The organism is Enterobacter cloacae complex sp. IR5418 (assembly GCF_049238105.1).
GTDB classification, from domain to species: Bacteria; Pseudomonadota; Gammaproteobacteria; order Enterobacterales; family Enterobacteriaceae; genus Enterobacter; species Enterobacter hormaechei.
Genome location: NZ_JBMKHS010000024.1, coordinates 1 through 57671, shown reverse-complemented (window position 1 = coordinate 57671; position 57671 = coordinate 1). Strand labels below are relative to the sequence as shown.

The window sequence follows — 57671 nt, the reverse complement described above, 5'->3', positions numbered from 1 at the left end:
CAATCAAAAAAGCGGTGGAATCCCTTTCGCTGGAGCTGGTGCTGACCGCACACCCAACTGAAATCACCCGTCGTACGCTGATCCACAAAATGGTGGAAGTGAACAACTGTCTGAAACAGCTGGATAACAAAGACATCGCCGACTATGAACGTAACCAGCTGATGCGCCGTCTGCGCCAGCTAATTGCCCAGTCCTGGCACACGGATGAAATTCGTAAGCACCGCCCAAGCCCGGTCGACGAAGCCAAATGGGGCTTTGCGGTGGTGGAAAACAGCCTGTGGGAAGGTGTACCTAACTATCTGCGCGAGCTGAACGAACAGCTGGAAGAGAACCTCGGCTACCGTCTGCCGGTCGACTTTGTGCCGGTACGCTTTACCTCCTGGATGGGCGGCGACCGCGACGGCAACCCGAACGTGACCGCGGAGATCACCCGCCACGTCCTGCTGCTGAGCCGCTGGAAAGCGACCGATCTGTTCCTGAAAGATATTCAGGTGCTGATCTCCGAACTGTCGATGGTAGAAGCGACGCCGGAACTGCGCGCGCTGGCGGGTGAAGAAGGCGCCAGCGAGCCTTACCGTTTCCTGATGAAAAAACTGCGCGGTCAGCTGATGGCGACTCAGGCCTGGCTGGAAGCGCGTCTGAAAGGCCAGCGCCTGCCGAAGCCGGAAGGTCTGCTGAGCCAGAACGAACAGCTCTGGGAGCCGCTGTACGCCTGCTATAAATCGCTCCAGGCCTGTGGGATGGGCATCATCGCCAACGGCGAACTGCTCGACACCCTGCGCCGCGTGAAGTGTTTCGGCGTGCCGCTGGTGCGTATCGACGTCCGTCAGGAAAGCACCCGCCATACGGAAGCGCTGGGCGAGCTGACCCGCTATCTCGGCATCGGCGACTATGAAAGCTGGTCAGAAGCCGACAAACAGGCGTTCCTGATCCGCGAGCTGAACTCCAAGCGCCCGCTGCTGCCGCGCAACTGGGAGCCAAGCAACGACACCCGCGAAGTGCTCAACACCTGTAAAGCGATCGTGGATGCGCCGAAAGGATCGGTGGCCGCCTATGTGATCTCCATGGCGAAAACCCCGTCCGACGTGCTGGGCGTTCACCTGCTGCTGAAAGAAGCGGGCATTGACTACGCTCTGCCGGTGGCTCCGCTGTTTGAGACCCTCGATGACCTGAACAACGCCAACGACGTCATGACCCAGCTGCTGAACATCGACTGGTATCGCGGCTTTATTCAGGGCAAACAGATGGTGATGATTGGCTATTCCGACTCCGCAAAAGATGCGGGCGTGATGGCGGCTTCCTGGGCGCAGTACCAGGCGCAGGACGCGCTAATCAAAACCTGCGAGAAAGCCGGTATTGAACTGACCCTGTTCCACGGACGCGGCGGATCCATTGGCCGTGGCGGTGCACCTGCACACGCAGCGCTGCTCTCTCAACCACCGGGAAGCCTGAAAGGCGGCCTGCGCGTGACCGAGCAGGGCGAGATGATCCGCTTCAAGTACGGCCTGCCGGAAGTGACCATCAGCAGCCTGTCGCTCTATACCAGTGCGATCCTGGAAGCCAACCTGCTGCCGCCGCCGGAGCCAAAAGAGTCCTGGTGCCGGATTATGGACGAGCTGTCAGACATCTCCTGCGATCTGTACCGCGGCTACGTGCGTGAAAATAAAGATTTCGTCCCTTACTTCCGTTCAGCCACGCCTGAACAGGAGCTGGGTAAACTGCCGCTGGGTTCGCGTCCGGCCAAGCGTCGCCCGACCGGCGGTGTCGAATCCCTGCGCGCCATACCGTGGATCTTCGCCTGGACGCAGAACCGCCTGATGCTGCCCGCCTGGCTGGGTGCCGGTGCCGCGCTGCAAAAAGTGGTGGAAGACGGTAAGCAGAGCGAACTGGAAACCATGTGCCGCGACTGGCCGTTCTTCTCAACCCGTCTGGGGATGCTGGAGATGGTCTTCTCGAAAGCCGACCTGTGGCTGGCGGAATACTACGATCAGCGTCTGGTGAAACCAGAGCTGTGGGCGCTGGGTAAAGAGCTGCGCGAGCTGCTGGAAGGCGACATTAAAGTGGTGCTGGATATTGCCAACGACTCCCACCTGATGGAAGACCTGCCGTGGATCGCCGAGTCTATCCAGCTGCGTAATATTTACACCGACCCGCTGAACGTTTTACAGGCTGAACTGCTGCACCGTTCCCGCCTGGCGGAAGAGGAAGGTAAAGAGCCGGATCCGCGCGTTGAACAGGCGCTGATGGTAACAATTGCAGGCGTTGCGGCGGGTATGCGCAACACCGGTTAATGCTCGGTGCCCGGCAGCGTTACGCTTGCCGGGCACATCTCGATCTCTCCCCTTCCCTGATATCCCTCTCATTTTTTGCCACCTGTCAGGCAATCACGTTTCCCTTAGACGTAGCGCAACAAAAGTCCGGCACGCCGGGAGTAGAGTCACTCTTAGTGCAGTTCGAACAGGACAGGATTTACCTCAAACACTAAGGGAGTAATGTTATGGACCGTATCATTCAATCGCCGGGGAAATACATCCAGGGCGCAGATGTTCTCACCCGTCTCGGCGACTACCTGAAGCCGCTGGCGAATCGCTGGCTGGTGGTGGGCGATAAATTTGTGCTGGGTTTTGCTGAAGAAACCCTGCGGCAGAGTTTTAAAAATGCCGGACTCCATGCCGAAATCGCACCTTTTGGCGGCGAATGTTCGCAAAATGAAATCGATCGTCTGAAAAAGCTGGCAGACAGCGCCGACTGCCTGGCGGTGCTGGGGATCGGCGGCGGTAAAACGCTGGATACCGCCAAAGCGCTGGCCCACTTTATGGACGTGCCGGTGGCCATTGCCCCGACCATTGCCTCCACCGATGCGCCGTGCAGCGCCCTCTCCGTGATTTATACCGACAGTGGCGAGTTTGATCGCTACCTGATGCTGCCGCACAACCCGAACATGGTAATAGTCGACACCAAAGTGGTGGCAGGCGCACCTGCGCGCCTGCTGGCCGCCGGGATAGGCGATGCCCTCGCAACCTGGTTTGAAGCGCGCGCCTGCTCACGCAGCGGTGCTACCACCATGGCAGGCGGCAAGTGCACGCAGGCGGCGTTAGCGCTGGCTGAACTGTGCTACAACACGCTGGTTGAAGAAGGTGAGAAGGCGATGCTCGCGGCGGAACAGCACGTGGTCACGCCTGCTCTGGAACGCATTATCGAAGCCAACACTTATCTGAGCGGTGTGGGCTTTGAAAGCGGCGGGCTGGCGGCGGCTCACGCCATTCACAACGGCGTGACGGCGGTACCGGATGCGCACCATTTCTATCATGGTGAAAAGGTCGCGTTCGGCACGCTGACGCAGCTGGTACTGGAGAACGCACCGGTTGAAGAAATTGAGACCGTCGCCGCGCTTTGCCACAGCGTTGGGCTGCCGATCACCCTGGCGCAGCTGAACATCAAAGAGGATATCCCGGCCAAAATGCGGCTGATCGCGGAGGCGTCCTGTGCCGAAGGGGAAACCATTCACAACATGCCTGGCGGCGTAACGCCGGATCAGGTGTATGCGGCGCTGCTGGTGGCGGACCAGTACGGACAGCGATTCTTGCAGGAGTGGGAGTAACGAAAAGGCCGGGTGGCGGCTACGCCTACCCGGCACAAGGGTTACTTCACGTCAAACCGATCCAAATCCATCACTCGCGCCCAGGCGGCAACGAAGTCGCGGACGAACTTCTCGTGTGCATCGCTGCTGGCGTAAACTTCGGCCAGCGCACGCAGGACGGCGTTGGAGCCGAAGACCAGGTCGGCGCGGGTGGCGGTGTATTTCACGTCGCCGCTGGCGCGATCGCTACCGGTAAACAGCTCGTTTGAGTCGTCAGCCGCTTTCCACTGGGTGTTCATATCCAGCAGATTCACGAAGAAGTCGTTGCTCAGCACGCCCTCGCGGTTGGTGAACACGCCATTTTTGCTGCCATCGAAGTTTGCGCCCAGTACGCGCAGACCGCCGATCAGCACCGTCAGTTCCGGCGCGGTCAGGGTCAGCTGTTGAGCTTTATCAATCAACAGTGACTCGGTGGTGGACACATCTACCTGCGCACGGTAGTTGCGGAAGCCGTCGGCAATCGGTTCGAGCAGGTTAAACATCTCGATATCCGTCTGGTCCTGACGCGCATCCACGCGGCCTGGGGTAAACGGAACGTTGACGTAAACGCCTGCCGCTTTCGCCGCCTGTTCGACGCCCACAACGCCTGCCAGCACGATGATATCGGCCAGTGAAGCTTTATTCGTGGTGCGCTGGATTGCTTCCAGAGCCGGTAACGCCCGCACCGCCGCAGCGTTCACATCCCAGTCGCGCTGAGGCGCCAGCGCCAGACGCGCGCCGTTGGCACCGCCACGCTTGTCACCGCCGCGGAAGGTCGATGCCGACGCCCAGGCCACGGAAACCAGCTCGCTCACGGAGAGACCAGAGGCCGCGATTTCCGCTTTCAGGCTTTCAATATCTTCCTGCGTCGGATGGAACACCGGCTGAGGCAGCGGATCCTGCCAAATCAGATCTTCTTTCGGCACTTCCGGACCAATATAACGGGATTTCGGCCCCATATCGCGGTGGGTCAGCTTAAACCACGCGCGCGCAAAGGCTTCGTTGAAGGCCTGCGGATCGTTCAGGAAGCGACGGGAAATTTTCTCGAATTCCGGGTCAAAACGCAGCGTCAGGTCGGTGACCAGCATGGTTGGCTTGCGTTTTTTCGACGGGTCGAACGGGTCAGGCATAATTTCCGGCGCATCCACGGCTTCAAACTGAATTGCGCCCGCCGGGCTACGCGTCTGCACCCATTCGTATTTGAACAGGTTCTCGAAGAAGTAGTTGCTCCACTGGGTCGGGGTTTGTGACCAGATGACTTCCAGCCCGGAGGTGATGGCGTCAGCGCCAATACCGGTGCCGTGCGTGCTGGCCCAGCCCAGGCCCTGCGCTTCAATCGGCGACGCTTCCGGGTCAGTGCCAACGTGCGTGGCTTCGCCTGCGCCGTGCGTTTTACCGAGCGTATGGCCGCCTGCAATCAGCGCGACGGTCTCTTCGTCGTTCATGCCCATATTGCCAAAGGTAGCGCGGATCGCCGCCGCCGCAGACAGCGGTTCACCGCTGGCGTTTGGCCCTTCCGGGTTAACGTAAATCAGGCCCATTTCGGTGGCCGCCAGCGGGCGCTTCGCCAGCGCTTCCGGGTCACGGTGGGTCAGCCAGGCTTTTTCATCGCCCCAGTTCACGTCCAGATCCGGTTCCCAGACGTCTTCACGCCCGGCACCAAAACCAAAGGTTCGGAAGCCGGAGTTTTCCAGCGCCACGTTACCCGCGAGGATAAACAGGTCGGCCCAGGAAATTTTTTGTCCGTATTTTTGCTTAATTGGCCACAGCAGACGGCGAGCCTTATCCAGGCTGACGTTATCCGGCCAGGAGTTCAGCGGCGCAAAGCGTTGCTGACCGCGTCCGGCGCCGCCGCGTCCGTCAACGGAGCGGTAAGTACCGGCGCCGTGCCAGGCCATACGGATAAACAGGCCCGCATAGCTGCCCCAGTCGGCAGGCCACCACGGTTGAGAATCGGTTAAAAGGGCTTTGAGATCGCCTTTAAGGGCGGAATAGTCGAGCTTGCTGAATTCTTTGCGGTAGTCGAAGTCTTCACCCAGAGGGTTCGAACGGTTGGAATGTTGGTTCAGAAGATCGATGCGAAGTTGTTTAGGCCACCACTCTTTGCTGCCGGTACCTGCACCCGCGCTATGATCGACGCCGCCCTGGTGGAACGGACATTTGCCGGCGGATGCCGCGTTATTGGTCTCGTCTGACGTGCTCATCGCTATGCTCCCTTTACAGTGTTACCGTTACGATATACACCACTAGCGATAAGAGATAGTTGAATTAATCCACAGATTCGATAGCCAATACCTTTTAATTTTCTGTTCGATTAAAAAACCCTCATTTTATGAGGGCTTTTACTTTACAGCGCCGGGCGAACACCGAGCGTATGGCAAATCGCGTAACTCATTTCCGCGCGGTTCAGCGTGTAGAAGTGGAAATCTTTCACCCCTTCGCGGCTTAAAATCTTCACCATATCCATCGCGATATTGGCACCCACCAGCTTGCGGGTTTCCGCATCGTCGTCCAGCCCCTCGTACATTTTGGACATCCACAGCGGAATGCGCACGTTGGTCATATCCGCGAATTTCTTCGCCTGTTTAAAGTTCGAGACCGGCAGAATGCCAGGGATGATTTCGACATCAATACCCGCCGAGACGCAGCGGTCGCGAAAGCGCAGGTAGCTTTCAACGTCAAAGAAGAACTGAGTAATTGCGCGGTTGGCACCGGCTTCCACTTTACGCTTCAGGTTGAGCAGATCCGCCTGGGCGCTTTTTGCTTCCGGGTGAACTTCAGGGTAGGCGGCCACGGAGATATCAAAGTCAGCAACGTCTTTCAGCAACCCGACCAGATCGGCGGCAAACATCTCTGGCTTACCGCTGCCTGGCGGGAGGTCGCCGCGCAGGGCCACAATGTGGCGAATGCCGTTATTCCAGTAGTCCTGGGCAATGGCGCGCAGTTCATCGCGGGTGGCGTCGATACAGGTCAGGTGCGGCGCTGCTTCCAGACCGGTTCGGTCTTTAATGCCCTTAATGATGCTGTGTGTGCGGTCACGCTCACCGGAGTTAGCGCCGTAGGTCACGGAGACGAACTTAGGCTTCAGGCTGCTCAGGCGATCGATAGAGCTCCACAGGGTTTGCTCCATTTCACTGGTGCGCGGCGGGAAAAATTCAAAAGAGACATTAATCTGGCCGTTTACTTCAGCCAGGCTCTGATTCAGGGCTTCCCGCTGGTTGGCGTGAAAAAAGCTCATACCTTACCTCTATCTTTCGCGTGTCGTTGTTTGTTGTGTTGTGAACTTCTATACGTTTAGACGTCCAGATGTAAAAATGACGGAAAAGCGGCGTGACGTCAACAGAAATAATCACAATAACGGTGAGGTTTGCTCAGGGAAGATGAGAGAAATTCAGGATGAGGGTGAAGAGGCCCCCTCACCCCAGCCCTCTCCCCAAAGGGGAGAGGGCTGGGGTGAGGGGGAGAGATTACAGCAGCTTAGCCAGACGATTAATGTCGGACTGAATGGCGCCAGCGGTCACATCGCGTCCGGCACCAGGGCCACGGATCACCAGCGGGTTATCGCGATACCAGCGGCTCTCGATGGCGAAGACGTTATCGCACGGCAGCAATGCCGCCAGCGGATGCTCAGGCCGCACCGCCTCTACGCCCACGCGCGCTTTACCGTTCGCCTCAAAGCGTGCCACGTAACGCAGCACCAGCCCCATCTCGTTAGCCGCTTCCAGACGTTGCACCATCTGCTCGTTCAGCTCGTCACCGTTCTCGAAGAAGTGATCGACAGACCCTTCCTCACAGCCCGCTGGCACCAGAGACTCAACGCGTACCTGACCCGGCTCAATGTCGTAGCCCGCTTCACGCGCCAGGATCACCAGCTTACGCATCACATCTTTACCGGCAAGGTCCACGCGCGGATCCGGCTCGGTTAAGCCCTGCTGCCACGCCTGATCCACCAGGTCGGTGAACGGAACGGTGCCATCAAACTGCAAAAACAGCCAGGAGAGCGTGCCGGAGAAGATGCCGCTCAGCGCCAGAATGCTGTCGCCGCTTTCAATCAGGTCGCGCACGGTATGGTTAACCGGCAGACCTGCGCCAACGGTGGCGTTATACAGCCAGTGACGGCCCGTTTTTTCGAATGCGTCATGGATCTGGCGATATTTGTCAGTGCTGCTCGCTCCCGCCAGTTTGTTGGCGCTGATGACGTGGAAACCGTGGCTGGCGAAATCCAGATACTGATCGGCCAGCTGTTCGCTGGCGGTCACGTCCAGCACCACCAGATCGTCATACGGGTGCGCGCGCATCCACAGGAACAGCGACTCTTCGTCCTGCTCAACCGCTTCATCGTTGAAGAAGGCCAGCGCGCGGCTGGCGTCCAGCCCTTCGTAGTTCAGCAGGCTGCGGCGGCTGTCCACCACACCTGCGAGAATGAATTCAAACCCGGTACGCGCCGAAAGCGTCACCTGCTCGCGAGCGAACAGTTCCAGCCAGCGGGAACCGATATTCCCTTTCCCGAACAGTACCAGACCGATGCGTTTTTCCGCGCGGAACAGCGAGGTGTGCAGACCCTGAATCAGGCTTTCGGTTGGCCCCTTGCGCAGCACGGCAACCAGGCTGATGCCCTCTTCCGACTGCCAGGTGAACTCCACCGGCTGGCCCTTCAGCTGCTGCCAGAAGCGGTGGCAGTGCAGCGGATTGCGGGTGACGCCCGCGCCCACCATCGCCACCAGCGCCAGCCCCTGACGCAGGCGAAGCTCGCCCGGCAGGCCCGCTTCATCCAGAATTTTCAGGGCGCTGTCCACCACTTCGGCGGTATAGCAGAACTGCAACAGCTGGCGATCGTTATGTACGCCAACGGCCAGCGGACGCACCTGGGCACGTTTCAGGATGGTGTCGATATCTTTGTGCGCCAGTTTGAAATCCTGGCCCGCAGGCACCTGGAACTCAATCAGGCAAATGTCGTCGTGGCTGGTAACAATGCGCGCGCCCGTGCCGGATGCCAGCACGCGTTCAATGCGGGTAGAACCCTGATCCGGCGTGTAGCTACAGCGTAGTTGCAGGTCGATGTCGCTGCCGGAAACCGGCTGTAGCGTGCGCGCGTGCAGCACCGGGGCCGCCAGACGCGCCAGTTCGCTCGCTTCGTCGAGACGCAGCAGCGGCAGCAGACAGGCATCTTTCACTTTGCGCGGGTCCGCGCTGTAGACACCGGCCACGTCGCTCCAGATGGTGACGCGGGACACGCCCGCCAGCGCACCAATTTGCGTTGCCGAGTAGTCCGAACCGTTACGGCCCAGCAGGACGGTTTCACCCGCGTTGCTGCGGCTGATAAAGCCGGTGACGACAATACGTTTACCGGGATGTTGCACCAGCAGCTGTTGCAGCAGCGGGTAAGACAACCCTTCGTCCACCTGCGGCTGCGCGGCGCGTTCGGCACGCAGAAAATCACGCGCGTCGAGCCAGGCGGCTTCTACGCCAAGATGTTGCAGCACCGCGGCCATCAGACGTGCGGACCACACTTCACCGTGGCCAACCACTTCCGCATACACCGCATCGGTAATGCCGCTGTCCAGCAGGGCCGCCAGACGCTCAAGGTCATGCGTAAAGGCGCTAATCAGCCCGTCCGCCACGTCCGCAGGCAGCAAACCGGCAATCAGTTCGCTCTGGTAACGACGTAAGGACTGTTGCACCTGATGCGCAGAGAGGCGATCGGTCTGGCTCAGTTTCAGCCAGCTAATCAACTGGTTGGTGGTGCTGCCCGCCGCGGAGACAACCATCATGTCCCCCGGCTGTGAATACTCGGTCATGATCCCTGCGACACGCAGGTAACATTTCACATCAGCAAGACTACTACCACCAAACTTGTGCAGCTGACGACCCTTCGCCCCTGCCTGCGCTATCACACTCATGATTACCCCTTGGCTGCGACCCGGAAGCCATTTTCCAGATCGGCAATTAAATCTTCAGAATCTTCAATACCGGTCGAGATACGCAACAGCGTCTCGGAAATCCCGGCGGCGGCACGTGCTTCCGGTGCCATACCTGCGTGCGTCATGGTCGCGGCGTGGGAGATCAAGCTTTCAACTCCCCCTAAGGATTCCGCCAGCGTAAACAATGACAACCCGCTCAGGAAGCGACGCAGCGTTTGCTCGTCACCGTCCAGTTCAAAACTTAACATCGCGCCAAATCCTTTCTGCTGGCGCGCAGCAATCTCGTGTCCCTGGTTTTCCGGCAGCGACGGGTGATAAAGCTTCTTCACCAGCGGCTGGGTTTTCAGGAAGTCCACAATCGCCTGGGCATTGCGCTGAGCCACCTCCATCCGCGGCGACAGCGTGCGGATGCCGCGCAACAGCAGATAGCTGTCGAACGCGCCCGCGGTGACGCCAATGTTATTGGCCCACCATGCCAGTTCCGTGACAACGTCGGGATCTTTTGCAATCACCACGCCCGCGACCACGTCAGAATGGCCGTTCAGATATTTAGTGCATGAATGCAACACCAGATCGGCACCCAGTGCCAGTGGGTTCTGAAGGGCCGGACTGAGGAACGTATTATCCACTACACTTATCGCTCCCGCATCCCTTGCGAGCTGACAAATTTTCGCAATGTCGACTACGCGCAACAATGGATTGCTTGGACTTTCCACCAGAACCAGCTTCGGCTGCTCGGCCAGCGCCTGTTTCAGCGCCTGCTCGTCGTTTTGGTCGACAAACAGCACGCGGTAGCAGCCGCGCTTCGCCAGGCTGTCAAACAGGCGATAGCTGCCGCCGTAACAGTCGTGCGGCGCCACCAGCAGATCGCCAGGTTTCAGGAACACCGTGGTCACCAGGTGGATGGCAGACATGCCCGTGTTGGTTAATACTGCTCCAGCGCCGCCTTCCAGTTCCGCCAGCGCGTGCTGGGTGACGTCACGCGTAGGGTTGCCACGACGCGAGTAGTCATGCGCGCGGGGTTCATTAAATCCGGTGAAATTATAGGTACTGGAAAGATGAATCGGCGGGACAACGCAGCCGTACTGCTCGTCATCATTCAATCCGCTACGCACTGCGATGGTGGCCTGTTTACGCGTCATGGTGAGGCTTCCTGGCGAATGAGGTGAAAAGTCAGCCACCAGAGTAAACATTGAAAGTATGGACGTCAATACATCTGGACATCTAAACTTCTTTGCGTATAGATTGAGCAATGCGCAAATAGCCGTTAAAATTATATGCTTTAGGACACGCTACAGCGGCAATATCCGTGCCTCGGTATCGTCTCTACGGTAAACTACGCAAGATTACGGTTCAAAACCGTCGGTTATCGGTTTTGCACCTTTAGATTAATGACTGAGAGGATTAAAGGTATCTCATGGCTGAATGGAGCGGCGAATATATCAGCCCATACGCTGAGCACGGTAAGAAGAGTGAGCAAGTCAAGAAAATCACGGTGTCCATTCCTCTGAAGGTGTTGAAGATCCTCACCGATGAACGTACGCGTCGTCAGGTGAACAACCTGCGTCACGCAACCAACAGTGAACTGCTGTGCGAAGCGTTCCTGCATGCGTTTACCGGCCAACCGTTGCCGAACGATGACGATCTGCGCAAAGAGCGCAGTGACGAAATCCCGGAAGAGGCGAAGGTAATCATGCGTGAGCTGGGCATCGACCCGGAGACGTGGGAATACTAACAGCGGTGCGATCCCGCTGAGGGTGCTCAGCGGGAGGGTTTATCAGAAGTTGTAGCCTAAGCCGACACGCAGACGCGTCTGTCGGTCGTCAGTGGTATCAGTGTTGTAGCCGGATGAGACGTTACCCACTTCCACAAACGGCACCCACGAATCAATGTTATATGCCACGCGGAAGTTATATTCGTAATCCTCTTTTTTGTTGTTATACAGATCTTCGTTGTCGGCGAACTTATAAATTCCGTTCAGTTCGAACATCCAGTTATCGATATTATATCCCAGCCACATTTCCGGGCGATATACCGTTCGGTCATCTTTACCGTCTGCATTACGACGGGTATATTCCGTACGATAACGAAACGCCGTCCACCAGCTGTCATTGATATTATACTGCACGCGTAAATACGGTTTATAGATAGCCATATCGTCGCCCATTTCAACCGCGACACCCGGCTGCCAGATAAATCCCTGCCAGGTAAACTGGTAGCTGGCAGTATATTCGTTGCTGTTGCTCTCCATATTATTGAGCGCATCATTAGACTGCTTTTCATCGGAGCGCGAGACAGCCTCTACCGCCACGCCAAAGCCCGTACCAAAACGGTGTGACATGTACACACGGTCATAGTTACGTCCATCATCGTAATACTCGTGTCGGTAATCAACATATCCCGCCTGCGCCGCGCACGATAGTAATGGAAGCACGAATAAAAGTTGCTTCAGTCTCATCCTTTTTCCCTCAACGTAAATACACCCTGAAAGCCATCGCTGTTGAAATGGCAAATATGAATATATGTCGAGCGCAGTGTAATTTTACCCCCAGAGGGAAACCTTTTATTTATTGCCACCTCCGGCAATAAAATGGCAAACAGGCCAAGAATACCGAGATAAAGCTCACTATCCGTATAAATAGGAATATATTAAGACACGAAGATTATTTTTCGGAAAAAGTAAAATATATATTTGGAGAAGGAATATAAATATAGAATTAATTCAGGAGAGATATTACAGGCACAAAAAAACCGCCCGGAGGCGGTTTCTTCTGGATGCTTATTTAGCGCCCGGGATGCTGAAACGCTTGTTGAAGCGGTCAACACGGCCACCGGTTGCAACATCACGCTGCTTACCAGTGTAGAACGGGTGGCATTTGCCGCACACGTCCAGGTTCAGATCGTGACCCACGGTGGAGCGGATCTGGATAGAGTTACCGCAAGAGCAGTTTGCAGTAATCATTTCGTATTTCGGGTGAATATCTTTTTTCATGGGAGAACCTCAGTTAAGGCCGCGTCGCTCTTCCAGCCCTAACGCCAGACACCACGCGATGTTGAATGTAAGTTCTTTGGCGTAAAATACACCAAAGGCGGCGAATCATACAGAATTTGACCAACGTATGCAAACTGATCCGCACGCCGCTTTCACTAATGTGTATACTAACGCGCCACTTTTCAAGTCAGGAAGATTCGATGCCCGTCGCTCACGTTGCCCTGCCCGTTCCGCTTCCCCGCACCTTTGACTACCTGCTGCCCGACAGCATGAACGCCAAAGCGGGCTGTCGCGTGACCGTGCCGTTTGGCAAACAGCAGCGCGTAGGGATTGTGGTTTCCGTGAGCGAACAAAGCGAACTGCCACTTAACGAGCTGAAATCGGTCATTGAGGTGCTGGACAGCGAGCCGGTTTACTCCACCAGCACCTGGCGACTGCTGCTCTGGGCGGCGGATTATTATCATCACCCCATTGGCGACGTCCTGTTCCACGCCCTGCCCATTATGCTGCGCCAGGGCAAGAGCGCCAGCCATGCGCCGATGTGGTACTGGTTCGCCACCGAGCAGGGACAGGCTGTGGACATTAACAGCCTGAAACGCTCGCAGAAACAGCAGCAGGCGCTGGCCGCGCTGCGCCAGGGAAAAATCTGGCGCCATCAGGTCGACGAGCTTGAGGTGAGCGAAGCCGCGTTGCAGGCATTAAGGAAGAAAGGGCTAAGCGAGCTGGCCAGCGAAGCACCTGCCCTCCACGACTGGCGCGACGGCTTCTCCGTCTCCGGCGATCGCCTGCGTCTGAACACCGAGCAGGCCACCGCCGTCGGCGCGATTCACAGCGCCGCCGATCGTTTTTCCGCCTGGCTCCTGGCGGGCGTCACCGGTTCCGGTAAAACTGAAGTGTATCTGAGCGTGCTGGAAAACGTGCTCGCGCAGGGCAAACAGGCGCTGGTGATGGTGCCGGAAATCGGCCTGACGCCGCAAACCATCGCTCGTTTTCGTGAACGCTTTAATGCGCCCGTTGAGGTGCTGCACTCCGGTCTGAACGACAGCGAGCGGCTCAGCGCCTGGCTGAAAGCGAAAAACGGCGAAGCGGCGATTGTGATCGGCACCCGTTCCTCGCTGTTTACGCCGTTTAAAAATCTCGGCGTTATCGTAATTGATGAAGAACATGACAGCTCCTATAAACAGCAGGAAGGCTGGCGCTACCACGCCCGTGACTTAGCCGTGTACCGCGCCCACAGCGAGCAAATCCCCATTATTCTCGGCTCCGCCACGCCCGCGCTTGAAACGCTGCACAACGTTCGCCAGCGTAAATACCATATGCTGCGCCTGACGCGCCGCGCGGGGAATGCCCGTCCGGCCATTCAGCATGTGCTGGATCTGAAAGGCCAGCAGGTGCAGGCCGGGTTAGCGCCCGCGCTGATTAACCGCATGCGCCAGCATTTGCAGGCGGGCAACCAGGTGATCCTGTTCCTGAACCGCCGCGGCTTCGCCCCCGCCCTGCTGTGCCACGACTGCGGCTGGATCGCGGAGTGCCCGCGCTGCGATCACTACTACACCTTCCACCAGGCTCAACGCCATTTGCGCTGCCACCACTGCGACAGCCAGCGCCCGGTCCCCCGTCAGTGCCCGTCCTGCGGCTCAACGCATATTGTGCCGGTCGGCCTGGGCACGGAACAGCTTGAACAGGCGCTCGCGCCCTTCTTCCCGGACGTGCCCATCTCCCGTATCGACAGGGATACCACCAGCCGTAAAGGGGCGCTGGAACAGCAGCTGGCGGAAGTGCATCGCGGCGGCGCGCGTATCCTGATTGGCACTCAGATGCTGGCGAAAGGGCACCACTTCCCGGACGTGACGCTGGTCGCCCTGCTGGATGTCGACGGCGCGCTGTTCTCCGCGGATTTCCGCTCCGCCGAACGCTTCGCCCAGCTGTATACCCAGGTTGCCGGTCGCGCCGGTCGGGCGGGTAAACAGGGCGAGGTGGTACTGCAAACGCACCACCCTGAACATCCGCTGCTGCAAACCCTGTTGCACAAAGGCTATGACGCCTTCGCAGAGCAGGCGCTGGCCGAACGTCAGACGATGCAGCTTCCCCCGTGGACCAGCCACGTTATCATCCGTGCGGAAGATCATAACAACCAGCAGGCACCGCTGTTCCTGCAACAGTTGAGAAACCTCCTGCAAGCCAGCCCGCTTGTGGATAATCAGCTATGGATTTTAGGACCAGTACCCGCGCTCGCTCCGAAACGCGGTGGCCGTTTTCGCTGGCAACTGTTACTTCAGCACCCTTCGCGTATCCGCTTACAGCAGATCGTCAGCGGTACGCTGGCGCTGATTAATACCCTGCCGGAAGCACGAAAAGTGAAGTGGGTTCTGGACGTTGATCCGATCGAAGGCTGAAGGCGGATCGAAAAATTTAATGCGCCTCACACTTTTTATGAAAATTCTGTAACCGATTCCATTAACTATCTGTAAAAATGGAGCTGTCCGCAGTTCGGTGTTCAGGCGAGGAGAAGACGTGAAGTCCAGGAAAGAGGTTGCCTCGGCGACCATGAAAGACGTTGCCGAGAAAGCACAAGTCTCAACAGCAACCGTGTCCCGCGCATTGATGAACCCTGACAAAGTCTCCCAGGCGACCCGAAACCGGGTTGAAAAGGCGGCGCTTGAGGTCGGTTATTTCCCGCAAGCCATGGGGCGCAACGTTAAACGCAACGAATCCCGCACCATCCTGGTGATCGTGCCGGACATCTGCGATCCCTTCTTCAGCGAAATCATCCGCGGCATTGAGGTCACGGCCGCCGCCCAGGGCTATCTGGTGCTGATTGGTGATTGTGCCCACCAGAACCAGCAGGAAAAAACGTTCATCGACCTGATCATCACCAAGCAGATTGATGGCATGCTGCTGCTTGGCTCACGCCTGCCGTTTGATGCCAGCATTGAAGAACAGCGCAATTTACCGCCAATGGTCATGGCGAACGAATTTGCGCCGGAGCTGGAGCTGCCGACCGTTCATATCGATAACCTCACCGCCGCGTTCAACGCCGTAAACTATCTTCAGGAACTGGGGCATAAGCGTATCGGTTGTATTGCCGGACCAGAAGAGATGCCGCTGTGTCATTACCGCTTGCAGGGCTACGTTCAGGCGCTGCGCCGTACCGGGGCTATCGTCGATCCACACTACATTGCGCGCGGTGATTTCACCTTTGAAGCGGGCGGGCAGGCGCTGGAAAAATTGCTGTCCTTGCCAGAACCGCCTACCGCGGTCTTCTGCCACAGCGACGTGATGGCGCTGGGCGCATTATCCTACGCCAAACGTCACGGCCTGCGCGTGCCGCAGGACCTGTCGATTATCGGTTTTGATAATATTTCGCTTTCGGAATTTTGCGATCCGCCGCTTTCGACCGTTGCACAACCGCGGTATGACATTGGCCGTGAAGCAATGCTGCTTTTGCTGGATCAGCTGCATGGTCAGACAGTTAGCAGTGGGTCACGGCTACTGGATTGTGAGCTGATTGTGCGCGGCTCTACCCAGGCATTAACTTAAAGTAAATACCTTTCGACACCCTTATCTGGTCAAAGCCCCGTCGCTTAAGTAACATGGCGGGCTGACGAACGAATAAATACAGCGAAACGATAGTGGCACAACGAGATTATGTACGTCGCGGCCAGCCGGCACCTTCGCGACGCAAAAAGAGTAGTTCAAAAAGCAAGCAACGTAGCCTGTCTGCTGTCTCTCCAGCCATGGTCGCCATTGCTGCGGCCGTGCTGGTGGCCTTTATTGGCGGCCTCTACTTCATTACGCATCATAAAAAAGAAGAGTCTGAAGCCCTTCAGGGTAACAAGGTCGTCGGCAACGGCCTGCCGCCGAAGCCTGAAGAGCGTTGGCGCTACATTAAAGAGCTGGAAAGCCGTCAGCCTGGCGTACGTGCGCCTACCGAGCCTTCTGCCGGGGGTGAAGTGAAGAATGCCGATCAGCTAACGGACGAACAGCGTCAATTGCTCGCTCAGATGCAGGCGGACATGCGCCAGCAGCCTACGCAGCTGAACGAAGTGCCGTGGAACGAACAAACCCCGGCGCAGCGTCAGCAAACGTTGCAGCGCCAGCGTCAGGCTCAGCAGCAAACGCAACAGCAGCAGTGGACGCAGACGCAGCCGGTACAACAGCCGCGTACGCAACCGCAGCAGCAGACGCGTACCGTACAAACTCAGCCTGTCCAGCAGCCGCCGAAAGCGCAGCCGCAGAAGCAAACGGCACAGCCCTATCAGGATCTGTTGCAGACGCCTGCGCATACCACTGCGCAACAGCCCAAAACGCAGCAGGCTGCACCGGTCACCAAAGAGACCGAGGCACCGAAGCAGACGGCTGAGAAAAAAGATGAACGCCGCTGGATGGTTCAGTGCGGTTCGTTTAAAGGCGCCGAGCAGGCCGAAACGGTGCGTGCTCAGCTGGCATTTGAAGGATTTGACTCACGCATTACCACCAACAACGGCTGGAATCGCGTGGTGATTGGACCGGTCAAAGGCAAAGAAAACGCAGACGGCACCATTTCCCGTTTGAAAGTGGCTGGCCACACAAACTGCATTCGACTCGCCTCCGGGGGTTGAAACCCCCAAAATCCCCCCCATCTATCATTTAATTCAGCCCTGAGCACAGGCTCAGGGCTTCTGTTTCCCGAATCTGTAACCAGGGGGTCTGCTCGTGACAACAATAGTAAGTGTACGCCGTAACGGCCAGGTGGTAATTGCCGGTGATGGCCAGGCCACGCTGGGTAATACCGTTATGAAAGGCAACGTGAAGAAAGTACGTCGTCTTTATAACGATAAAGTGATCGCCGGTTTCGCAGGCGGCACGGCGGATGCCTTCACGCTGTTTGAACTGTTTGAACGCAAACTGGAAATGCATCAGGGTCATCTGGTGAAAGCTGCCGTTGAGCTGGCAAAAGACTGGCGTACCGACCGCATGCTGCGCAAGCTCGAAGCGCTGCTGGCCGTGGCCGACGAAAACGCCTCGCTGATCATCACCGGTAACGGTGACGTGGTTCAGCCTGAAAACGACCTGATTGCCATCGGCTCTGGCGGCCCATATGCCCAGGCCGCAGCCCGTGCGCTGTTGGAAAATACCGACATGAACGCGCGCGATATCGCGGTGAAAGCGTTGGATATTGCAGGTGATATCTGCATCTATACCAACCACAATCACACCATCGAAGAATTGACCTCCAAAGCGTAAGGATCGCCCATGTCTGAAATGACCCCACGCGAAATTGTCAGCGAACTGAACAAACACATTATCGGCCAGGACAACGCCAAGCGCTCCGTGGCTATCGCCCTGCGTAACCGCTGGCGTCGCATGCAGCTCGACGAAGAGCTGCGCCATGAAGTGACGCCGAAAAATATTCTGATGATCGGCCCGACCGGTGTGGGTAAAACCGAAATCGCCCGTCGTCTGGCTAAACTGGCTAACGCGCCGTTCATCAAAGTTGAAGCCACCAAGTTCACCGAAGTGGGCTATGTGGGTAAAGAAGTGGACTCCATCATCCGCGATCTGACCGATTCTGCGATTAAGATGGTGCGCGTCCAGGCGATTGAGAAAAACCGCTATCGCGCCGAAGAGATGGCCGAAGAGCGTATTCTCGACGTGCTGATCCCACCGGCAAAAAACAACTGGGGACAGGCTGAACAGCAGTCTGAACCTTCCGCTGCGCGTCAGGCATTCCGCAAAAAACTGCGCGAAGGCGAACTGGACGACAAAGAGATTGAGATCGATCTCGCTGCCGCGCCAATGGGCGTGGAAATTATGGCGCCTCCGGGCATGGAAGAGATGACCAGCCAGTTGCAATCCATGTTCCAGAACCTGGGCGGCCAGAAGCAGAAAGCGCGTAAGCTGAAAATCAAAGACGCAATGAAGCTGCTGATTGAAGAAGAAGCCGCGAAGCTGGTTAACCCGGAAGAGCTGAAGCAGGACGCTATCGACGCGGTTGAGCAGCACGGTATCGTGTTTATCGACGAAATCGACAAGATCTGTAAGCGCGGCAACGCGTCCGGCCCGGATGTCTCCCGCGAAGGCGTTCAGCGCGACCTGCTGCCGCTGGTGGAAGGCTGCACCGTCTCCACCAAGCACGGCATGGTGAAAACGGACCACATTCTGTTTATCGCCTCCGGTGCGTTCCAGATTGCCAGCCCGTCTGACCTGATCCCGGAACTCCAGGGTCGTCTGCCAATCCGCGTTGAGTTGCAGGCGCTGACTACCGAAGATTTCGAACGTATCCTGACCGAGCCAAACGCTTCTGTGACCGTACAGTACAAAGCGCTGATGGCAACCGAAGGCGTGAACATTGAGTTTACCGATGACGGTATCAAGCGCATTGCCCAGGCTGCGTGGCAGGTCAACGAGAGTACCGAGAACATCGGTGCGCGTCGTCTGCACACCGTGCTGGAGCGCCTGATGGAAGACATCTCTTATGATGCGAGTGACCTTAACGGGCAAAGCATTACCATTGACGCAGACTATGTGGGCAAACACCTGGATGCGTTAGTGGCAGATGAAGATCTGAGCCGTTTTATTCTATAATCGCGTTCAATGCATTTTCATCACTGTTGATGGGGGCTATGGCCCCCATTTTTATTGGCTAAATAACTATGACTGATATCAGCCGTACGCAGGCCTGGCTCGAAAGTCTGCGCCCTAAAACGCTTCCTCTGGCATTTGCCGCCATTATCGTCGGTACCACGCTTGCCTGGTGGCAGGGTCATTTCGATCCGCTGGTCGCCGGTCTGGCGCTTGTCACCGCCGGGCTGCTGCAAATCCTCTCTAATCTCGCCAATGATTACGGCGATGCGGTAAAAGGCAGCGATAAGCCTGACCGTATCGGGCCGCTGCGCGGGATGCAAAAAGGGGTGATTACCCAGGCACAGATGAAACGGGCGCTGATTATCACCGTGGTGCTGATTTGCCTGTCCGGGCTGGCTCTGGTGACGGTCGCCTCGAAAACCACCAGCGATTTCATTGGCTTCCTGGTGCTGGGCTTGCTCGCTATTATTGCCGCCATTACCTATACCGTCGGGACGCGCCCTTACGGGTATATTGGCCTGGGCGACATCTCCGTGCTGGTGTTCTTCGGCTGGCTGAGCGTGATGGGAAGCTGGTACTTACAGGCGCATACGGTGATCCCTGCCCTGTTCCTGCCCGCAACCGCCTGTGGTCTGCTGGCGACGGCGGTGCTGAATATCAATAACCTGCGCGACATCGACAGCGACCGTGAAAACGGTAAGAACACGCTGGCCGTGCGTCTGGGGCCGGTGAATGCACGCCGCTACCACGCCTGCCTGCTCATCGGCGCGCTGGTGTGCCTGGCGCTGTTCAATCTGATTTCGCTGCACAGCCTGTGGGGCTGGCTGTTCGTGCTCGCCGCACCGCTGCTGATTAAGCAGGCCCGCTATGTCATGCGTGAACGCAGCCCGTCCGCCATGCCGCCGATGCTGGAACGTACGGTAAAAGGCGCGTTGCTGACTAACCTGCTGTTCGTCATCGGGATTGTCTTAAGTCAGACGCTGAGTTAGCTGACAAATATCAATTAACAATTGATGATTTTGCCAACAACGCGTTTCGCACGATATACTGAACACATTCGCAGCAACAGAGCGTTAAACCTATGAAATACGATACCTCCGAGCTATGTGACATCTACCAGGAAGATGTCAACGTCGTTGAACCCCTGTTCTCCAACTTTGGCGGACGGTCGTCGTTTGGCGGGCAAATCATCACGGTGAAATGTTTCGAGGACAACGGGTTGCTGTACGATCTGCTCGAAGAGAACGGCCGTGGCCGCGTCCTGCTGGTGGACGGTGGCGGTTCAGTGCGCCGTGCACTGATCGATGCGGACCTCGCCCGTCTTGCCGTACAAAACGAGTGGGAAGGAATTGTGGTCTACGGCTCCGTGCGCCAGGTGGACGATCTTGAAGACCTGGATATCGGCATTCAGGCCATTGCCGCCATTCCGGTTGGCGCGGCGGGTGAAGGCATCGGCGAAAGCGACGTGCGCGTTAACTTCGGCGGCGTGACCTTCTTCTCGGGTGACCATCTTTATGCCGACAATACCGGGATTATCCTTTCCGAGGATGCGCTGGACATCGAGTAGTTAATCGGTCAGTAAGATCCATAAAAAAGCCGGGTGGCGGCTTCGCCTTACCCGGCCTGTTCAGTGCAATTCCAGTCGGAATTAAACCTCTTCCATACGTCCCAGCAGCGCCTGCAAGCGTTCCTGCCAGCCATTCTGCTGTTCGCGCAGCTGGTTGTTTTCGCGCTCCAGCTCTTCACGGCCATGCTGAGCGTTCTGAACTTCCTGAGACAGGGAGTTGTTCTTCTCTTTCAGCTCTTCAATTTCCATTTGCAGCAGCGTGATGGTGTCAATCGCCTGCTGTACTTTCGATTCCAGTTTCTCAAACACTTCTAAAGACATGATCCTACCTCTCCTGAATTGCAAGGCGACGCTTTAACGTAAACGCGCACAACATATGTTCCGATTGTATGGAGCGCCGTCGCCCCTGTCCAGCGGCATGCCACGCAGATCGCGGTTTGCAACACTTTTCGGCCTCGTCCTGGTGCGTTCGCCGCATATACCCCTAAGTTGTTAACCCATAAGTTAAAGAAATGATTCGGCTCATAATCATTACCTGATGCAAAAACGCGCTTTATGGCGCGAAAACGCTCATTTTATTGACGCAGACCACACATTTTGAGTTCGATATTTCTCGTTTGTGCTCGTTAACGATAAATTAACACTATGTCTACAGGACATTGTGACTGTCACGGGCGGTCACGCAAACAATAAACATTACTCTTTTGCAGGATTCCGATTATGAGTCAGACATCAACCTTAAAAGGCCAGTGCATTGCCGAGTTCCTGGGTACCGGGTTGTTGATATTCTTCGGAGTAGGCTGTGTCGCTGCACTGAAAGTGGCGGGTGCCAGTTTTGGTCAGTGGGAAATCAGTATTATCTGGGGTCTGGGCGTGGCGATGGCCATCTACCTGACCGCAGGGGTTTCCGGCGCACATCTTAACCCGGCGGTGACCATCGCGTTGTGGCTGTTCGCGTGCTTTGACGGACGCAAAGTGGTTCCTTTCATCATTTCGCAATTTGCCGGCGCCTTTTGCGCAGCGGCGTTAGTTTACGGGCTTTATTACAATCTTTTCATCGACTTCGAACAGACGCATCATATGGTGCGTGGCAGTGTTGAAAGTCTGGATCTGGCAGGCATTTTCTCAACGTATCCGAATCCACATATCAATTTTGTGCAGGCGTTCGCGGTTGAAATGGTGATTACCGCTATTCTGATGGGCGTCATTATGGCGCTGGGCGACGACGGAAACGGCATTCCGCGCGGCCCGCTGGCACCACTTTTGATTGGCCTTCTGATTGCGGTGATCGGCGCATCCATGGGCCCGCTGACCGGCTTTGCGATAAATCCGGCGCGTGACCTGGGTCCAAAAACCTTCGCCTTCTTTGCGGGATGGGGCGATGTCGCCTTCACGGGTGGCAAAGACATTCCTTACTTCCTGGTTCCGCTGTTCGGGCCAATCGTAGGGGCGGCGCTGGGCGCATTCGGCTATCGCAAATTAATTGGTCGCCACTTACCGTGCGACACCTGTGTGGAAGAGGAAAAAGAGACGACTTCCACCACACAACAAAAAGCTTCGCTGTAATCTGACTACGGGACACATACCATGACCGAAAAAAAATATATCGTTGCGCTCGACCAGGGCACCACCAGCTCCCGCGCTGTCGTAATGGATCATGACGCGAACATTGTCAGCGTGTCTCAACGCGAATTTGAGCAAATTTATCCGCGTCCAGGCTGGGTTGAACACGACCCGATGGAGATCTGGGCATCACAAAGCTCCACGCTGGTAGAAGTGCTGGCGAAAGCCGACATCAGTTCTGACCAGATTGCCGCTATCGGTATCACCAACCAGCGTGAAACCACCGTGGTCTGGGAGCGCGAAACCGGTAAGCCCATCTACAACGCCATTGTCTGGCAGTGCCGCCGTACGTCAGAGATCTGCGAACAGCTGAAGCGCGAAGGGATGGAAGAGTACGTGCGAAGCGCCACCGGCCTGGTGGTTGACCCCTATTTCTCCGGCACCAAAGTGAAGTGGATCCTCGACCACGTGGAAGGTTCACGCGAGCGCGCACGACGCGGTGAGCTGCTGTTCGGCACCGTCGATACCTGGCTTATCTGGAAGATGACTCAGGGACGCGTCCACGTCACCGACTACACCAACGCCTCGCGGACCATGCTGTTCAACATCAACACCCTGGAGTGGGATGACAAGATGCTGGACGCGCTGGACATTCCGCGCGCGATGCTGCCAGAAGTCCGTAAGTCTTCAGAAGTGTACGGCCAGACCAACATTGGCGGTAAAGGCGGCACGCGTATTCCTATCGCCGGTATCGCCGGTGACCAGCAGGCGGCCCTGTTCGGCCAACTGTGCGTTAAAGAAGGGATGGCGAAAAACACCTACGGTACCGGCTGCTTTATGCTGATGAACACCGGCGAGAAAGCGGTGAAATCAGAAAACGGTCTGCTGACCACCATCGCCTGCGGCCCGCGTGGCGAAGTGAACTATGCCCTGGAAGGCGCGGTATTCATGGCGGGTGCCTCCATTCAGTGGCTGCGCGACGAGATGAAGCTGATCAGCGACGCGTTTGACTCCGAGTACTTCGCGACCAAAGTGAAAGACACCAACGGCGTGTACGTGGTGCCAGCGTTCACCGGTCTGGGCGCACCGTACTGGGACCCGTATGCCCGCGGCGCGATTTTCGGCCTGACGCGCGGTGTAAACTCAAACCACATCATTCGCGCGACGCTGGAATCCATCGCCTACCAGACGCGCGACGTGCTGGAAGCGATGCAGGCTGACTCCGGTATTCGTCTGCACGCCCTGCGCGTGGACGGCGGCGCGGTAGCCAACAACTTCCTGATGCAGTTCCAGTCCGACATTCTGGGCACCCGCGTTGAGCGTCCTGAGGTGCGAGAAGTGACGGCGCTGGGCGCAGCGTATCTGGCAGGGCTGGCGGTTGGCTTCTGGCAAAACCTCGACGAGCTTCAGGAAAAAGCGGTAATCGAACGCGAATTCCGTCCTGGCATCGAAACCACCGAGCGCAACTACCGCTACAGCGGCTGGAAGAAAGCGGTGAAACGTGCCCTGGCGTGGGAAGAGCACGACGAGTAAGACAAAACGCCTCCCCCTCACCCCGGCCCTCTCCCCAAAGGGGAGAGGGTGTTTTTAGTCCCCTCGCCCCTTTGGGGAGAGGGTTAGGGTGAGGGGAGTACAGACCGCACCCTCCCCACTCTGTGATAAACTTCGTGCAATTCCTTTTGATTGTACGAGTCCCTCATGAAACGTGAACTTGCTATCGAATTTTCCCGCGTCACCGAAGCTGCCGCCCTCGCAGGCTATAAGTGGCTGGGCCGTGGCGACAAAAATACCGCCGACGGCGCAGCCGTCCACGCCATGCGCATTGTGCTTAATCAGGTCAATATCGATGGCACTATCGTCATTGGCGAAGGCGAAATCGACGAAGCGCCGATGCTCTATATCGGTGAAAAAGTCGGGACGGGCAAAGGCGATGCGGTAGATATCGCGGTCGACCCGATTGAAGGCACGCGCATGACGGCGATGGGCCAGGCCAACGCGCTGGCGGTGCTGGCAGTGGGCGATAAGGGCTGCTTCCTCAACGCGCCCGATATGTACATGGAAAAACTGATTGTCGGCCCTGGCGCAAAAGGCGCTATCGACCTTAGCCTGCCGCTGGACGCCAATCTGCGCAATATCGCGGCTGCGCTGGGCAAAGCGCTCAGCGAACTCACCGTCACCATTCTGGCAAAACCGCGCCACGACGCCACCATCGCGTACCTGCAAGCACTCGGCGTACGCGTGTTTGCTATCCCTGATGGTGACGTTGCCGCGTCTATTCTGACCTGCATGCCGGACAGCGAAGTCGACGTGCTTTACGGCATCGGCGGTGCGCCGGAAGGGGTGGTCTCTGCGGCAGTGATCCGCGCGCTGGACGGCGATATGCAGGCGCGTCTGCTGCCACGCCATGAGGTCAAAGGCGACAGCGACGAGAACCTTCGCATTGGTGCAGACGAACTGGCGCGCTGCGCGGCGATGGGTATCGAGGCCAATAAAGTGCTCGCGCTGAACGAGATGGCCCGCAGCGATAACGTGGTCTTCTCCGCAACCGGCATCACCAAAGGCGATCTGCTGGACGGCATCACCCGCAAAGGCAACATGGCTACCACTGAAACCCTGCTGATCCGCGGTAAATCCCGCACCATTCGCCGCATTAAGTCCATTCACTATCTCGATCGTAAAGATCCGGACGTACAGACGCACATTCTGTAAAACCGTTTGATCGATTGAGCTTTCCGGCCCGAATGGGCTGGAAATGTTTCCCACAAGTACGGAAGATAGAAGAGAGAAACAGCACAGGAGAAGATCATGGCGGACTGGGTAACAGGTAAAGTCACAAAGGTACAGTTCTGGACCGATGCGCTATTTAGCCTCACGCTGCATGCTCCCGTTCATCCGTTTACTGCCGGGCAGTTTGCCAAGCTCGGGCTGGATATCGACGGTGAACGCGTACAGCGCGCCTACTCTTACGTTAATGCGCCTGATAACCCGGACCTCGAGTTCTATCTGGTCACCGTCCCGGACGGTAAGCTCAGCCCGCGCCTTGCCGCGCTGAAACCGGGCGATGACGTGCAGATTGTCTCCGACGCGGCGGGGTTCTTCGTGCTGGATGAAATCCCGGACTGCGAAACGCTCTGGATGCTGGCGACCGGTACGGCCATCGGCCCGTATCTCTCTATTCTGCAATACGGCAAAGACCTGGAGCGCTTTAAAAATATCGTACTGGTTCATGCCGCGCGCTACGCCGCAGACCTGAGCTATTTGCCGCAGATGCAGGCGCTGGAACAGCGGTATAGCGGGAAGTTAAAAATTCAGACGGTAGTCAGCCGCGAAAACGCAGCTGGCTCGTTAACCGGACGCGTTCCGGCATTGATTGAAAGCGGCGCGCTGGAAGAGGCGGTAGGTTTACCGATGAACACCGAAACCAGCCATGTGATGCTGTGCGGTAACCCGCAGATGGTACGCGATACGCAGCAGTTGCTGAAGGATACCCGGCAGATGACGAAGCACCTTCGCCGTCGGCCGGGCCATATGACCGCCGAACACTACTGGTGATCACCGGTACTTTACCTCAAGGGTATCTTTTCCGTATTTGTTCTCGCTCTGGGTGCCGATAAACGCGCCCAGTTCGACAACCATCATCACAAAGATCACCGTCGGCAGCAGCCTGCCCACCACCCACGGGAGGATTGAGGGCAGCATTGACCAGTTCCCCGCCACCAGCATCCACGCCAGAATAATCAGGAAAGCCCATGCGCCGGAGCGGCCACGATCGTGCAGACGTTTCACCACCACGGCGGCGGTTGGCCACAGTAAACAGACCAGCGCAAATGCCGCGGTTTGTGTGCTCAGCCATGCGTTGTAAGCAACAAAAAACAGAAGCAGCATGGCGACAACCCACGTTGCAATCCAGATCCAGAAGTCGCGGCGTCCAATACGCCCTTTGAATGAAAACAGCCACTGCTGTATGGTCATGTAAGGTTCCTTATTATTGTTTAGCCCGCATTTTACCCTGGAGTTGTGACCTTTTGACAAGCCGACCAGATATCGTTTTAATCATGGGCAATGACGGCCAGGGGCAAAGTTGATGAAAAGTTCGGCACACTCTCTTTATTTGTGTTTAGCGATGCTGAGCGCCAGTTTTCCCCTGTACGCCGCGGAAACGGCTTCCCCGGTTACCGCCCCCTATCTTCTGGCGGGTGCCCCCTCTTTCGATCAATCTATCAGCCAGTTCCGCGAAGCTTTCAACAAAGAAAACCCCTCGCTTCCACTGGGCGAGTTCCGTGCGATTGACAGCGCCCGCGATACGCCGACCCTGACCCGCGCGGCCAGCAAAATTAACGAAAATCTGTATGCCTCTACCGCCCTTGAGCGCGGAACGTTAAAAATCAAAAGCATGCAGATCACCTGGTTGCCGATTCAGGGGCCAGAGCAGAAAGCGGCGAAAGCGAAAGCGCTGGAGTATATGAGCGCAATTCTGCGCGCCTTTACCCCCACCTTCACAAAAGCGCAAAGCCAGCAGAAACTGCAAAAACTGCTTACCGCCGGGAAAAACAAACGCTATTACGCCGATACGGAAGGCGCCGTTCGCTATGTCGTCGCAGATAACGGCGAAAAGGGGCTGACCTTCGCAGTTGAACCGATTAAGCTGGCTCTATCAGACGCACTCGAGGGGGCGAATTAATGACAAAAAGCAAAGCCTTTCGAGGGAAAATCTCTATACTGATTCACAGACCATGCTGCCCTTAAGGGTGGCCATATTCCTTAATTCGCTTATTGAGCGTGGAGAATTGAAATGCGACATCCTTTAGTGATGGGTAACTGGAAACTGAACGGCAGCCGCCACATGGTAAACGAACTGGTTGCTAACCTGCGTAAAGAGCTGGCTGGCGTGACCGGCTGCGCGGTTGCTATCGCTCCGCCGGATATGTACCTGGATCTGGCTAAACGTGCCGCTGACGGCAGCCACATCGTACTGGGCGCGCAGAACGTTGACGTTAACCTGTCCGGCGCATTCACCGGTGAAACTTCCGCTGAAATGCTGAAAGATATCGGCGCGAAATACATCATCATCGGCCACTCTGAGCGTCGCACCTACCACAAAGAATCTGACGAGTTCATCGCGAAGAAATTCGCCGTGCTGAAAGAGCAGGGTCTGATCCCGGTTCTGTGCATCGGTGAAACCGAAGCGGAAAACGAAGCGGGCAAAACTGAAGAAGTGTGCGCACGTCAGATCGACGCTGTGCTGAAAACCCAGGGCGCGGCAGCGTTCGAAGGTGCGGTTATCGCTTACGAGCCAGTCTGGGCGATCGGTACCGGCAAATCTGCAACCCCTGCGCAGGCACAGGCGGTGCACAAGTTCATTCGTGACCACATTGCGAAAGCAGACGCGAAAGTGGCTGAGCAGGTCATCATCCAGTACGGCGGTTCCGTTAACGCATCAAACGCAGCTGAACTGTTCACCCAGCCAGACATCGATGGCGCGCTGGTTGGCGGTGCATCACTGAAAGCGGACGCTTTCGCGGTGATCGTTAAAGCGGCAGAAGCGGCTAAGCAGGCGTAATTGCCTTTGTGGCGGGTGGCGCTTCGCTAACCCGCCCTACAAAACCCCTACAACTTACCTAACACGCTAAACCACAGATAATCCAGCGGCAGTAGCACTAAATATGTCGCTATCGCCAGCGCCAGACAGAGCAGCATCCCCGCCTTCGCAGGCACCTTCCCTAGCCCCATCGCTACCACAATCGGCGACGCCTGATACGGCAGCAGCGGCGTGGAATAGCCCAGCACCTGAATCATGATCACCGACAGCAGCGGGAAACCGGTCGCGTCCGCGAAGCTCTGCGCCAGCGTGGTGTACAGTGCCGGAACGCCGTTGGCGGTCATAATGAAGTTAAGCGCCGTGGTGATCCCGGTCAGCGCCAGGAAGCTGGTAAACGGTCGGTCTGCATCCAGCGGCATGATACGCAGCAACGCCTCGCCTACGGCCGCACCGATACCGGTTTGCGTCACCACGATCGCCAGCCCGAGAATACCCGCGACGTAAATACAGGTGCGCATGTTCACTCCCGCCGAGAACTCCTCACCGGTGATAAAACCGATGCGCGGGAGCATGACGATGACCGAGGCCGCCAGCCCCGTCCACGCTGGCCCCACGCCGTGCCAGCTCTCCGTCACCCACATCATCAACACCACCGCCAGCAGCCAGGCAAGACGCTTTTCATCCCGCCCCATGGGTTCAGAGGGCGTCAGATCCTTCGGTGGTTTTGGGCTGCCGGGGAACAGCCAGCAGATCAGGCCAATCAAAATCAGGCCTTTGAGAATACCCAGCCCCGGCGTGTGCAGCAGCAGATACGGGACATAGTTCAGATGAATGCCGTACGAGCCTTCCGCCGCACCGCTCATCACCAGGTTAGGGACGTTTGCTGGCAGGATAGTCGCCGAAAGCTGGAAGGTGCCAAACCCGACGGCCAGCGCAAGGCCGAACCAGGCGCGGGAGCCGTCGGCAATACCGGCGCGTTTTGCCATCGCCGCGACAATGGGCATCAGCAGCGCAATGCGTCCCATATTTGATGGCATCACAAACGCCAGCGCGTAGCTGAGCAATACTACGCTCGCCACCATCATCACCCAGGAGTCGGTAAGCTTTGCCGACAGCGCCCGGGCGGCCCTGTCCGCCAGCCCGGTTTTACGGATCGCCACGCCGAGCACAAAGCCGCTGAACACCAGCCAGAAAGCCGACGAGGCAAAACCGCCGAAAATCACCTCCGGCGGGGCGATTCTGGCGGTCATCGCTGCCGTGAAAAACAGCAGCGCAGTGATAAATTCCGGCAACAGCGATGTCGCCCACAGCACAATGGTGACGCCAACGATCAGCGAGGGAAGCAGCAGAGGATGCGTTAACCAGAGCGACATACCTGTCTCCTGTAGAATTTTTCAGCAAGTCTACGGCGACAGGCAGGGCGAGTAAACGCTATTTATGGTGGGGTCACTTCAGGATATCGCATTGATGATCCTGCAATTCCTCAGCCGACGCGCGGTTAAAGGTCAGCAGGTTACGCTCTGTCGCCAGCAATACAAACGAGCCATCCGACTGCTGGGCCATCGCCAGCGCGAAGCGTCCCATATGGTCGCGCGCTTCCGGCAGCTCTTCCGCCAGCATCATAAACGGGCTGCGCTGCACCAGTTCGTTCTCCGTCACCCGACGGGCAAGGTATTCATGCCCTTCCAGCCCGTCCGGAAGCGGTAGCCACTGGGTGCTGATTTGCCCCTGCGCCGCGTTCAGCTTCTCGCGCACGTCCGGGCGCAGGCAGGAGATGTGGATATGAAAATGGTTTTGCGTGCGCCCGGTCGGGGAGTTAATGGTCAGCGAAATGGCGCTGTCAGGCACGTCGGCCCCCCGTTTCATGCTCATAAAATGACGTGACTGCCATGCCAGCCAGAAGAAGTTCGGTGTCTGAGGCTCCGTCAACAGCGGGCTTTCGGTGCCGTTAATCCGGTACGTGGGCATCAGGAGGTATTGCAGCGGCCCGTTGCGGTCTTTAAACACCACGTAGCCCGCATCCGGCTTCACCTGCGCACACGGCGCCGGGTTACGGTTATGCAGCTGGTTGGGCACACACTGGTCGAGAACGATATGACGCAACGCATTCGGATTACCCGCTTTCATCCAGTACACGCCGCCTGCGGCAAGGGCGAGAACAATCAGGATCAGTACGATAATTTTTTTCACAACGCGTTCCCTGTTTTCAATAGAGGCAAAAGAGTAACGCAAAATGATGACCAAATAAAAAAACCGGCGGATTTCTCACACCGGGTTACCGTGTCGTTCTTTGTGAAACGGTTAGCGCTTACTGATCTGGTCGAAGGTGCCGCCGTTAGAGAAGTGCTCTTTCTGCGCTTTGGTCCAGCCGCCAAAAACCTCATCGATAGTGAACAGCTTCAGTTTCGGGAAGGCGTTTTCGTATTTCTTCGCGACGGCCTCATCGCGCGGGCGATAGTAGTTTTTCGCCGCAATTTCCTGTCCTTCCGGTGAGTAAAGGTACTTCAGGTAGGCTTCCGCCACCGCTTTGGTCCCTTTCTTATCAACGACCTTATCGACCACGGAGACGGTCGGCTCAGCGAGGATCGATTCGCTCGGGGTCACGATCTCGAACTTGTCTTTACCCAGCTCGTGGGTCGCCAGCAGGGCTTCGTTTTCCCAGGCGATCAGCACGTCGCCGATGCCACGCTCAACGAAGGTGTTGGTTGCGCCGCGCGCGCCGGAATCGAGCACTTCAACGTTTTTAAACAGCGCCTTGACGAATTCCTGGGCTTTGGCCTGATCGCCGTTATTGTGGTGCAGCGCGTAGCCCCAGGCTGCCAGGTAGTTCCAGCGTGCGCCGCCGGAGCTTTTCGGATTCGGCGTGATGACAGACACGCCCGGCTTAATCAGGTCGTTCCAGTCTTTTATCTGTTTCGGGTTGCCTTTACGCACCAGGAAGACGATGGTCGAGGTGTAGGGCGCGGAGTTGTCCGGCAGGCGTTTGATCCAGTTTTTATCGATACGGCCACGTTCGGCAATCGCGTCTACGTCATAGGCCAGCGCCAGGGTAACCACATCGGCTTCAATGCCGTTGATTACCGATGTCGCCTGCTTACCGGAGCCGCCATGAGACTGGCGAACCACCACATTGTCGCCGGTTTCCTGTTTCCAGTGCGCCGCGAAAGCTTTGTTGTACTGGTCGTACAGTTCACGCGTCGGGTCGTACGACACGTTCAGTAGCTGAATGTCCTTTGCCAGCACGCTGGTCGATGCCAGCAATAATGTTAACCCCACGCCCCATTTGTTCATCGCCCGGCTCTCTTATGCAGTGTTTTGATGAATGCAGCGTGCCAGAAAGCGTATCGATGATTAAAGAATAAAAAAAGATTGGCTATAACGTGGAGGAATAAAAAATGTGTGGGCGCAAAAAAGCCGGGTGGCGGCTACGCCTTACCCGGCCTACGATCCGTGCTTTTGTAGGCCCGGTAAGCGCAGCGCCACCGGGCAACAGAACCAATCAGTACAGTTTTTTCGCGCAGTCCAGCCAGTCACCTTTGAACGGACGCTTCATGTTTTCAATGGCGTCGATGATGTCATGGTGAACCAGTTTCTCGTTCTGAATACCGACGCAGCGGCCGCCGTGGCCCTGAAGCAGCAGCTCGATTGCGTACGCACCCATGCGGGACGCCAAAATACGGTCGTACGGACCCGGGGATCCGCCACGCTGAATGTGGCCCAGAACGGTCGCGCGGGTTTCGCGTTTGGTTTCGGTTTCGATGTACTTCGCCAGCTCGTCAACGTCACAGATGTGCTCGGTGATCGCGACAATGGCGTGTTTCTTACCTTTCGCGATACCGGCTTTGATTTCAGCGACCAGATCTTCACGGCTGAATTCCACTTCCGGCACTACCACGAACTCACAGCCACCGGCAATGGCCGCCGCCAGAGTCAGGTCTCCGCAGTAACGGCCCATAACTTCAACAATGGAAATACGTTGGTGAGAGGAAGAGGTGTCACGCAGGCGGTCAATCGCCTCCACAACGGTACCCAGCGCGGTGAAGTAACCGATGGTGTAGTCGGTGCCTTTGATGTCGTTGTCGATGGTGCCAGGCAAGCCGATGCACGGGAAGCCCATTTCAGTCAGACGTTTTGCACCCATGTACGAGCCGTCACCGCCGATAACCACCAGCGCGTCCAGGCCGCGTTTTTTCATGTTTTCGATAGCCACTTCTCGGATGTGTTCGTCACGGAATTCCGGGAAGCGCGCAGAACCAAGGAAAGTACCGCCACGGTTGATCATGTCAGACACGCTGTAGCGGTCGAGCTGAACCATGCGGTCTTCATACAGACCCAGGTAACCGTCATAGATACCAAAAACTTCCAGGCCTTCCGTCAGCGCTGCACGGACAACCCCACGGATTGCCGCGTTCATGCCCGGCGCATCACCGCCGCTTGTCAACACACCGATTTTCTTAATCATGACTACCTCTGAACTTAGGAATGCAAAATTGAAATCTGCTGCCGGAAGAAACTGTTCAACCGTCGAATACTGCAAATAGTATATCAATCCCTTCCAGCTGAATTGATTCAGGTCAGGCCATATGGTGGTAATTTATCCACAAAATGCTGGTCTGGCTCACTTTTTTACAACGAATTACGAAAGCTCAAAACGCCCTGGGTACGACAGAGCACGGATCCTGGTGAATAATGACGTCTGACCCAGGGAAACGCTGCAAAATCGCCTGCTCCACCTGTTCAGCTATCAGATGCGCCTGAACCAGTGGCAGGTTGTCTTCCATTTCCAAATGAATCTGAATAAAGCGGGTCGGCCCTGACTGCCGCGTACGAAGATCGTGAGCACCACTGACGCCAGGCCAGGAGGTCACGAGGGTATAAATTTCATCACGTTCTGCGTCCGGAAGCGCACGGTCAAGAAGCGACTGCACCGCGTCATAACCCATCCGCAACGCGCTGTATAAAATATAGATCCCTATCCCTAACGCAAACAACGCATCGGCCCGATGCCAGCCATACCAGGCCAGACCGAGCGCAATAAGAATAGCCCCATTCATCATAACATCAGACTGATAATGAAGCATATCGGCCCGTACAGCCTGGCTTTGTGTTTTGCGTACGACCCAGCGCTGGAACGTTACAAGAACAAGTGTGCTTATAAGTGCAACTACCGTTACGACCACGCCAACGCCCGGATCGTTCATCGGCGAAGGCGAAATAAGGTGCTGAATGCCGGTCAGAAACAGGAACAGCGCGGAGCCTGAAATAAACATGCTTTGCGCCAGCGCGGCCAGCGATTCCGCTTTGCCGTGGCCAAACGTATGTTCTTCATCCGCCGGTTGCAGCGAGTAGCGCACCACCAGCAGGTTCGTCAGCGAGGCGGCAATATCCACTAATGAGTCCACCAGCGCCGCCAGAATACTGACCGAGCCGGTGTACCACCACGCGAAAATTTTAATGATCAGCAAACACGACGCCATTACCGTCGCGGCTATTGCGGCCCGGCTTACCAGCCGTCCATAGGATTGATTCATAAACACTCCTGTCATGCCATGGCGCTAGTATAACGGATGGTGGTGGAGTGAAAGGATGAATAAAGCGTTAACAAACCTGAACGATAGGCAAAAAAAACCCCCACATCATGTGGGGGAAGACAGGGATGGTGTCTATGGCAAGGAAAACAGGGTTTACTGGTTACTACGGGTACTGCTATTGCTACTGAAAAGCGTCATATCTGAGCTTCGCTGCATCCGTGCAACCTCACGCAACTGGTTCATACGTTGCTGATGTTTGGTATTCAAAACCGCTTGCTGCTCGGGCGTTAGCAGGTGGAACATCTGGTTGCGGACCTTCGCCATCTCTACCTGGCGGGCAACCTGTTCCTGCGCCATTTTTTCGGCCTGAGCGCGTACAGCGCTTTCGTCAAAATTTTCTGCGGTGACAAGGCGATGCATTGTCTCCATTTCGCTAACATTAACAGGGGGCTGGTCGTGTCGTGCCCTCTGCATCAGATCTCGCATCTGTTGACGCTGATGTTCGGTTAAACTTATGCCGTCAAACATATGGTTCTGGCTGCTGTGCTGCGTTGCGCCCTCTGCTGAGGAACCGTTATCGCTGATGATAGCTACAGCAGCCTGGCTAAACGCACTGAAGGCCAGCGTTGAGGCCATGACGGCAGCGGTAACTTTGCGCATCACTTGCTCCCAAAATCTTTCGTGTCGCGATTCAACGAGAGACAGTCTACGATTCAGGCTGCAAACATGCGTCAGGGGGTGTAAAACAACGTAAAGTCATGGATTAGATAGCCTTGATGTCGTAATTTCTGCCTCGGAGGTATTTAAACAATGAATAAAATCCTGTTAGTTGATGATGACCGAGAGCTCACATCCCTTTTAAAGGAGTTGCTCGACATGGAAGGTTTCAACGTCCTGGTTGCCCATGATGGGGAACAGGCGCTGACTCTCCTTGACGACAGCATCGATTTACTTTTGCTCGACGTAATGATGCCGAAGAAAAACGGTATTGATACGCTGAAAGAGCTTCGCCAGACACACCAGACCCCCGTTATTATGCTGACCGCACGCGGTAGCGAGCTTGACCGCGTTCTCGGCCTTGAGCTGGGCGCGGATGACTATTTACCTAAGCCGTTCAACGATCGTGAACTGGTGGCCCGTATTCGCGCGATCCTGCGTCGCTCCCACTGGAGTGAGCAGCAGCAGAATACCGACAACAGCTCTCCGACGCTGGAAGTGGACTCCCTGAGCCTGAACCCGGGCCGCCAGGAAGCGAGCTTCGACGGTGAAACGCTGGAACTGACCGGCACCGAGTTCACCCTGCTGTATCTGCTGGCGCAGCATCTCGGCCAGGTCGTGTCGCGTGAACATTTAAGCCAGGAAGTGCTGGGCAAACGCCTTACCCCGTTTGACCGCGCTATCGATATGCACATCTCTAACCTGCGCCGTAAGCTGCCGGAGCGTAAAGACGGTCATCCCTGGTTTAAAACCCTGCGTGGTCGCGGTTATCTGATGGTTTCCGCTTCATGATAGGCAGCTTAACCGCCCGCATCTTCGCCATCTTCTGGCTGACGCTGGCACTGGTTTTAATGCTCGTTTTGATGTTGCCAAAACTCGACTCACGCCAGATGACGGAGCTGCTCGACAGCGAGCAACGTCAGGGCGTGATGATCGAGCAGCACGTGGAAGCGGAGCTGGCAAACGATCCGCCGAACGATTTAATGTGGTGGCGCAGGCTGTTTCGCGCTATCGACAAGTGGGCGCCTCCCGGACAACGTCTTTTGCTGGTGACCAGCGAAGGCCGCGTGATTGGGGCCGATCGCAATGAAATGCAGATTATCCGCAACTTTATTGGCCAGGCGGATAACGCCGATCACCCACAGAAAAAGAAATATGGTCGGGTAGAGATGGTCGGTCCTTTCTCGGTGCGAGATGGGGAAGACAATTACCAGCTCTATCTGATTCGCCCTGCGAGCAGTTCCCAGTCCGACTTCATCAACCTGCTGTTTGACCGTCCGCTTCTGCTGCTGATCGTCACGATGCTGGTCAGTTCCCCGCTGCTGTTATGGCTGGCATGGAGCCTGGCGAAACCGGCGCGTAAGCTGAAAAATGCGGCGGACGAAGTGGCGCAAGGCAACCTAAGGCAGCATCCGGAGCTGGAATCCGGGCCGCAGGAATTCCTGGCCGCCGGAACCAGTTTTAACCAGATGGTAAGCGCGCTGGATCGCATGATGACCGCGCAGCAACGCCTGCTGTCGGACATCTCCCACGAGTTGCGCACCCCGCTCACGCGCCTACAGCTGGGCACCGCCCTGCTGCGCCGCCGCAGCGGTGAGAGCAAAGAGCTGGAGCGTATTGAGACGGAAGCCCATCGGCTGGACAGCATGATCAACGACCTGCTGGTGATGTCGCGCAATCAGCAGAAGAATGCGCTGGTGAGCGAAACGGTGAAAGCCAATCACCTCTGGCATGAGGTGCTGGACAACGCGGCGTTCGAAGCGGAGCAGATGGGCAAATCGCTCACCGTCAACTTCCCGCCTGGCCCGTGGCCGCTCTACGGCAACCCCAACACGCTGGAAAGCGCGCTGGAGAATATTGTGCGTAACGCGCTGCGCTACTCGCACACGAAGATTGAAGTGGCGTTCTCGGTGGATAAAGACGGGATTACCATCATTGTCGATGACGACGGTCCAGGCGTCAGCCCGGAAGATCGCGAGCAGATTTTCCGTCCGTTCTACCGTACCGACGAGGCGCGCGATCGTGAGTCTGGCGGTACGGGGCTGGGTCTGGCGATTGTTGAAACCGCCATGCAGCAGCACCGTGGCTGGGTGAAAGCCGATGACAGCCCGCTGGGCGGGTTGCGGTTAACCCTGTGGCTACCGCTGTATAAGCGTTCGTAAACCCCTCACCCTAACCCTCTCCCCAAAGGGGAGAGGGAACGTAAAACACCCTCGCCCCTTTGGGGAGAGGGCCGGGGTGAGGGGCAGTTATCTCCCCCACAATCTCCGCGAACTGCTCTCGATCTTCCCGCTTATCCGCCGCTTCTGCATCGTTCTGGTCCAGCTGGTGGATAACCCCGCCGCAGACAGCAGGCGGTGAAACTGTTCATCATCAAACGGCATATGCCAGGCAATCGCGCAGGCGTCATACACGGATACCTCACTCAAGCGCGAAGCCAGCTCAAGCGGCGCATCCGCCGAAACCTGTCCCGCCTGCACAACGCGATACAGCCAGCCAGTTTTGCCCGCGTTTTGCAGCTGAGCCGACATATCCTGAATACCGAAATGGTAGTTAAGCTTGAAGCACGGCGAGCGTGGCTGGGTGACCTGAATCAGGGCATCGCCCCAGCGGAAAATATCGCCAATAAAGACGTTCTTTTCCGTCAGCCCTTCCGTTGAGAGATTTTCGCCAAATGCGGGCGCAACAAAGCGTTCCGCCTGTTCAGGGAATTCGGCTTTCCAGTGCTGATAGTGCTCGCGCGGATAGTGGCACAGCGCGCGATCGGGCCCGCCGTGGATTTTCTTTTCAGCCTGCTGGTCACCCGCCAGCCCGAGATCGGTCAACGTCAGCTCACCGTCGACCTGCACTTTGGCGATGGCGCTCGGGCGGCTGCCGTCGTATTCCCTTACCTTGCCTGTAAACACATTCACCGGGTAATGCATCTCTACTCCTTCAGATACAAAAAAAGCGAGTCATCAGACTCGCTTCTCACAGGCGTCAATGCAACCTTATTTTTTAGCGGCGAAACGCGCTGCGGCTTCGTCCCAGTTCACCACATCCCAGAAGGCTTTGATGTAGTCAGGGCGACGGTTCTGGAACTTCAGGTAGTAAGCGTGTTCCCACACGTCCAGACCCAGAATTGGGAAGCCGGATGCGCCAGAGATCGCTTCACCCATCAGCGGGGAGTCCTGGTTCGCAGTAGAAACGACCGCCAGTTTGTCACCTTTCAGCACCAGCCACGCCCAGCCAGAGCCGAAGCGGGTTGCAGCGGCTTTTTCGAATTCCGCTTTGAAGTTGTCAACGGAACCAAAGTCACGCTCGATAGCCGCTTTCAGGTCGCCCTGAAGGGTGGTGCCGGTTTTCAGGCCTTTCCAGAAAAGGCTGTGGTTAGCGTGACCGCCCGCGTTGTTGCGCAGCACGGTTTTCTTGTCTGCTGGCAGCTGGTCCAGTTTGGTGATCAGCTCTTCAACAGGCAGATTAGCGAACTCTGGCAGGCTTTCCAGCGCAGCATTCGCGTTGTTCACATAGGTCTGGTGGTGTTTCGTGTGATGGATTTCCATCGTCTGCTTGTCGAAATGCGGTTCCAGTGCGTCGTAGGCATACGGCAGGGATGGCAGTGTATAACTCATAATCCTCTCCATTATTGTCGGGCGGCACAGCTGTTAATGCCGCGTAAGCAGTTGGTTCATTATAGTTAATTAAATGATATTGAAAATGATTATCAATGCCGTAGTTTTTATAAGGTTATTCGCATTTTGATAAATGACAAAATTGTGAGTCTGCTCACGTGCTTAACGTGCTGATTGCCAACCTGAACAAAAGTGCGGCAACCTTCTGAAGGTTACCAAACCGCCCAATTTTTACACTCATCAAGTCGGCGGGAAGCCTCCGGCTATAAAAACGATGAGGATGTAAAAATGAATCATGCGATTACGATGGGTATCTTCTGGCATTTGATAGGCGCGGCCAGTGCAGCCTGTTTCTATGCCCCGTTTAAAAAGGTGAAAGGCTGGTCATGGGAAACCATGTGGTCCGTTGGCGGTACCGTGTCCTGGCTGATTTTGCCGTGGACAATCAGCGCCATGCTGCTGCCCGATTTCTGGGGCTACTTCTCCTCCTTCAACGCTTCCACCCTGCTGCCGGTATTCCTGTTCGGCGCGATGTGGGGCATCGGTAATATCAACTATGGCCTTACCATGCGCTACCTCGGCATGTCGATGGGGATAGGCATCGCGATTGGCATTACGCTGATCGTCGGCACCCTGATGACGCCCATCCTCAACGGCCATTTCGACGTGCTGATCAACACCCAGGGCGGGCGAATGACGCTGCTGGGCGTGCTGGTGGCGGTAATCGGCGTGGGGATCGTCACCCGCGCAGGCCAGCTAAAAGAACGCAAGATGGGCATCAAAGCCGAAGAGTTTAATCTGAAGAAAGGCTTGCTGCTGGCGGTGATGTGTGGAGTCTTCTCGGCGGGCATGTCGTTCGCCATGAACGCCGCCAAACCGATGCACGACGCCGCTGCGGCGCTGGGCGTCGATCCGCTGTATGTTGCCCTGCCAAGCTACGTGGTCATCATGGGCGGCGGCGCGCTGGTCAACCTCGGCTTCTGCTTCATTCGTCTGGCAAAAGTGAAGAATCTGTCGGTAAAAGCCGATTTCTCGCTGGCAAAACCGCTGATCGTCACCAACGTCCTGCTCTCCGCCCTCGGCGGCCTGATGTGGTATCTGCAATTCTTCTTCTACGCCTGGGGCCACGCCAGCATTCCGCCGCAGTATGACTACATGAGCTGGATGCTGCACATGAGCTTCTACGTGCTGTGCGGTGGGCTGGTTGGGCTGGTGCTGAAGGAGTGGAACAACGCCGGGCGTCGTCCGGTTGGCGTCCTGAGCCTGGGTTGCGTGGTGATTATTATCGCCGCTAACATTGTTGGCCTCGGCATGGCGAACTGATCAGGCGGCCTTACGACTGCGATGGCGCCACTGTACCGGCGTCATCCCCACCTCACGGTTAAACACCACCGAAAAGTAGTTACTGTCCTCAAAGCCGCAGCGCATCGCCACTTCACTGACCATCAGCTCCGTATGCTGTAACAGGTACTGGGCGTGGCAGATGCGCAGCTGGCGCAGATAGTGGTTTACCGTCATCCCCGTCTGGGTGCGGAACTGCTGGCGCAACGCGCGCTCGCTGCACTGCTCCTGCTCGCAGAATTTTTCCAGCACGAAACTCTTGTTCAGGCTGCCCGCAAGCCGGGTGATCAGCTTATCCAGCAGCGCTTCCTGCGTGGTGGCGGAGGGATTATCCGTGGCGTAACGATGGCGCTTCAGGGTCATCACCAGCTGGGCGAAAAGCAGCTCCGACATCTGGTTAGCCAGCGGATCGCTCTTCTGGCTCTCCTGCTCCAGCTGGGAAATGGTCTGGCGCACCTGAGCCATACCGTTGCTGCTTAAGCGCCAGTGCGGTTCGCCTCTGGTATCCAGAAAGCCCGGGATGCTGCCCGCCCAGTCGACATTCAGTTTGAGCCTGTCAGGGCAGTAGATGACGTTCTGTAATACCAGATCGTTAACCGAGGCGTAGGAGTGCTTGTCTTCAGCGCGAATGTAAAACAGATCTCCGCGCGTGATGCGGTAGGGCCGGTCGTTGAGGATGTGTAAGCCGTTGCCGCGCCACACCAGCACCAGCTCGCAGAATTCATGAGTGTGCTCGGCAAAGACATTTTGCGGATAGCGGTCCGCCACCGCGACGGCCTGACTCGCGGAGGCAAAAAAATCATCTTTGCGAAGAATTAACTGAGCAGCCACACCACAACCTCTACGGCGGATAACCGGACATTATTAGCTTTTTTGCGGCCTGAAAACGGTGACTGCCCTCGCGTTACTGAAGCAACGCGTCTTTCCCCTGACGAATATCGCGCGGCGACCAGCTAAATTCCCGGCGAAAAAGCGTCGAAAAGTGGTTACTGTCGCCGAATCCACAGCGATAAGCGATATCGGTGACGCTTTCGTCGGTATGACGTAAAAGATGACGCGCTTTGATCAGGCGCAGACGATTGAGGTAACGCTGCGGCGTCAGCCCGGTATGCTGCTTGAGCTGACGATGCAGCGTGCGTAGCGAGAGCGAAAAGTCATCCGCCAGCGTTTCCCAGCAGACATCTTCGGCGAAGTGATCTTCCAGCCAGGCCATCAGCTGGTTCAGTCGCGCGTCGTTATTTTCCAGCCCCTCCACCAGGCTGCTCCGGCGCAGCAGGACCAGCAGTTGCATAAACAGCAGTTCGCGGGTGGCGATGGCGTGCGTCTCTTGCCCGTCCTCGCTCTGCTCCATCTGGCTCACCAGCTGCCGCACCTGCTGCAACGTGGACTGATTCACCCGCCAGTGCGACGGGTAGTGGCCGTCCTTCTCCTGCGGCAAGAGCTGATTCAGCCCGGAGAGAAACTGGAACGCATCCGGGGAACGATAGAGCACATTGGTCAGGCACAGGTTGTCGGTATGTTCATACAGGTGCCTGTCGTGGTCGCGCACGAAGCACACCGTACCGCCGCTGATGGTATACGGCTGACCGTTAAACACGTGGATGCCCGTTCCGTGTTCAACAATCACAATTTCATGAAAATCATGATGATGTTCCGGGAACGCAGCCTGAGGAAGCCGTGGCTCAATCGCGACGGGAGATGCCCCCGAAGGAAAAAAATCGACGCTGTGCAGTACGGTCATAACGGCCCCCACCAATGAGAAAAGTTCTCAAAATAGTAATTAAGGCCTTCCTTCCTCACCTTAAATTTTTGACAGCAAACCGTGCAAAAGCTGCCGGTTTTTCAAGAAACGAGCGGAAAGATCGGGAAATGCGGTCAACGTCACACTGCCTGCAAACCCCGCCATTACTGGAAACTGTGAACTCCCTCACGTTCATCTTTGCTTTCTTGCCAGCGCGAGATTTGGGCTGTCAGTGGCGAGAAGGTGGCTATTTCTTCCCTTTCTTACACTCCTCGCTAATGACTTAAGAAAGGACCCGACCATGACTTTTCGCCATTGTGTGGCTGTCGATTTAGGCGCATCCAGCGGCCGTGTAATGCTCGCCACCTGGGACTGTGACCTGCACACCCTAACGCTTCGCGAAATGCACCGTTTCGCCAATTGTCTGCAAAAACAGGACGGTTTTGTTACCTGGGACATCGATGCGCTGGAAGCGGAGATCCGTACCGGACTTCACAACGTCTGCAACGACGGTATTCGCATCGACAGTATCGGCATTGATACCTGGGGCGTGGATTACGTGCTGCTGGACAGTCACGGCGAACGCGTCGGCCTGCCCGTCTCCTACCGCGACAGCCGTACCGATGGGCTGATGGCGCACGCCATCGCGCAGCTTGGCAAGGAGAACATCTATGGTCGCAGCGGCATCCAGTTTCTGCCGTTTAACACGCTGTACCAGCTGCGCGCGCTGGTGGAGCAACAGCCAGAGCTGGTCGAAAAGGTGGCGCATGCGCTGCTGATCCCGGACTACTTAAGCTACCGTCTGACCGGCAACATGAACTGGGAATACACCAACGCCACCACCACGCAGCTGGTCAATATCAACACCGATAACTGGGATGAACACCTGCTGGCCTGGACGGGCGCCTCGCCGTCCTGGTTTGGCACGCCAACCCATCCGGGCAATGTGATTGGTCACTGGCTTTGCCCGCAGGGGAATGAAATCCCTGTTGTCGCCGTCGCCAGCCATGATACCGCGAGCGCGGTCATTGCTTCGCCGCTCACCAGCAAAGACGCGGCCTACCTCTCCTCCGGCACCTGGTCGCTGATGGGCTTTGAGAGCAAAACCCCTTACACCAGCGATGCCGCGCTGGCCGCGAACATCACCAACGAAGGTGGCGCCGAAGGCCGCTACCGCGTGCTGAAGAACATCATGGGCCTGTGGCTGCTCCAGCGGGTGCTGAAAGAGCAGAACATTACCGACCTGCCCGCGCTTATCGCGGAAACTGAAAAGCTGAAGGCCTGCACCTTCCTGATTAACCCGAACGACGACCGCTTTATCAACCCGGTGCACATGAGCGCCGAGATCCAGGCCGCCTGTTTTGAAGCGGGACAGCCGGTACCATCCCGCCCCGCCGAGCTGGCGCGCTGCATTTTTGACAGTCTCGCCCTGCTCTATGCCGACATCCTGAGTGAACTGGCGAGCCTTCGCGGTAAACCGTTCAGCCAGCTGCATATCGTGGGCGGCGGCTGCCAGAACCAGCTGCTGAACCAGCTCTGCGCCGATGCCTGCGGCATTACCGTGGTGGCAGGTCCGATTGAAGCCTCCACGCTCGGCAATATCGGCATTCAGTTGATGACCCTGGACGAACTTTCCAGCGTCGACGATTTCCGTTCGGTGGTGACGGCGAATAACAGCCTGACCACTTACACCCCCCATCCCTGCCATGAAATTGCCCGCTATCGGGCGCAGTTTCAGCAAAAACGACTGACTAAGGAGCTTTGCGCATGACCACTCAACTTGAACAAGCCTGGGACCTGGCTAAACAGCGTTTCGCCGCCGTTGGCGTGGATGTCGAAGAGGCGCTGCGCCAGCTCGACCGTCTGCCCGTCTCTATGCACTGCTGGCAGGGCGATGACGTCGCCGGTTTCGAGAACCCAGGCGGTTCCCTGACGGGTGGCATTCAGGCCACGGGTAACTACCCGGGCAAAGCGCGCAACGCCACCGAACTGCGTGCGGATCTGGAGCTTGCGCTGAGCCTGATCCCCGGGCCAAAACGCCTGAATCTGCACGCCATTTATCTGGAGTCCGACGAGCCGGTCGCGCGTAACGAAATCAAACCGGAACACTTTAAGAACTGGGTGGAGTGGGCGAAAGCCAACAAACTGGGGCTGGATTTTAACCCGTCCTGTTTTTCACATCCGCTGAGCGCGGACGGGTTTACCCTTGCGCACGCCAACGACGACATCCGTCAGTTCTGGATCGACCATGTCAAAGCCAGCCGCCGCGTCTCCGCATACTTCGGCGAGCAGCTCGGCACGCCGTCGGTAATGAACATCTGGATCCCGGACGGTATGAAGGACATCACCGTAGACCGACTGGCGCCGCGTCAGCGTCTGCTGGCCGCGCTGGATGAAGCCATCAGCGAGAAACTGGATCCGGCGCACCACATCGACGCCGTTGAGAGCAAGCTGTTCGGCATTGGCGCAGAGAGCTACACCGTCGGCTCAAACGAGTTTTACATGGGCTACGCCACCAGCCGCCAGACCGCGCTGTGCCTGGATGCCGGTCACTTCCACCCGACCGAGGTGATCTCCGACAAAATCTCCGCCGCCATGCTCTTCGTGCCGCGCCTGCTGCTGCACGTCAGCCGTCCGGTGCGCTGGGACAGCGACCACGTGGTCCTGCTGGATGACGAAACCCAGGCTATTGCCAGCGAAATCATCCGCCACGATCTGTTTGACCGCGTACACATTGGCCTCGACTTCTTCGACGCCTCCATCAACCGCATCGCGGCGTGGGTTATTGGCACCCGCAACATGAAGAAAGCCCTGCTGCGCGCCCTGCTGGAGCCTGTCGCCGCGCTGAAACAGCTGGAAGAAAACGGCGACTACACCGCGCGCCTGGCGCTGCTGGAAGAGCAGAAATCCCTGCCGTGGCAGGCGGTGTGGGAGATGTACTGCCAGCGTCACGACGCCCCGGCGGGCAGCCAGTGGCTGGACAACGTGCGGGCATATGAGAAAGACGTTCTTGCCGCTCGTCAGTAAAAAACATCGCCCGGCGGCGCGTTGCTTGCCGGGCCTACAGGTAAAAGTAGGCCGGGTAAGCGTAGCGCCACCCGGCATTTTCAAAGGAAACACAGTATGCAGACCATCACCTCCTCCTGGTTCGTCCAGGGCATGATCAAAGCCACCTCTGACGCCTGGCTGAAGGGCTGGGACGAGCGCAACGGCGGCAACCTTACGCTGCGCCTGGACGATGCCGATATCGAGCCATTTGCCGCCGATTTCCACCAGAAGCCGCGCTATATCGCCCTGAGCCAGCCGATGCCGCTGCTCGCCAACACGCCGTTTATCGTCACCGGTTCCGGCAAGTTCTTCCGCAACGTCCAGCTCGATCCGCAGGCCAACCTCGGCGTGGTAAAAGTGGACAGCGACGGCGCGGGCTACCACATTCTGTGGGGGCTGACGGATGACGCAGTGCCCACCTCTGAACTGCCAGCGCACTTCCTCTCCCACTGCGAACGCATTAAGGCGACCAACGGCAAGGATCGCGTGATCATGCACTGCCACGCCACCAACCTGATCGCCCTGACCTACGTGCTGGAAAACAATTCCGATGTCTTCACCCGCAAACTGTGGGAAGGCAGCACCGAGTGTCTGGTGGTCTTCCCGGACGGCGTCGGCATTCTGCCGTGGATGGTGCCGGGTACTGACGAAATCGGTCAGGCGACCGCAACGGACATGCAAAAGCACTCTCTGGTGCTGTGGCCGTTCCACGGCGTCTTCGGCAGCGGCCCGACGCTGGATGAAACCTTCGGCCTGATCGACACCGCCGAGAAATCCGCGGAGGTGCTGGTGAAGGTCTACTCCATGGGCGGCATGAAGCAGACCATCACCCGGGAGGAGCTGATCGCCCTGGGCAAACGCTTTGGCGTTACCCCGATGCAGTCCGCCTTAGATCTGTACCAATAACAACATCGCGCCCCGCTCATTGAGACGGGGCGAAAACCACCTGCAATCCCTACAACTAACTCAAGTCAGTGGAGTAAAAGCAATGAAAATAAAAGCAAGCTTGATCCTCACCGTTGCCGCTCTGGCGTTGTCCGGTTCCGCTTTAGCAGAAGTGAAAATCGCCCTGGTGGCGAAGTCCTTAGGGAATGGATTCTTCGAGGCAGCGAACGTCGGCGCGCAGGAGGCGGCCAAAGAGTTAGGCGATGTAAAAGTGATTTATACCGGCCCGACCACCACCACGGCGGAAGCACAGATCGAGGTGCTGAACGGGTTGATCGCCCAGGGCGTGGATGCGATCGCCATTTCCGCGAACGATCCGGATGCCGTTGTGCCGGTGCTGAAAAAAGCGATGCAGCGCGGCATCAAGGTTGTGTCGTGGGATTCCGGGGTGGCGAAAGCCGGACGTCAAATCCACCTGAACCCGTCGAATAACGCGCTGATAGGCGAAACCAACGTGAAGCTCGCCGCCGATGCCCTGAAAGCACTCAACGTGGAGAAAGGCGATGTGGCGGTGCTGAGCGCCACGCCAACCTCCACCAACCAGAATACCTGGATTGCGGAGATGAAAAAGGTGCTGCCAAAGTACCCGTCCGTCAATCTGGTGACCGTGGCCTACGGGGACGATCTCTCTGACAAGAGCTACCGCGAAGCGGTCGGCCTGCTGAAAACCTACCCGGACCTGAAAGTAATCGTCTCGCCTTCGTCCGTAGGTATTGTCGCCGCGGCTCAGGCGGTGAAGGACCAGGGCAAAATTGGCAAAGTGTACGTTACCGGGTTAGGCCTGCCGTCCGAAATGGCGGGCGCGGTGAAATCCGGCGCGAGCAAAAGCTTTGCCATCTGGAACCCGATTGACCTGGGCTATGCCGCGACTTACTTAGCGGACGATCTGGTGAAAGGCACGGCCACCAAAGACGAAGCCAGCATGGGCAAACTGGGCAAAGTGAAGCTGGATGCCGACGGCAATGGCGCGATGGCGGAGCCGTTCGTCTACGATGCCAGCAATATTGATAAGTTCTCGAAAATCTTTTGATCCTTTCCCCCCTCACCCCAACCCCTCTCCCCAAAGGGGCGAGGGGCTCGATCGGTTCCCTCTCCCCTCCGGGGAGAGGGTTAGGGTGAGGGGTAATCCACGGAGAACTATCATGACCCCATTGCTACAGCTTTCTGGCATCACCAAGGTGTTCCCCGGCGTGCGTGCCCTTGAGAACGTGCAGCTTGCGCTATGGCCCGGCAAAGTGACGGCGCTTATCGGTGAAAACGGCGCGGGCAAATCAACGCTGGTTAAAGTGATGACCGGCATATACCAGCCCGACGAGGGCGAAATCCTCTACAAGGCGATCCCCGTTCACCTTCCGACGCCGGAGTCGGCACATAAAATGGGCATTACCGCCATTCACCAGGAGACCGTCCTGTTCGATGAACTCTCGGTCACAGAAAATATCTTTGTTGGTCAGTACCTTCACAAAGGCTTCCTGAAAAAGCTCGACTGGCCGGAAATGCACCGCCGGGCGCAGGCGATCCTTACCCGCCTTGAGGTGCAAATTGACCCGCGCGCAACGCTGAAAACCCTGAGCATCGCCCAGCGTCATATGGTCGCCATCGCCCGCGCGCTGTCGTTTGAGGCGCAGGTGGTGATCCTCGACGAACCCACGGTGGCGCTGTCGCAGCATGAAATCCTCGAGTTTTACCAGATTGTGGAGCGCTTAAAGCAGGAGGGCAAAGCCATCCTGTTTATCTCCCACAAGTTCGACGAGATTTTTGAGCTGGCCGATCACTACACCATTTTGCGCGACGGCGTGTTCGTTGGTGCAGGGGCAATCAATGAGATCACCGAGGAGCGGATGGTGTCGATGATGGTCGGGCGCGCCATCACCCAAACCTTCCCGAAAATCGACTGCGAAAAGGGCGAGACGGTGCTGGAGGTGAAAAACCTCTGCCATCCGACTGAGTTTGCGCATATCTCGTTCTCCCTGCGTAAAGGGGAGATCCTCGGCTTTTACGGGCTGGTGGGTGCCGGGCGTACCGAATTGATGCAGGCGCTTTCCGGCGTCACGCAGCCGTCGTCGGGTGAAATCATCCTTAACAGCCAGCCCCGGCGCTTCCGCCAGCCTGCGGATGCGATCAAGGCCGGAATCGTCTGCGTGCCGGAAGAAAGGCAGAAACAGGGGGCGATTATCGCCCTGCCGATTGCCCAGAACATCAGCCTGCCTCAGCTCAGCAGGCTCAATCCGAACGGCGTACTGCACGACGACCGCGAATGGAAGCTGGCAGACGAATACGCCAAACGCCTGCAAGTGAAAGCCTTCAGCTGGAAGCAGGCGGTGGAGACCCTCTCTGGCGGCAACCAGCAAAAGGTCGTGATCGGCAAATGGCTGGCGACGCACCCTGACGTGATCATCCTCGATGAACCGACAAAAGGCATCGATATCGGCTCAAAGGCAGCCGTGCATCAGTTTATGTCCGAGCTGGTCAGCCAGGGGCTGGCGGTGATTATGGTCTCGTCCGAACTGCCGGAAGTGATGGGCATGGCGGATCGCATTATCGTCATGCACGAGGGGCTGATGGTGGCCGAATACCAGGCGGGAGACGCGACGGCGGAAACCATCGTCAGCGCCGCCAGCGGTGCAAAACAGGAGGCGGCATAAATGCTTAGCTCACTCTTAAAACACCGCGAGGCGCTGCTTGGCGCGGTGATTGTCCTGATGGTCGTCGCCATTGGCAGCCGCGTGCCATCATTTATCGCGCCGGGCAACCTGGTGGAGATGTTTAACGACACCGCCATTCTGATCGTCCTCGCGCTCGGGCAGATGATGGTGCTGCTCACTAAAGGCATCGACCTGTCGATGGCGGCTAATCTGGCCCTGACCGGGATGATTGTCGCCCTGATTAACTTCCATTACCCGGACGTGCCCGTCTGGGCGCTGCTGATCCTCGCCAGCGCGCTTGGGCTGCTGATGGGCGCGATTAACGGCCTGCTGGTGTGGAAGCTGGGCATTCCGGCGATTGTGGTGACGCTCGGCACCATGAGCATCTACCGCGGAATGATCTTTTTGCTCTCCGGCGGCGGCTGGGTGAACTCCAACCAGATGGGTGCAGACTTCCTCGGCCTGCCGCGTGCGTCAGTGCTGGGCTTGCCGGTGCTGAGCTGGTGCGCCATCGCCGCGCTGCTGCTGGTGGGCTACTTCCTGCGCTACAGCCGCACCGGACGCGCGCTCTACACCGCTGGCGGTAACGCCACGGCAGCCTACTACACCGGGATCAACGCCGGGAAAATGCAGTTCATCAGCTTCTGCCTCTCGGGGCTACTGGCCGGGTTCTGCGGCTATCTGTGGATATCGCGCTTTGCCGTTGCATATGTTGACGTCGCTAACGGTTTTGAATTGCAGGTGGTGGCAGCCTGTGTGATTGGTGGGATCAGCACCATGGGCGGCACCGGGCGCGTGCTCGGCTGTCTGTTCGGGGCGCTGTTCCTTGGCGTCATCAACAACGCCCTGCCAGTGATCGGCGTCTCCCCGTTCTGGCAGATGGCGATTTCCGGCACGGTCATTGTCATCGCGGTGCTGCTGAACGAGCGCGGCAGCAAGCGCAAAGGCAGGCTGATCCTGCGCGACGCGGCGCTGGCACGTCAGAAACTGGCGGTGAAATCATGAGCAAAATGATGACATCTGAAGCGATCAAACCCACCCCTGCGCCGGGCCTCTTCCAGCGCCTGCTGTGCTGGGAAGGTTTCCTGCTGGCGGTGACGCTGGCGGTGTTCGTGGTGAACGCACTCGCCTCGCCCTACTTTCTCAACGTCTGGAACCTCTCCGACGCGACGTTCAACTTTACCGAAAAGGCGATCATCGTGTTGCCGATGGCGATGCTGATCATCGCCCGGGAAATTGACCTGTCGGTAGCCTCCACCATCGCGCTCAGCTCCACGGTGATGGGCTTTTGCGCGGCGGCGGGCGTCGATACGCCGCTGCTGGTCTGCGTGGGATTAGGCGTCGGGCTACTGTGCGGGCTGCTCAACGGCATTCTGGTGACGTGCTTTAACCTGTCGTCCATCGTCATCACCATCGGCACCATGAGCCTGTACCGCGGGATCACCTACATCCTGCTCGGAGACCAGGCGCTGAACAGCTACCCGGAGAGCTTCGCCTGGTTCGGCCAGGGCTACGTCTGGGGCGCGCTGTCGTTCGAGTTCGCGCTGTTTATCGTGCTGGCCGCTCTGTTTGCCTTTGTGCTGCACCGCACCAACTTTGGCCGCCGCACCTACGCCATCGGCAATAACCCGACCGGCGCGTGGTACTCCGGCATCAACGTGAAGCGCCACAACCTGCTCCTCTTCGCGCTGGTGGGGCTGATGTCTGGCCTGGCGTCGGTGCTGCTCACCTCGCGGCTGGGCAGTACCCGCCCGACCATCGCGATGGGCTGGGAGCTGGCGGTGGTGACGATGGCGGTGCTCGGCGGCGTCAATATTCTCGGCGGGTCCGGCAGCATGGTGGGCGTGATTATCGCCGCCTTCCTGATGGGGCTGGTGACCTTTGGCCTGAGCCTGCTCAACGTGCCCGGCATTGTGATGTCGGTGATTATTGGCGCGATGCTGATCGTGGTGATTTCACTGCCAATTATTACCCGCCGGGTGATGCAGCGAAGACGGAATTAAATTGCCCCTCACCCCTGCCCTCTCCCCGGAGGGGAGAGGGTGAAAACCGCACCGGGCAGTCCCCTCTCCCCTCCGGGGAGAGGGTTAGGGTGAGGGGAAACGGATTACCTCAAAATCATATTAAGGAGAATTATCATGAGTTTTATGTTGGCACTTCCAAAAATCAGCCTGCACGGCGCGGGCGCGATCGGCGATATGGTCAATCTGGTAGCAAACAAGCAGTGGGGCAAAGCGCTGATTGTCACCGACGGCCAGCTGGTGAAACTCGGCTTGCTCGACAGCCTGTTTACCGCGCTTGATGCCCATCAGATGTCGTATCACCTGTTCGATGACGTATTCCCGAACCCGACGGAAGCGCTGGTGCAGAAAGGTTTTGCCGCTTATCAGGACGCGGAGTGTGATTACATCATCGCCTTTGGCGGCGGCAGCCCAATTGATACCGCCAAAGCGATTAAAATTCTCACCGCCAACCCCGGCCCGTCCACCGATTACTCTGGCGTCGGCAAGGTGAAAAACCCTGGCGTGCCGCTTGTGGCAATCAACACCACCGCAGGCACGGCGGCGGAAATGACCAGCAACGCGGTGATCATCGATTCCGCGCGTCAGGTGAAAGAGGTGATTATCGACCCGAACATCATCCCGGATATCGCCGTGGACGATGCCAGCGTGATGCTCGATATTCCGGCCTCCGTGACCGCCGCAACCGGCATGGATGCCTTGACCCACGCCATTGAAGCCTACGTGTCCGTCGGCGCGCACCCGCTGACCGATGCCAACGCGCTGGAGGCGATTCGCCTGATCAACCTCTGGCTGCCAAAAGCGGTCGACGACGGTCATAACCTGGAAGCGCGCGAGCAGATGGCCTTTGGGCAGTATCTGGCGGGCATGGCATTTAACAGCGCCGGTCTGGGTCTGGTACACGCCCTGGCGCACCAGCCGGGCGCAACGCACAACCTGCCGCACGGCGTGTGCAACGCCATCCTGCTGCCGATCATCGAAAACTTTAACCGCCCGAACGCGGTCGCGCGTTTTGCCCGCGTGGCGCAGGCGATGGGCGTTGACACGCGCGGAATGAGCGACGAAGCCGCCAGCATGTCCGCAATTCAGGCGATTCGTGACCTGAGCGCCCGCGTCGGCATTCCGTCCGGCTTCAGCCAGCTTGGCGTCACCAAAGCCGATATCGAAGGCTGGCTGGATAAAGCGCTCGCCGATCCGTGTGCGCCATGCAACCCGCGCACCGCCAGCCGCGATGAAGTCCGCGAGCTGTACCTGGAGGCATTATGATCCGCAAGGCGTTTGTGATGCAGGTAAACCCGGACGCGCACGAGGAGTATGCGCGCCGCCACAACCCAATCTGGCCTGAACTGGAAGCGGTACTGAAAGCCCACGGCGCGCACCACTACGCCATTTACCTCGACAAAGCTCGCAACCTGCTGTTTGCGACGGTGGAGATTGAATCGGAAGAGCGCTGGAACGCGGTGGCGAACACTGACGTCTGCCAGCGCTGGTGGAAGCATATGGGTGATGTTATGCCGTCTAATCCGGACAACAGCCCGGTGAGTACGGAGCTTAAAGAGGTGTTTTATTTAGCGTAATGTCCACCCCTCGCCCTTTTCCTGAAAGGGCGAGGGGCTGGTTTTAGTTTTGTTCCGCCACCAGCAGCGCGTGCGTATCCGGCTCCAGCGCCTTAAAGATATGCGGCTGGTCAGCGGGATAGCAAATGTAATCTCCCGGGCCGAGTTCTTCCGCCGCGTCGATCAGGCCGACCATCGCCCGCCCCTGCGTCACGATAATATGCTCGACCGACCCAGGCGGATGCGGCTGGGAAATACGGTCAGCCCCCGGCTGAGTCAGCAGCAGATAGATATCCCGACGCGCCCCCGGCGGGCACGCCGCGAGCAAAATCGCCTCGTAGTTCGCCTGCCCGGCAACGACTTTTGTGCCCTCACCGCGGCGGATCACCTGCGTGACGGGCTGTTGCGGCTCCAGTAACCGGGCAAACGGAATATCCAGCGCCACACAAAGCGACCACAGCGTTTCCAGGCTAGGATTGCCGTTGCCAGACTCCAGCTGGGAAAGCGTGGATTTGGCGATCCCGGCACGGCGGGCAATTTCCGCCAGCGAAAGTCCGGTTCGCAGGCGTTCTCGCACCAGACTTTTGGCGATCACGCTGATTGGCTGCGTCATAAAAACGGCCTCTGTCTCTCTATAACGAACGAATCGTTCGTCTTGTAAAACGGTTTTGATGCGTTCATTATAATGGAAATACGTTCGATATGGCTAAAATGGTATGAAGAAACACCTCTCTTGCCTGAAAGGCGACACGATAAAAGCGATCGTCCTGGTCTGCCTCGCGGTGGGCGTGGTCGGCATGTCCTATGGCTCACTGGCGATGGCCTACGGTTTCCCGCTGTGGGTACCGTTTGTCCTCTCCCTCACCGTGCTGGCAGGCGCGTCCGAGTTTATGTTTATCGGCATCGTGGCGAGCGGCGGCAATCCGCTGGCAGCGGCCGCGGCGGGTTTACTGGTTAACGCCCGCCATGTGCCCTTCGGCGTGACGGTGCGTGAACTGGTGGGCAAGCGCGGCCTGAGCTTTTTAGGCTGTCATATCATGAACGATGAAAGCGTGGTGTTCGGCCTGTCGCAAAAAACCGCCGAGCAGCGTAAAGCGGCCTACTGGCTGTGCGGCCTGGGCGTGGCAATCATCTGGCCTTTGGGCGCGGTGCTGGGCGCGATGGTCGGTAAACTGCTGCCGGCCCCGGAAACCATCGGGCTGGATGCGGTGTTTCCGGCGATCCTGCTGGCGTTAGTGGTACCGGCATTTAAAAACCGCACCACGCTGATCCGCGCCTGTAGCGGCGCGGTGTTGTCGCTGGCCGCCGTACCGTTTGCCCCGGTGGGCCTGCCGGTGCTGCTCTCTTTGCTCGGACTCGCCGCGAGGAAAAAATAATGGAAAACATGACGGTCTTTATCCTCGGCATCGCCATTTTGTCTGCCGGAACTTATCTGATGCGTCTTGGCGGGGCGAAACTCGGCAACCGGCTGGCGCTTTCTGAACGATCGCAGGCGCTGCTATCAGATGCGGCAACGGTTTTGCTGTTCTCCGTCGCGCTGGCGACAACCTTTTATGAAGGGGAACATTTTGCCGGGATGGCGCGCGTGCTGGGCGTGGGGTTCGCGGTGTTTCTGGCCTGGCGTAAGATGCCGCTCATTGTGGTGATCGTGGCGGCGGCGGTGGTGACGGCGCTGTTGCGCCTGGCGGGGATCCACTAAGAAAAATGCCCGGCAGAACAGCTCTGCCGGGCATCGAAGGGATTAATGTGCAGGAAGCGTATCGACGTTAAGCGTCAGCGTCTCTACAAAATCCGTTGTGTTAGTGACGTTGAACGCCTTATCGGAAAGATAGGTCGTGATCATCATGGTGGCGGTGAACTGCTCGCCCGCTATTTCCGTACCGCTAACCGCAGCCAGTGCTTTTTCCGGCTTCAGCGTCACCTGGGAAGCGCCACCCTGAACGGCTACCGCACCAATATCGACCGCAGCAAGCTGCACCGGGATACCGTCCACCCGCCCATCTCTAAATTCGATTTTCATCGCGCCATTATCCGTAAAGCGATACGCCATATTCTGTCGGGCAGCACCGTCAATGGAGATGCGCATTTTTCGTGCATTCGGACACAGGGCCGACACCTGAAACTCGCGCGTTACCGAGGCATAGCCGTTATAGACCTTACCAACATGTTCAGCAGAGGCCTGCCGCATATCCTCCTTACGGTAGCGCCCGTAATCGACTTTCTTCACCGCCGACATCATGTCACAGTCGCCGTCATCGGCTTGTGCCATTCCCGACAGTCCCGTTGAGCCACAGAGCAACGCAAACATCAGCGCGTATTGACGAACGTTATTCAGAGACATTTCCCTGTCACCTCTTCATAGAATTTATTCGGTTCCGCCTCTGGCAGGGTATACGTTAGCCTGCAACGCCCTTCATCCAGCTTCGCATACAGCTGCTGGGTGGCGGAGATATCGTTCAGGAAGATCACGCCGTCTTCTGGCGCACTCGTCACATACTCCCCTGCCGCATCCACAATCGAGACGCCTTCCGGCAGCGGCGTACCGTCCGCACGGCGAATACTGAGCAGCACGCGGCGCTGGCTTAACGTCGCAAACTCCCACTTCGCCACGGCGCCGTGAGACGCGTTGATCGCTGTTCGGCCATTTCTTACGTCCAGATTGCCTGGCAGGCTTTCCGTATTGATCTCAATTGTGCTTTCACGGAACGGTGACAGCGCGGGAACAACCGCCTGGCCCCATTTATCGGTCCATACCGCGCCGCGCGAGGTGGCTATCTCGATGCCAGCCACCGGTTTATCCAGTCTGGCAATGGCGTACGTATCGCTCACGCGGTAAGGCGAGAAGGTCACACCGTCGCTGTGGGCGACAATCCCGCCGCTTAACGATGCGGAGAAGTTGGTGTTGTTGTCGTTATCTCCGCCAGCGGCCAGCGCCAGGTTGGTGTAATGCAGATTACTGTTCAGCGAGCTATCCCAGCTGGTGGTGTTCTCTTCATGATCCTGAGCCACCCCTACCATGTACTGGTTCTCGGCGTTGAGCGAGCCCATCGCCCGCGTGCCGTAGGAGGCCTGACCTTCGCTCTCGCGATACCAGGAGCTGGTTGACACCCCGGAGCGTCCCAGCGGGATCGACACATTCACGTAAAACTGATCGTTGTCGCTGCTGTCGTGACGGCTGACATCCGACTCCCAGTTCACGCTCACGTTGAAGTATTTAAAGGTTTGCGACCACGACGAGATAAACCGGCGGCTGTCGTATTCGCTGTTCCAGCTCTCATTGCGGTAATAGCTTAGCGAGAAGCGGCCTAGCGTCGCGTTTGACCAGTTGATGCCGACATTAGTGTCGTATTTGGTTTGCGACATATCATCATCGTCGCCGTAAAGTTCCGTCATCTCGCGGTAGTCCGGGGTGCCGTAGCTGCCGCCCAGCGAAAGCCCAATGCCCCACGGCAGGGAGTAACCCAGATCCAGCGTCGTTTTGTTGCCGTCGGTTTGCGACTGGTTGTCTATTGATGCCAGAAAACCCAGCGAGGCATACAGGTTCTGCATCGGTACGGTATCGAGGTTGCCGGAGAAGCCATAATAGTGGTTATCCGCCATCACCATACCGGCCAGGAAATTTACACGCTTATTGATAGACCAGCCGTTATTGGCAGACACCACCCACGGATTTTCAAAGCGTGAGTCCATGTCTTCAACGCGACCCACAGCCAGCGCAAAGCCCGGAGCACGGCCCACATGGTTACTGCGGAACGTGCTCGCCGAGACGGTAAACCGGTTTTCGCTGCCGTCAGTCTCGGTCACGGTGACGTTCAGGTCAGTGTTGAGGTTAGCCAGCGGCACGTCATCTAAGCTGAACGGCCCGGCGGGTACCAGCGTGGAGTAAATAAGCTGTCCGCCCTGGCGGATATCCACGCGGGCCTGCGGAGTACGGGCAATACCGCTGACTTCGACGCCTGTCCCCGCCTGGGGAGTCAGTGCGGTATCCGGCATCATCTGCACCCCGTAAATACCCGGAATACTGAAGCGGCTGTTGGCGACGTTAATCTGGCCGCCCTGCACCATCACGCCATAATCGGTAAAGGTACGTTGGGCATACGTGTAGAGAGAGTCGACGTCAAAATCCTGATCGCTGCCGTCGCTAATGAACTGCGTGCTGCGCACAATCCAGTCTCCGGCGTTAAAGCCCATTTCAAAGGTGGAATGGAAACGATCGGCATTGTCATCATCGTATCGATTATGGGTGCCAAACATGGAGTAATTCAGCATAGCCGCACGTCCGCCGCGCACCTCTGCGAACTGGCGGCCATAATCAGGATCCAGCGCTTCCGGCGGAACGACAACCGATATTTCACCTGTGTCCGGCGATGTCTGAATCGTAGACCCGGACCAGTACTGATGAATCTTCGGGCAGGTGCCTCTTTTCGTCTGTTTAATCAGGCCCGCGTTTTCCAGAAACTCTTTATCGATACAAGGCGTTCCTTCTTCATCAAACTTCACGGGCATAATATTGCGCTGCTTACCATTAAGATTCACAGTCACATTATGGTAGCCAGGGGTAAAACGGGGAGCGAGGGCATAGTAATCCGCAATGGCCGGATCAAGTCCGTTATTTTTTAACGCATCCTGGTCAAATATGGCCCGTGCCAATTCCAGAGACTCATTCGCATTAGAGGAAATCTCAGCTCGAATATTAAATGCCAGCGCACTCAGGCAAAAAACGAGCATTCCCTTTTTACAGGAACCGTTTAACATAACTACTCCATGTACCGTTAAGTGATTTTATTGCTTAAGGTCGGCGATATAAGTGCCAGCCTTATAGCCATAACGCGTTGCCGGATAGATTTCGATTTGTTTTTCGGATGCTGATATTTTGGCTGACGCTCGGGCTGTCATTTTTTCGCCAGGCAGGATATAGGCTTTATCCAGTTTGGCAATCGTTCCTGACGCCATTAATTTTACCTTTTGCTCCATCCGGACAACATAAGGCGTATTATTTTCAACCGTGACATTGCCATTTTTTATCTGCCAGGTAAGGGCCTTCCAGGGTTCGATATTTACTGCCAGGCCAGCCGGGCGAATAATGACAGGAAGGTTCTGGCTAAACACCACTTTAACTTTGTTTTTTTCGCGCTGTGGGATGGCGGTAAAAATGACACGCTTGAGATGTTCCACCTTCAGCGGCTCAGCGCTATTTTTCAGCACAAAACGCACACGCTGGGTTTTACCCGCATCTACGCGCACAACCGGCTGCGTGGCAATCAGGCCCGGTTTTGGGTCGTCCGGGAGATCAATAATTTTAGTGTAAAGCAGTTGAGCTTCAGCATCGGTGTTTTTGACATCCATGCTGCCTCCCTGCTCGTCTTCATTGACAATAAGCAGCGAGGTATCCGGCACCATTCCGGCAGCCATACTGTTGAATGAGGCCAGCAGGCAGGCACAGATCAGCGTTCTTTTTAAAAACAGCATAATATTAGTCCATTAATATTGATAAATGACACCTCACCGGAGTGAGGTGCCGGGTATTTCATAACGCGTGGGGCGATTACAGATAAACCAGCTCAACGTTGGTTAAGCCGTCCAGCTTGGCTTCATCCGTAATCTTTAAATCGTTGGTTGGGTTAATCGCCGCGACAACACCGACGTTAAAGTTAACCTTGGTTTGTGGGACAGGCGTGCCACCCAGTTCTGAACTGAAGGAATAGATTTCGCTTTTGTTAGTTTTAAGCTGTAAATAACGATTCCCTGCTTTATTACCCCAAGTTGAACCGTTATTAAACGAGTAGGTTGGATACAGCTCATCACCGGCGTCGTTTGTCACAGCGCCCTTCGTCAACTGCATACCGAGTGAATAAGTGCCAATCGGCTTGCCGTTATACATGCCAAGTCCGGCGGTATAATCCATGGTAGTCGCAAAGTCTGAGTCTGGCCAAGCAGGCACATCTTCCGTTGGCGCAGAGTCAGCATGCGCATCGTTAAAGGTTACCGCAATACGGGTCGCGTCTTCGCAGGTAATAGAGATCGGGATAATTTTCACATCCGGCAGCGACGTGACCGTCGTTGAATTCAGGGAAGCGACTTTTATTGTGCCGAAATCAGCAATACCGCCACCGCTAATAAATGCCGGTGTACAGGAAGAGGGTAAAATTTTTCCCGTTACCTGAATATCAATACTGGAAGCCGCCATTGCAGAAGAAGCCGCTACTGCCAGTACAGATGCCAGCACTCCTTTTTTAAATATCGCGTTCATTTAATTTCCTTATTTGAGTGAAATACAAAAAAACCAAAAGAAAAACATTTGGTTTTAGGGTTGGTGATTTAATATTGTTGCCGAAAATACCACCACGAATAAGCGCGATCAATGGCTCAAAATCTCTTTAGGATTAACGCCCGAGGATTTCCTTATTGTCAGGACTGGATTATTATTTATTTCTATATGAAACCGCGAAGCACAGGCTTAAAACCGATACAACCATTCACCGCTATAATGTAAATAGCAAACTGGTAAGACCATTCATTTGCATCATGTATGCAACAAAATATTTTTCAGGGACGGTATATCAAGAAAACGATATAAGGAATTTATTATTCAGACAATAAGTAATATCCGAAGGATACAGCTATCTTCTTTTGGGTTGAAATATCAGACGATTGAAACAGGAAGGAGGGGTAAATACAGGGGGAAAAGAGGGCTTTGTTGAATAAATCAGATTTCGGGTAAGTCTCCCCCGTAGCGGGTTGTGTTTT

The 57671-nt window shown here is 56.9% G+C and carries 53 protein-coding genes and 1 pseudogene (1 of these 54 running past the window's edge); 31 read left to right on the top strand and 23 right to left on the bottom strand.

From position 1 onward, the window contains the following. From ppc to gldA, 3 genes and pseudogenes are all read left to right on the top strand, one after another. Nucleotides 1-2291 carry the 3' portion of a phosphoenolpyruvate carboxylase gene (ppc, locus tag ACOTX7_RS17380; RefSeq protein ID WP_017383108.1) on the top strand. Its footprint begins 361 nt before the window's first position, so 2291 of the gene's 2652 nt are visible here — the last part of the coding sequence; its start codon lies off the left edge, out of view; its stop codon occupies nt 2289-2291. Between the two features lie 77 nt (nt 2292-2368). After that, nucleotides 2369-2485 (top strand): annotated as a pseudogene (locus tag ACOTX7_RS17375) (fructose-bisphosphate aldolase); the annotation flags it as partial. A gap of 12 nt (nt 2486-2497) precedes the next feature. Next, nucleotides 2498-3601 (top strand): bifunctional L-1,2-propanediol dehydrogenase/glycerol dehydrogenase, encoded by a 1104-nt coding sequence (gldA, locus tag ACOTX7_RS17370; RefSeq protein WP_221256655.1) that lies wholly within the window; start codon nt 2498-2500, stop codon nt 3599-3601. Nucleotides 3602-3642: 41 nt separating this feature from the next. On the opposite strand, the gene katG is transcribed toward gldA, so the two are convergent. The 4 genes from katG to metB form a co-directional block, all read right to left on the bottom strand. Next, nucleotides 3643-5823: a catalase/peroxidase HPI gene (katG, locus tag ACOTX7_RS17365; RefSeq protein ID WP_221256656.1), complete on the bottom strand. Its 2181-nt coding sequence runs from the start codon at nt 5821-5823 to the stop codon at nt 3643-3645. A gap of 143 nt (nt 5824-5966) precedes the next feature. Further along, nucleotides 5967-6857, bottom strand: coding sequence for a methylenetetrahydrofolate reductase (gene metF, locus ACOTX7_RS17360; RefSeq protein ID WP_006808658.1), 891 nt, complete (start codon nt 6855-6857; stop codon nt 5967-5969). Between the two features lie 229 nt (nt 6858-7086). Further along, nucleotides 7087-9519: a bifunctional aspartate kinase/homoserine dehydrogenase II gene (locus tag ACOTX7_RS17355; protein ID WP_003862044.1), complete on the bottom strand. Its 2433-nt coding sequence runs from the start codon at nt 9517-9519 to the stop codon at nt 7087-7089. Nucleotides 9520-9521: 2 nt separating this feature from the next. Continuing rightward, nucleotides 9522-10682: a cystathionine gamma-synthase gene (metB, locus tag ACOTX7_RS17350; RefSeq protein ID WP_221256657.1), complete on the bottom strand. Its 1161-nt coding sequence runs from the start codon at nt 10680-10682 to the stop codon at nt 9522-9524. Nucleotides 10683-10957: 275 nt separating this feature from the next. On the opposite strand from metB, the gene metJ reads away from it, so the two are divergent. Next, on the top strand, nt 10958-11275 hold the full coding sequence (metJ, locus tag ACOTX7_RS17345; RefSeq protein ID WP_003862042.1) for a met regulon transcriptional regulator MetJ: 318 nt from the start codon (nt 10958-10960) through the stop codon (nt 11273-11275). 42 nt (nt 11276-11317) lie between these two features. Here the strand turns inward: metJ and ACOTX7_RS17340 are convergent, their stop codons facing one another. Both ACOTX7_RS17340 and rpmE read right to left on the bottom strand, forming a co-directional pair. Beyond that, the gene (locus tag ACOTX7_RS17340) at nt 11318-11998 is read right to left on the bottom strand and encodes an oligogalacturonate-specific porin KdgM family protein (RefSeq protein WP_221813606.1); all 681 of its coding nucleotides are present in this window, start codon (nt 11996-11998) and stop codon (nt 11318-11320) included. 321 nt (nt 11999-12319) lie between these two features. Further along, complete coding sequence (gene rpmE / locus ACOTX7_RS17335) at nt 12320-12532, bottom strand: 50S ribosomal protein L31 (RefSeq protein WP_003862040.1); 213 nt, start codon at nt 12530-12532, stop codon at nt 12320-12322. A gap of 200 nt (nt 12533-12732) precedes the next feature. On the opposite strand from rpmE, the gene priA reads away from it, so the two are divergent. From priA to rraA, 7 genes are all read left to right on the top strand, one after another. Further along, nucleotides 12733-14928: a primosomal protein N' gene (priA, locus tag ACOTX7_RS17330; RefSeq protein ID WP_221256658.1), complete on the top strand. Its 2196-nt coding sequence runs from the start codon at nt 12733-12735 to the stop codon at nt 14926-14928. 118 nt (nt 14929-15046) lie between these two features. Next, on the top strand, nt 15047-16072 hold the full coding sequence (gene cytR, locus ACOTX7_RS17325) for a DNA-binding transcriptional regulator CytR (RefSeq protein WP_110292363.1): 1026 nt from the start codon (nt 15047-15049) through the stop codon (nt 16070-16072). A gap of 92 nt (nt 16073-16164) precedes the next feature. Beyond that, on the top strand, nt 16165-17133 hold the full coding sequence (ftsN, locus tag ACOTX7_RS17320; RefSeq protein ID WP_213828390.1) for a cell division protein FtsN: 969 nt from the start codon (nt 16165-16167) through the stop codon (nt 17131-17133). Between the two features lie 94 nt (nt 17134-17227). After that, nucleotides 17228-17758, top strand: coding sequence for an ATP-dependent protease subunit HslV (gene hslV / locus ACOTX7_RS17315; RefSeq protein WP_022649795.1), 531 nt, complete (start codon nt 17228-17230; stop codon nt 17756-17758). A 9-nt stretch (nt 17759-17767) separates the two neighbouring features. Further along, a complete protein-coding gene (gene hslU / locus ACOTX7_RS17310) occupies nt 17768-19099 on the top strand; it encodes an HslU--HslV peptidase ATPase subunit (protein ID WP_006808666.1) in 1332 nt (443 codons plus the stop codon). A gap of 68 nt (nt 19100-19167) precedes the next feature. Further along, nucleotides 19168-20088 (top strand): 1,4-dihydroxy-2-naphthoate polyprenyltransferase, encoded by a 921-nt coding sequence (gene menA / locus ACOTX7_RS17305; RefSeq protein WP_221256659.1) that lies wholly within the window; start codon nt 19168-19170, stop codon nt 20086-20088. A gap of 92 nt (nt 20089-20180) precedes the next feature. Next, entirely contained in the window at nt 20181-20666 is a 486-nt protein-coding gene (gene rraA / locus ACOTX7_RS17300; protein WP_003862032.1) for a ribonuclease E activity regulator RraA, read from the top strand. An 81-nt stretch (nt 20667-20747) separates the two neighbouring features. Here the strand turns inward: rraA and zapB are convergent, their stop codons facing one another. After that, entirely contained in the window at nt 20748-20987 is a 240-nt protein-coding gene (gene zapB, locus ACOTX7_RS17295; RefSeq protein ID WP_006808668.1) for a septal ring assembly protein ZapB, read from the bottom strand. A gap of 399 nt (nt 20988-21386) precedes the next feature. Between zapB and ACOTX7_RS17290 the strand changes: the two genes are divergently transcribed. From ACOTX7_RS17290 to fpr, 4 genes are all read left to right on the top strand, one after another. Then, complete coding sequence (locus ACOTX7_RS17290; protein WP_221256660.1) at nt 21387-22232, top strand: MIP/aquaporin family protein; 846 nt, start codon at nt 21387-21389, stop codon at nt 22230-22232. Between the two features lie 21 nt (nt 22233-22253). After that, on the top strand, nt 22254-23762 hold the full coding sequence (glpK, locus tag ACOTX7_RS17285; RefSeq protein ID WP_006808669.1) for a glycerol kinase GlpK: 1509 nt from the start codon (nt 22254-22256) through the stop codon (nt 23760-23762). Between the two features lie 165 nt (nt 23763-23927). Then, nucleotides 23928-24938, top strand: coding sequence for a class II fructose-bisphosphatase (glpX, locus tag ACOTX7_RS17280; RefSeq protein WP_015569942.1), 1011 nt, complete (start codon nt 23928-23930; stop codon nt 24936-24938). Between the two features lie 96 nt (nt 24939-25034). Continuing rightward, complete coding sequence (gene fpr / locus ACOTX7_RS17275; RefSeq protein WP_221256661.1) at nt 25035-25781, top strand: ferredoxin--NADP(+) reductase; 747 nt, start codon at nt 25035-25037, stop codon at nt 25779-25781. Here fpr and ACOTX7_RS17270 read toward each other — a convergent pair whose 3' ends face one another. Continuing rightward, nucleotides 25782-26201, bottom strand: a complete 420-nt coding sequence (locus tag ACOTX7_RS17270) for a DUF805 domain-containing protein (protein ID WP_006808672.1) — start codon at nt 26199-26201, stop codon at nt 25782-25784. 112 nt (nt 26202-26313) lie between these two features. Here ACOTX7_RS17270 and ACOTX7_RS17265 point away from each other — a divergent pair, with 112 nt between their 5' ends. Together ACOTX7_RS17265 and tpiA are read left to right on the top strand one after the other, a co-directional pair. Continuing rightward, nucleotides 26314-26910 carry a DUF1454 family protein gene (locus ACOTX7_RS17265; RefSeq protein WP_032673465.1) on the top strand — a complete coding sequence of 199 codons (597 nt, stop codon included), beginning with the start codon at nt 26314-26316 and terminating at the stop codon, nt 26908-26910. Between the two features lie 111 nt (nt 26911-27021). After that, the gene (tpiA, locus tag ACOTX7_RS17260) at nt 27022-27789 is read left to right on the top strand and encodes a triose-phosphate isomerase (protein WP_006808674.1); all 768 of its coding nucleotides are present in this window, start codon (nt 27022-27024) and stop codon (nt 27787-27789) included. A 47-nt stretch (nt 27790-27836) separates the two neighbouring features. Here tpiA and ACOTX7_RS17255 read toward each other — a convergent pair whose 3' ends face one another. From ACOTX7_RS17255 to cpxP, 6 genes are all read right to left on the bottom strand, one after another. After that, on the bottom strand, nt 27837-29141 hold the full coding sequence (locus ACOTX7_RS17255; protein WP_221813607.1) for an SLC13 family permease: 1305 nt from the start codon (nt 29139-29141) through the stop codon (nt 27837-27839). Between the two features lie 73 nt (nt 29142-29214). After that, the gene (locus tag ACOTX7_RS17250) at nt 29215-29958 is read right to left on the bottom strand and encodes a CDP-diacylglycerol diphosphatase (protein WP_221256663.1); all 744 of its coding nucleotides are present in this window, start codon (nt 29956-29958) and stop codon (nt 29215-29217) included. Between the two features lie 111 nt (nt 29959-30069). Continuing rightward, a complete protein-coding gene (locus ACOTX7_RS17245; RefSeq protein ID WP_221256664.1) occupies nt 30070-31059 on the bottom strand; it encodes a sulfate ABC transporter substrate-binding protein in 990 nt (329 codons plus the stop codon). 208 nt (nt 31060-31267) lie between these two features. Further along, nucleotides 31268-32230 carry a 6-phosphofructokinase gene (pfkA, locus tag ACOTX7_RS17240; RefSeq protein WP_003862009.1) on the bottom strand — a complete coding sequence of 321 codons (963 nt, stop codon included), beginning with the start codon at nt 32228-32230 and terminating at the stop codon, nt 31268-31270. Nucleotides 32231-32414: 184 nt separating this feature from the next. Then, entirely contained in the window at nt 32415-33299 is an 885-nt protein-coding gene (fieF, locus tag ACOTX7_RS17235; RefSeq protein ID WP_047354385.1) for a CDF family cation-efflux transporter FieF, read from the bottom strand. 153 nt (nt 33300-33452) lie between these two features. After that, on the bottom strand, nt 33453-33959 hold the full coding sequence (gene cpxP, locus ACOTX7_RS17230; protein WP_006808687.1) for a cell-envelope stress modulator CpxP: 507 nt from the start codon (nt 33957-33959) through the stop codon (nt 33453-33455). 150 nt (nt 33960-34109) lie between these two features. On the opposite strand from cpxP, the gene cpxR reads away from it, so the two are divergent. Continuing rightward, complete coding sequence (gene cpxR / locus ACOTX7_RS17225) at nt 34110-34808, top strand: envelope stress response regulator transcription factor CpxR (protein ID WP_006808688.1); 699 nt, start codon at nt 34110-34112, stop codon at nt 34806-34808. Continuing rightward, complete coding sequence (gene cpxA / locus ACOTX7_RS17220; protein ID WP_221256665.1) at nt 34805-36178, top strand: envelope stress sensor histidine kinase CpxA; 1374 nt, start codon at nt 34805-34807, stop codon at nt 36176-36178. Before cpxR ends, cpxA begins: the two co-directional genes overlap by 4 nt. Before the next feature lie 87 nt (nt 36179-36265). Here the strand turns inward: cpxA and yiiM are convergent, their stop codons facing one another. Together yiiM and sodA are read right to left on the bottom strand one after the other, a co-directional pair. After that, complete coding sequence (gene yiiM, locus ACOTX7_RS17215; protein ID WP_221813608.1) at nt 36266-36940, bottom strand: 6-hydroxyaminopurine reductase; 675 nt, start codon at nt 36938-36940, stop codon at nt 36266-36268. Nucleotides 36941-37006: 66 nt separating this feature from the next. Continuing rightward, nucleotides 37007-37627 carry a superoxide dismutase [Mn] gene (gene sodA, locus ACOTX7_RS17210; protein WP_003861999.1) on the bottom strand — a complete coding sequence of 207 codons (621 nt, stop codon included), beginning with the start codon at nt 37625-37627 and terminating at the stop codon, nt 37007-37009. Nucleotides 37628-37915: 288 nt separating this feature from the next. Here sodA and rhaT point away from each other — a divergent pair, with 288 nt between their 5' ends. Next, a complete protein-coding gene (gene rhaT / locus ACOTX7_RS17205; RefSeq protein ID WP_047354388.1) occupies nt 37916-38950 on the top strand; it encodes an L-rhamnose/proton symporter RhaT in 1035 nt (344 codons plus the stop codon). Here the strand turns inward: rhaT and rhaR are convergent, their stop codons facing one another. Next, complete coding sequence (gene rhaR, locus ACOTX7_RS17200) at nt 38951-39799, bottom strand: HTH-type transcriptional activator RhaR (protein ID WP_006808692.1); 849 nt, start codon at nt 39797-39799, stop codon at nt 38951-38953. 73 nt (nt 39800-39872) lie between these two features. Beyond that, nucleotides 39873-40709: an HTH-type transcriptional activator RhaS gene (rhaS, locus tag ACOTX7_RS17195; protein WP_006808693.1), complete on the bottom strand. Its 837-nt coding sequence runs from the start codon at nt 40707-40709 to the stop codon at nt 39873-39875. A 301-nt stretch (nt 40710-41010) separates the two neighbouring features. Here rhaS (ACOTX7_RS17195) and rhaB point away from each other — a divergent pair, with 301 nt between their 5' ends. The 9 genes from rhaB (at nt 41011) to rhaM (ending at nt 50945) form a co-directional block, all read left to right on the top strand. Continuing rightward, the gene (rhaB, locus tag ACOTX7_RS17190) at nt 41011-42480 is read left to right on the top strand and encodes a rhamnulokinase (RefSeq protein ID WP_221256666.1); all 1470 of its coding nucleotides are present in this window, start codon (nt 41011-41013) and stop codon (nt 42478-42480) included. Next, on the top strand, nt 42477-43736 hold the full coding sequence (rhaA, locus tag ACOTX7_RS17185; protein ID WP_205925226.1) for an L-rhamnose isomerase: 1260 nt from the start codon (nt 42477-42479) through the stop codon (nt 43734-43736). The genes rhaB and rhaA overlap by 4 nt, the downstream gene beginning before the upstream one ends. A 96-nt stretch (nt 43737-43832) precedes the next feature. Next, on the top strand, nt 43833-44663 hold the full coding sequence (gene rhaD / locus ACOTX7_RS17180) for a rhamnulose-1-phosphate aldolase (RefSeq protein ID WP_006808696.1): 831 nt from the start codon (nt 43833-43835) through the stop codon (nt 44661-44663). A gap of 82 nt (nt 44664-44745) precedes the next feature. Beyond that, nucleotides 44746-45732 carry a rhamnose ABC transporter substrate-binding protein gene (gene rhaS, locus ACOTX7_RS17175; RefSeq protein ID WP_006808697.1) on the top strand — a complete coding sequence of 329 codons (987 nt, stop codon included), beginning with the start codon at nt 44746-44748 and terminating at the stop codon, nt 45730-45732. Between the two features lie 112 nt (nt 45733-45844). After that, a complete protein-coding gene (locus tag ACOTX7_RS17170) occupies nt 45845-47347 on the top strand; it encodes a sugar ABC transporter ATP-binding protein (RefSeq protein ID WP_221256667.1) in 1503 nt (500 codons plus the stop codon). After that, complete coding sequence (locus ACOTX7_RS17165; RefSeq protein ID WP_000953013.1) at nt 47348-48352, top strand: ABC transporter permease; 1005 nt, start codon at nt 47348-47350, stop codon at nt 48350-48352. After that, nucleotides 48349-49350 (top strand): ABC transporter permease, encoded by a 1002-nt coding sequence (locus ACOTX7_RS17160; protein ID WP_221813609.1) that lies wholly within the window; start codon nt 48349-48351, stop codon nt 49348-49350. Before ACOTX7_RS17165 ends, ACOTX7_RS17160 begins: the two co-directional genes overlap by 4 nt. 135 nt (nt 49351-49485) lie before the next feature. Next, a complete protein-coding gene (gene fucO, locus ACOTX7_RS17155) occupies nt 49486-50634 on the top strand; it encodes a lactaldehyde reductase (protein ID WP_006808700.1) in 1149 nt (382 codons plus the stop codon). Then, nucleotides 50631-50945, top strand: a complete 315-nt coding sequence (gene rhaM / locus ACOTX7_RS17150; RefSeq protein ID WP_006808701.1) for an L-rhamnose mutarotase — start codon at nt 50631-50633, stop codon at nt 50943-50945. The genes fucO and rhaM overlap by 4 nt, the downstream gene beginning before the upstream one ends. A gap of 43 nt (nt 50946-50988) precedes the next feature. Here rhaM and ACOTX7_RS17145 read toward each other — a convergent pair whose 3' ends face one another. Next, nucleotides 50989-51537 carry a helix-turn-helix domain-containing protein gene (locus ACOTX7_RS17145; RefSeq protein WP_003861973.1) on the bottom strand — a complete coding sequence of 183 codons (549 nt, stop codon included), beginning with the start codon at nt 51535-51537 and terminating at the stop codon, nt 50989-50991. Between the two features lie 103 nt (nt 51538-51640). Here ACOTX7_RS17145 and ACOTX7_RS17140 point away from each other — a divergent pair, with 103 nt between their 5' ends. Together ACOTX7_RS17140 and ACOTX7_RS17135 are read left to right on the top strand one after the other, a co-directional pair. Beyond that, nucleotides 51641-52300, top strand: a complete 660-nt coding sequence (locus tag ACOTX7_RS17140) for an AzlC family ABC transporter permease (protein WP_221256671.1) — start codon at nt 51641-51643, stop codon at nt 52298-52300. Next, complete coding sequence (locus ACOTX7_RS17135) at nt 52300-52623, top strand: AzlD domain-containing protein (protein WP_006808703.1); 324 nt, start codon at nt 52300-52302, stop codon at nt 52621-52623. The genes ACOTX7_RS17140 and ACOTX7_RS17135 overlap by 1 nt, the downstream gene beginning before the upstream one ends. Before the next feature lie 42 nt (nt 52624-52665). Here the strand turns inward: ACOTX7_RS17135 and ACOTX7_RS17130 are convergent, their stop codons facing one another. From ACOTX7_RS17130 to ACOTX7_RS17115, 4 genes are all read right to left on the bottom strand, one after another. Further along, a complete protein-coding gene (locus ACOTX7_RS17130) occupies nt 52666-53265 on the bottom strand; it encodes a hypothetical protein (RefSeq protein WP_006808704.1) in 600 nt (199 codons plus the stop codon). After that, entirely contained in the window at nt 53256-55679 is a 2424-nt protein-coding gene (locus ACOTX7_RS17125) for a fimbrial biogenesis usher protein (RefSeq protein ID WP_221813610.1), read from the bottom strand. Before ACOTX7_RS17125 ends, ACOTX7_RS17130 begins: the two co-directional genes overlap by 10 nt. A 27-nt stretch (nt 55680-55706) precedes the next feature. Further along, nucleotides 55707-56393: a fimbria/pilus chaperone family protein gene (locus tag ACOTX7_RS17120; RefSeq protein WP_039274646.1), complete on the bottom strand. Its 687-nt coding sequence runs from the start codon at nt 56391-56393 to the stop codon at nt 55707-55709. A gap of 76 nt (nt 56394-56469) precedes the next feature. Then, nucleotides 56470-57174 (bottom strand): DUF1120 domain-containing protein, encoded by a 705-nt coding sequence (locus ACOTX7_RS17115; protein WP_006808707.1) that lies wholly within the window; start codon nt 57172-57174, stop codon nt 56470-56472. Between the last annotated feature and the right edge of the window lie 497 nt (nt 57175-57671).

What these genes read in the sequence shown, in the direction of transcription:
- gldA (WP_221256655.1), top strand. Translation starts at nt 2,498, where the DNA reads ATGGACCGTATCATTCAATCGCCGGGGAAATACATCCAGGGCGCAGAT.
- katG (WP_221256656.1), bottom strand. Translation starts at nt 5,823, where the DNA reads ATGAGCACGTCAGACGAGACCAATAACGCGGCATCCGCCGGCAAATGT.
- metF (WP_006808658.1), bottom strand. Translation starts at nt 6,857, where the DNA reads ATGAGCTTTTTTCACGCCAACCAGCGGGAAGCCCTGAATCAGAGCCTG.
- ACOTX7_RS17355 (WP_003862044.1), bottom strand. Translation starts at nt 9,519, where the DNA reads ATGAGTGTGATAGCGCAGGCAGGGGCGAAGGGTCGTCAGCTGCACAAG.
- metB (WP_221256657.1), bottom strand. Translation starts at nt 10,682, where the DNA reads ATGACGCGTAAACAGGCCACCATCGCAGTGCGTAGCGGATTGAATGAT.
- metJ (WP_003862042.1), top strand. Translation starts at nt 10,958, where the DNA reads ATGGCTGAATGGAGCGGCGAATATATCAGCCCATACGCTGAGCACGGT.
- ACOTX7_RS17340 (WP_221813606.1), bottom strand. Translation starts at nt 11,998, where the DNA reads ATGAGACTGAAGCAACTTTTATTCGTGCTTCCATTACTATCGTGCGCG.
- rpmE (WP_003862040.1), bottom strand. Translation starts at nt 12,532, where the DNA reads ATGAAAAAAGATATTCACCCGAAATACGAAATGATTACTGCAAACTGC.
- priA (WP_221256658.1), top strand. Translation starts at nt 12,733, where the DNA reads ATGCCCGTCGCTCACGTTGCCCTGCCCGTTCCGCTTCCCCGCACCTTT.
- hslU (WP_006808666.1), top strand. Translation starts at nt 17,768, where the DNA reads ATGTCTGAAATGACCCCACGCGAAATTGTCAGCGAACTGAACAAACAC.
- menA (WP_221256659.1), top strand. Translation starts at nt 19,168, where the DNA reads ATGACTGATATCAGCCGTACGCAGGCCTGGCTCGAAAGTCTGCGCCCT.
- rraA (WP_003862032.1), top strand. Translation starts at nt 20,181, where the DNA reads ATGAAATACGATACCTCCGAGCTATGTGACATCTACCAGGAAGATGTC.
- zapB (WP_006808668.1), bottom strand. Translation starts at nt 20,987, where the DNA reads ATGTCTTTAGAAGTGTTTGAGAAACTGGAATCGAAAGTACAGCAGGCG.
- ACOTX7_RS17290 (WP_221256660.1), top strand. Translation starts at nt 21,387, where the DNA reads ATGAGTCAGACATCAACCTTAAAAGGCCAGTGCATTGCCGAGTTCCTG.
- glpK (WP_006808669.1), top strand. Translation starts at nt 22,254, where the DNA reads ATGACCGAAAAAAAATATATCGTTGCGCTCGACCAGGGCACCACCAGC.
- glpX (WP_015569942.1), top strand. Translation starts at nt 23,928, where the DNA reads ATGAAACGTGAACTTGCTATCGAATTTTCCCGCGTCACCGAAGCTGCC.
- fpr (WP_221256661.1), top strand. Translation starts at nt 25,035, where the DNA reads ATGGCGGACTGGGTAACAGGTAAAGTCACAAAGGTACAGTTCTGGACC.
- ACOTX7_RS17270 (WP_006808672.1), bottom strand. Translation starts at nt 26,201, where the DNA reads ATGACCATACAGCAGTGGCTGTTTTCATTCAAAGGGCGTATTGGACGC.
- ACOTX7_RS17265 (WP_032673465.1), top strand. Translation starts at nt 26,314, where the DNA reads ATGAAAAGTTCGGCACACTCTCTTTATTTGTGTTTAGCGATGCTGAGC.
- tpiA (WP_006808674.1), top strand. Translation starts at nt 27,022, where the DNA reads ATGCGACATCCTTTAGTGATGGGTAACTGGAAACTGAACGGCAGCCGC.
- ACOTX7_RS17255 (WP_221813607.1), bottom strand. Translation starts at nt 29,141, where the DNA reads ATGTCGCTCTGGTTAACGCATCCTCTGCTGCTTCCCTCGCTGATCGTT.
- ACOTX7_RS17245 (WP_221256664.1), bottom strand. Translation starts at nt 31,059, where the DNA reads ATGAACAAATGGGGCGTGGGGTTAACATTATTGCTGGCATCGACCAGC.
- pfkA (WP_003862009.1), bottom strand. Translation starts at nt 32,230, where the DNA reads ATGATTAAGAAAATCGGTGTGTTGACAAGCGGCGGTGATGCGCCGGGC.
- fieF (WP_047354385.1), bottom strand. Translation starts at nt 33,299, where the DNA reads ATGAATCAATCCTATGGACGGCTGGTAAGCCGGGCCGCAATAGCCGCG.
- cpxP (WP_006808687.1), bottom strand. Translation starts at nt 33,959, where the DNA reads ATGCGCAAAGTTACCGCTGCCGTCATGGCCTCAACGCTGGCCTTCAGT.
- cpxR (WP_006808688.1), top strand. Translation starts at nt 34,110, where the DNA reads ATGAATAAAATCCTGTTAGTTGATGATGACCGAGAGCTCACATCCCTT.
- cpxA (WP_221256665.1), top strand. Translation starts at nt 34,805, where the DNA reads ATGATAGGCAGCTTAACCGCCCGCATCTTCGCCATCTTCTGGCTGACG.
- yiiM (WP_221813608.1), bottom strand. Translation starts at nt 36,940, where the DNA reads ATGCATTACCCGGTGAATGTGTTTACAGGCAAGGTAAGGGAATACGAC.
- sodA (WP_003861999.1), bottom strand. Translation starts at nt 37,627, where the DNA reads ATGAGTTATACACTGCCATCCCTGCCGTATGCCTACGACGCACTGGAA.
- rhaT (WP_047354388.1), top strand. Translation starts at nt 37,916, where the DNA reads ATGAATCATGCGATTACGATGGGTATCTTCTGGCATTTGATAGGCGCG.
- rhaS (WP_006808693.1), bottom strand. Translation starts at nt 40,709, where the DNA reads ATGACCGTACTGCACAGCGTCGATTTTTTTCCTTCGGGGGCATCTCCC.
- rhaB (WP_221256666.1), top strand. Translation starts at nt 41,011, where the DNA reads ATGACTTTTCGCCATTGTGTGGCTGTCGATTTAGGCGCATCCAGCGGC.
- rhaA (WP_205925226.1), top strand. Translation starts at nt 42,477, where the DNA reads ATGACCACTCAACTTGAACAAGCCTGGGACCTGGCTAAACAGCGTTTC.
- rhaD (WP_006808696.1), top strand. Translation starts at nt 43,833, where the DNA reads ATGCAGACCATCACCTCCTCCTGGTTCGTCCAGGGCATGATCAAAGCC.
- rhaS (WP_006808697.1), top strand. Translation starts at nt 44,746, where the DNA reads ATGAAAATAAAAGCAAGCTTGATCCTCACCGTTGCCGCTCTGGCGTTG.
- ACOTX7_RS17170 (WP_221256667.1), top strand. Translation starts at nt 45,845, where the DNA reads ATGACCCCATTGCTACAGCTTTCTGGCATCACCAAGGTGTTCCCCGGC.
- ACOTX7_RS17165 (WP_000953013.1), top strand. Translation starts at nt 47,348, where the DNA reads ATGCTTAGCTCACTCTTAAAACACCGCGAGGCGCTGCTTGGCGCGGTG.
- ACOTX7_RS17160 (WP_221813609.1), top strand. Translation starts at nt 48,349, where the DNA reads ATGAGCAAAATGATGACATCTGAAGCGATCAAACCCACCCCTGCGCCG.
- fucO (WP_006808700.1), top strand. Translation starts at nt 49,486, where the DNA reads ATGAGTTTTATGTTGGCACTTCCAAAAATCAGCCTGCACGGCGCGGGC.
- rhaM (WP_006808701.1), top strand. Translation starts at nt 50,631, where the DNA reads ATGATCCGCAAGGCGTTTGTGATGCAGGTAAACCCGGACGCGCACGAG.
- ACOTX7_RS17145 (WP_003861973.1), bottom strand. Translation starts at nt 51,537, where the DNA reads ATGACGCAGCCAATCAGCGTGATCGCCAAAAGTCTGGTGCGAGAACGC.
- ACOTX7_RS17140 (WP_221256671.1), top strand. Translation starts at nt 51,641, where the DNA reads ATGAAGAAACACCTCTCTTGCCTGAAAGGCGACACGATAAAAGCGATC.
- ACOTX7_RS17135 (WP_006808703.1), top strand. Translation starts at nt 52,300, where the DNA reads ATGGAAAACATGACGGTCTTTATCCTCGGCATCGCCATTTTGTCTGCC.
- ACOTX7_RS17130 (WP_006808704.1), bottom strand. Translation starts at nt 53,265, where the DNA reads ATGTCTCTGAATAACGTTCGTCAATACGCGCTGATGTTTGCGTTGCTC.
- ACOTX7_RS17125 (WP_221813610.1), bottom strand. Translation starts at nt 55,679, where the DNA reads ATGTTAAACGGTTCCTGTAAAAAGGGAATGCTCGTTTTTTGCCTGAGT.
- ACOTX7_RS17120 (WP_039274646.1), bottom strand. Translation starts at nt 56,393, where the DNA reads ATGCTGTTTTTAAAAAGAACGCTGATCTGTGCCTGCCTGCTGGCCTCA.
- ACOTX7_RS17115 (WP_006808707.1), bottom strand. Translation starts at nt 57,174, where the DNA reads ATGAACGCGATATTTAAAAAAGGAGTGCTGGCATCTGTACTGGCAGTA.